At 44.6% G+C, this 50,451-nt stretch carries 38 protein-coding genes and 2 pseudogenes; 23 read left to right on the top strand and 17 right to left on the bottom strand.

What is annotated here, in order from left to right; translation table 11 throughout:
• Positions 1–93: 93 nt before the first annotated feature.
• From AB4384_RS05355 to yghU, 3 genes are all read right to left on the bottom strand, one after another.
• Entirely contained in the window at positions 94–417 is a 324-nt protein-coding gene (locus AB4384_RS05355) for a DOPA 4,5-dioxygenase family protein (RefSeq protein ID WP_017060873.1), read from the bottom strand.
• Positions 418–621: 204 nt separating this feature from the next.
• Positions 622–5,091: an SslE/AcfD family lipoprotein zinc metalloprotease gene (locus AB4384_RS05350; protein ID WP_372129032.1), complete on the bottom strand. Its 4,470-nt coding sequence runs from the start codon at positions 5,089–5,091 to the stop codon at positions 622–624.
• Between the two features lie 276 nt (positions 5,092–5,367).
• Positions 5,368–6,225, bottom strand: coding sequence for a glutathione-dependent disulfide-bond oxidoreductase (yghU, locus tag AB4384_RS05345; protein WP_102332906.1), 858 nt, complete (start codon positions 6,223–6,225; stop codon positions 5,368–5,370).
• A 284-nt stretch (positions 6,226–6,509) separates the two neighbouring features.
• Between yghU and AB4384_RS05340 the strand changes: the two genes are divergently transcribed.
• On the top strand, positions 6,510–6,854 hold the full coding sequence (locus AB4384_RS05340) for a YajD family HNH nuclease (RefSeq protein WP_017060876.1): 345 nt from the start codon (positions 6,510–6,512) through the stop codon (positions 6,852–6,854).
• Between the two features lie 180 nt (positions 6,855–7,034).
• On the opposite strand, the gene AB4384_RS05335 is transcribed toward AB4384_RS05340, so the two are convergent.
• On the bottom strand, positions 7,035–7,415 hold the full coding sequence (locus AB4384_RS05335) for a hypothetical protein (RefSeq protein ID WP_017064770.1): 381 nt from the start codon (positions 7,413–7,415) through the stop codon (positions 7,035–7,037).
• A gap of 594 nt (positions 7,416–8,009) precedes the next feature.
• On the opposite strand from AB4384_RS05335, the gene AB4384_RS05330 reads away from it, so the two are divergent.
• The 3 genes from AB4384_RS05330 (at position 8,010) to AB4384_RS05320 (ending at position 13,540) form a co-directional block, all read left to right on the top strand.
• Positions 8,010–9,248, top strand: a complete 1,239-nt coding sequence (locus tag AB4384_RS05330) for an OFA family MFS transporter (protein ID WP_102319844.1) — start codon at positions 8,010–8,012, stop codon at positions 9,246–9,248.
• Between the two features lie 57 nt (positions 9,249–9,305).
• Entirely contained in the window at positions 9,306–10,970 is a 1,665-nt protein-coding gene (locus AB4384_RS05325; RefSeq protein ID WP_372129029.1) for a VRR-NUC domain-containing protein, read from the top strand.
• A gap of 215 nt (positions 10,971–11,185) precedes the next feature.
• Complete coding sequence (locus AB4384_RS05320; protein ID WP_017064773.1) at positions 11,186–13,540, top strand: fatty acid cis/trans isomerase; 2,355 nt, start codon at positions 11,186–11,188, stop codon at positions 13,538–13,540.
• A gap of 123 nt (positions 13,541–13,663) precedes the next feature.
• Here the strand turns inward: AB4384_RS05320 and AB4384_RS05315 are convergent, their stop codons facing one another.
• Positions 13,664–14,602: a LysR family transcriptional regulator gene (locus AB4384_RS05315; RefSeq protein WP_017071124.1), complete on the bottom strand. Its 939-nt coding sequence runs from the start codon at positions 14,600–14,602 to the stop codon at positions 13,664–13,666.
• Between the two features lie 93 nt (positions 14,603–14,695).
• Here AB4384_RS05315 and AB4384_RS05310 point away from each other — a divergent pair, with 93 nt between their 5' ends.
• Genes AB4384_RS05310 through AB4384_RS05300 form a run of 3 tightly spaced genes read left to right on the top strand, consistent with a single transcriptional unit; the run spans position 14,696 to position 18,736 of the window.
• On the top strand, positions 14,696–16,021 hold the full coding sequence (locus AB4384_RS05310) for a cytosine permease (RefSeq protein WP_017064775.1): 1,326 nt from the start codon (positions 14,696–14,698) through the stop codon (positions 16,019–16,021).
• A gap of 5 nt (positions 16,022–16,026) precedes the next feature.
• A complete protein-coding gene (locus AB4384_RS05305) occupies positions 16,027–17,151 on the top strand; it encodes a DUF917 domain-containing protein (protein WP_229647755.1) in 1,125 nt (374 codons plus the stop codon).
• Positions 17,152–17,155: 4 nt separating this feature from the next.
• A complete protein-coding gene (locus AB4384_RS05300) occupies positions 17,156–18,736 on the top strand; it encodes a hydantoinase/oxoprolinase N-terminal domain-containing protein (protein ID WP_372072836.1) in 1,581 nt (526 codons plus the stop codon).
• Between the two features lie 128 nt (positions 18,737–18,864).
• On the opposite strand, the gene torS is transcribed toward AB4384_RS05300, so the two are convergent.
• Positions 18,865–21,870, bottom strand: a complete 3,006-nt coding sequence (gene torS, locus AB4384_RS05295; protein ID WP_372129028.1) for a TMAO reductase system sensor histidine kinase/response regulator TorS — start codon at positions 21,868–21,870, stop codon at positions 18,865–18,867.
• A gap of 92 nt (positions 21,871–21,962) precedes the next feature.
• On the opposite strand from torS, the gene torT reads away from it, so the two are divergent.
• The gene (gene torT, locus AB4384_RS05290; protein WP_372129027.1) at positions 21,963–22,991 is read left to right on the top strand and encodes a TMAO reductase system periplasmic protein TorT; all 1,029 of its coding nucleotides are present in this window, start codon (positions 21,963–21,965) and stop codon (positions 22,989–22,991) included.
• Positions 22,992–23,051: 60 nt separating this feature from the next.
• Entirely contained in the window at positions 23,052–23,507 is a 456-nt protein-coding gene (locus tag AB4384_RS05285) for a methylglyoxal synthase (protein WP_017060888.1), read from the top strand.
• Between the two features lie 117 nt (positions 23,508–23,624).
• Here AB4384_RS05285 and AB4384_RS05280 read toward each other — a convergent pair whose 3' ends face one another.
• Both AB4384_RS05280 and helD read right to left on the bottom strand, forming a co-directional pair.
• On the bottom strand, positions 23,625–23,975 hold the full coding sequence (locus AB4384_RS05280; protein ID WP_017060889.1) for a VOC family protein: 351 nt from the start codon (positions 23,973–23,975) through the stop codon (positions 23,625–23,627).
• Positions 23,976–24,062: 87 nt separating this feature from the next.
• Complete coding sequence (gene helD, locus AB4384_RS05275; RefSeq protein WP_372129026.1) at positions 24,063–26,138, bottom strand: DNA helicase IV; 2,076 nt, start codon at positions 26,136–26,138, stop codon at positions 24,063–24,065.
• A 177-nt stretch (positions 26,139–26,315) separates the two neighbouring features.
• On the opposite strand from helD, the gene yccS reads away from it, so the two are divergent.
• From yccS to AB4384_RS05250, 5 genes are all read left to right on the top strand, one after another.
• Positions 26,316–28,499 carry a YccS family putative transporter gene (gene yccS / locus AB4384_RS05270; RefSeq protein WP_372103237.1) on the top strand — a complete coding sequence of 728 codons (2,184 nt, stop codon included), beginning with the start codon at positions 26,316–26,318 and terminating at the stop codon, positions 28,497–28,499.
• 332 nt (positions 28,500–28,831) lie between these two features.
• Positions 28,832–29,017 carry a hypothetical protein gene (locus tag AB4384_RS05265; protein WP_029235859.1) on the top strand — a complete coding sequence of 62 codons (186 nt, stop codon included), beginning with the start codon at positions 28,832–28,834 and terminating at the stop codon, positions 29,015–29,017.
• A 121-nt stretch (positions 29,018–29,138) separates the two neighbouring features.
• Complete coding sequence (locus tag AB4384_RS05260; protein ID WP_017060893.1) at positions 29,139–29,459, top strand: hypothetical protein; 321 nt, start codon at positions 29,139–29,141, stop codon at positions 29,457–29,459.
• A gap of 161 nt (positions 29,460–29,620) precedes the next feature.
• Positions 29,621–30,883 (top strand): hydroxymethylglutaryl-CoA reductase, encoded by a 1,263-nt coding sequence (locus AB4384_RS05255; protein ID WP_029235254.1) that lies wholly within the window; start codon positions 29,621–29,623, stop codon positions 30,881–30,883.
• A 75-nt stretch (positions 30,884–30,958) separates the two neighbouring features.
• Positions 30,959–31,870, top strand: a complete 912-nt coding sequence (locus AB4384_RS05250; RefSeq protein ID WP_372129024.1) for a LysR family transcriptional regulator — start codon at positions 30,959–30,961, stop codon at positions 31,868–31,870.
• Between the two features lie 75 nt (positions 31,871–31,945).
• Here the strand turns inward: AB4384_RS05250 and AB4384_RS05245 are convergent, their stop codons facing one another.
• The 3 genes from AB4384_RS05245 to AB4384_RS05235 all read right to left on the bottom strand — a co-directional run bounded on the left by AB4384_RS05245 (position 31,946) and on the right by AB4384_RS05235 (position 35,412).
• The gene (locus AB4384_RS05245) at positions 31,946–32,860 is read right to left on the bottom strand and encodes a YjjW family glycine radical enzyme activase (RefSeq protein WP_029235396.1); all 915 of its coding nucleotides are present in this window, start codon (positions 32,858–32,860) and stop codon (positions 31,946–31,948) included.
• 56 nt (positions 32,861–32,916) lie between these two features.
• On the bottom strand, positions 32,917–34,482 hold the full coding sequence (locus tag AB4384_RS05240) for a YjjI family glycine radical enzyme (RefSeq protein ID WP_372129023.1): 1,566 nt from the start codon (positions 34,480–34,482) through the stop codon (positions 32,917–32,919).
• A gap of 330 nt (positions 34,483–34,812) precedes the next feature.
• Positions 34,813–35,412 (bottom strand): class I SAM-dependent methyltransferase, encoded by a 600-nt coding sequence (locus AB4384_RS05235; protein WP_017064785.1) that lies wholly within the window; start codon positions 35,410–35,412, stop codon positions 34,813–34,815.
• 161 nt (positions 35,413–35,573) lie between these two features.
• Here AB4384_RS05235 and AB4384_RS05230 point away from each other — a divergent pair, with 161 nt between their 5' ends.
• Positions 35,574–36,452: a LysR family transcriptional regulator gene (locus AB4384_RS05230; RefSeq protein WP_017071134.1), complete on the top strand. Its 879-nt coding sequence runs from the start codon at positions 35,574–35,576 to the stop codon at positions 36,450–36,452.
• A 57-nt stretch (positions 36,453–36,509) separates the two neighbouring features.
• Here AB4384_RS05230 and AB4384_RS05225 read toward each other — a convergent pair whose 3' ends face one another.
• Entirely contained in the window at positions 36,510–36,860 is a 351-nt protein-coding gene (locus tag AB4384_RS05225) for a hypothetical protein (protein ID WP_017060899.1), read from the bottom strand.
• Positions 36,861–37,148: 288 nt separating this feature from the next.
• Between AB4384_RS05225 and AB4384_RS05220 the strand changes: the two genes are divergently transcribed.
• Positions 37,149–38,045, top strand: a complete 897-nt coding sequence (locus tag AB4384_RS05220) for a cation diffusion facilitator family transporter (RefSeq protein WP_372129021.1) — start codon at positions 37,149–37,151, stop codon at positions 38,043–38,045.
• Between the two features lie 47 nt (positions 38,046–38,092).
• Here AB4384_RS05220 and yddG read toward each other — a convergent pair whose 3' ends face one another.
• Together yddG and yjjG are read right to left on the bottom strand one after the other, a co-directional pair.
• On the bottom strand, positions 38,093–39,025 hold the full coding sequence (gene yddG, locus AB4384_RS05215; protein WP_102420150.1) for an aromatic amino acid DMT transporter YddG: 933 nt from the start codon (positions 39,023–39,025) through the stop codon (positions 38,093–38,095).
• A 178-nt stretch (positions 39,026–39,203) separates the two neighbouring features.
• Positions 39,204–39,878, bottom strand: a complete 675-nt coding sequence (gene yjjG / locus AB4384_RS05210) for a pyrimidine 5'-nucleotidase (protein WP_017066573.1) — start codon at positions 39,876–39,878, stop codon at positions 39,204–39,206.
• 234 nt (positions 39,879–40,112) lie between these two features.
• Here yjjG and AB4384_RS05205 point away from each other — a divergent pair, with 234 nt between their 5' ends.
• The 3 genes and pseudogenes from AB4384_RS05205 (at position 40,113) to AB4384_RS05195 (ending at position 42,792) form a co-directional block, all read left to right on the top strand.
• Complete coding sequence (locus tag AB4384_RS05205; protein ID WP_017066574.1) at positions 40,113–40,265, top strand: hypothetical protein; 153 nt, start codon at positions 40,113–40,115, stop codon at positions 40,263–40,265.
• 260 nt (positions 40,266–40,525) lie between these two features.
• Positions 40,526–41,674, top strand: coding sequence for an L-threonine dehydrogenase (gene yiaY / locus AB4384_RS05200; RefSeq protein ID WP_017069430.1), 1,149 nt, complete (start codon positions 40,526–40,528; stop codon positions 41,672–41,674).
• A 195-nt stretch (positions 41,675–41,869) separates the two neighbouring features.
• A pseudogene (locus AB4384_RS05195) lies at positions 41,870–42,792 on the top strand (hypothetical protein).
• A 104-nt stretch (positions 42,793–42,896) separates the two neighbouring features.
• Here the strand turns inward: AB4384_RS05195 and AB4384_RS05190 are convergent.
• Positions 42,897–43,331: a YccF domain-containing protein gene (locus AB4384_RS05190; protein WP_004730224.1), complete on the bottom strand. Its 435-nt coding sequence runs from the start codon at positions 43,329–43,331 to the stop codon at positions 42,897–42,899.
• A gap of 247 nt (positions 43,332–43,578) precedes the next feature.
• Between AB4384_RS05190 and AB4384_RS05185 the strand changes: the two genes are divergently transcribed.
• Positions 43,579–43,704 carry a hypothetical protein gene (locus AB4384_RS05185; RefSeq protein ID WP_017060906.1) on the top strand — a complete coding sequence of 42 codons (126 nt, stop codon included), beginning with the start codon at positions 43,579–43,581 and terminating at the stop codon, positions 43,702–43,704.
• Between the two features lie 122 nt (positions 43,705–43,826).
• Here AB4384_RS05185 and AB4384_RS05180 read toward each other — a convergent pair whose 3' ends face one another.
• Entirely contained in the window at positions 43,827–44,903 is a 1,077-nt protein-coding gene (locus AB4384_RS05180) for a low specificity L-threonine aldolase (RefSeq protein WP_102393568.1), read from the bottom strand.
• A gap of 303 nt (positions 44,904–45,206) precedes the next feature.
• Between AB4384_RS05180 and AB4384_RS05175 the strand changes: the two genes are divergently transcribed.
• From AB4384_RS05175 to AB4384_RS05165, 3 genes are all read left to right on the top strand, one after another.
• Positions 45,207–45,824, top strand: coding sequence for an NAD(P)H-dependent oxidoreductase (locus AB4384_RS05175; RefSeq protein ID WP_046223961.1), 618 nt, complete (start codon positions 45,207–45,209; stop codon positions 45,822–45,824).
• A complete protein-coding gene (locus AB4384_RS05170) occupies positions 45,824–47,749 on the top strand; it encodes a monovalent cation:proton antiporter-2 (CPA2) family protein (protein ID WP_048608770.1) in 1,926 nt (641 codons plus the stop codon). Before AB4384_RS05175 ends, AB4384_RS05170 begins: the two co-directional genes overlap by 1 nt.
• Positions 47,750–48,290: 541 nt before the next feature.
• Complete coding sequence (locus tag AB4384_RS05165) at positions 48,291–49,511, top strand: DUF819 domain-containing protein (RefSeq protein ID WP_372129019.1); 1,221 nt, start codon at positions 48,291–48,293, stop codon at positions 49,509–49,511.
• Positions 49,512–49,597: 86 nt separating this feature from the next.
• Here the strand turns inward: AB4384_RS05165 and AB4384_RS05160 are convergent.
• Positions 49,598–50,364, bottom strand: a pseudogene (locus AB4384_RS05160) (hypothetical protein); the annotation flags it as partial.
• Between the last annotated feature and the right edge of the window lie 87 nt (positions 50,365–50,451).

Below are 50,451 nucleotides of genomic sequence, written 5' to 3'. Positions count from 1 at the left end.
TTGTGATCAAGAGACAGCCTCATTTGAGGAGCCTTTTTATTGTTCATGTATTTTCCGGTCGGAATGAGTTAAGTGCAATATTGGTATATTTGATTAGCTAGTAAGCGTTTCTTCAAAGACACCCAATTCACGACCAAGCCAGATCGCTCGTACTGTGTGATCCAAAGTTTCTTCACCGCCAGTTACAGGGTGAATAAGCACCGACATATCACCGCGTTCTTGCTCAAGCCATTCAACAATGCCCGACTCTTTGTTCGCAAAGTGAATCTCAAACATTGGCATCTTATGTGGACCAACCAAACGCTGTATTAATGGGAAAACCTCTAATACATCTTTACGTTCCGCTAAAATTTTCTGACGCAGTGTTTCTGCTTGCTCTGCAAATCGCAGAGGGAAATAGATATGACCGTGGTACATGGCACCATCCTTTAGAATTATGATGCGAACAGTTTAACCTGCTTTCTCTAGCAAGGACAGTCAACCAATGGCAGCCGAAGTATTAAACATCATGTAGAAGACTGATCTAGCTGAAATTTCTAGAGCATTCCAACAAAAACGCCACACGTAGTTTCAGTGTGGCGTTTGTTTTTAAGCTATAAAATGCTTTAGCAATAATTAGCGTTAGTAAATTGAATCAACATTCAAAGGACTGTTGTTTGGTTTCTCTAGTTTTAATTGTTCAACCGCACTAAGACCTTTAGAGCTAATTCCGCCACTATAAGACTTCGTGCCATCAGCATTAGTCATGGACGTTTCGCCCACGTTCCAAACTTCAAAGAAGTCACTTAAGTCATAGTTTGAAACATAAGAAGCGCACACCATCATTAGGTCTCCACCAGAAAGCCCAGTCTCGCTAGCACTACAATAGTTCGTATTCGAGTCGCCTTCTCTTTCACCTCGAGCTTTACGGTGCATAAGTTTGAACATGTTCCAGCCTTCATCTTCACCATACACATCAGATTGGCTTGCGCCGCGTGTATACCAATCATCAATTGCAAAGTTCGATTTTGCCCAGATTTTTAGCTGACCAAACATAACTAATCGTAAACCTGCATCACCATGTGACCACGCATGTTCATTATTAAGCTCTAGCCATTTAGGTGCTTTCTTAATATCCGATTTAATACGATCCATTTCAGGGTTTGCATTGCGCCCCTCTAACTCCTGCATATACAACGCAAGAAGGTTATTGGTCACTTCTGTACTACCAGCCGCAAGGAAAGGAGCTGATGCTAAGTTGTGACCAACTTCATGCCACAACAACCAATCGTTCACAGGGTTGGTTGGAATGTATGTCCGATTTGCGTTAAAGCTTGAATTCATCACTGGGTAGCCAGAGTGAGCAGCGCCAATCGAAATCTGCACGTCATTCACAAAACGATGGCGGAACGCCTTCAGTTCTGGGTAAGTGAACCTACGATGTAAACCCGTGCTTTGTTTCTCATCACGCCCGTAGAAGTCACTTGCCGCTTCGGCGAATCGATTCATATCAGTTGCGAATTGGTTCAAATCAGCGGATTCTAGATTCCTGATTGGTGTAGTGTAAATAAATGAACCCGTATCGATTTCTGCAATTGGTGCGTCTGCCGATTGAATAGTGTTAATCCACTGTCCCTCTTTCCACCAAGCCGCTTTTAACGCGCCATCAATGCTAAACGAGACTTCACCAAGCTCTTTTACTTTCGGTTGAATATAAATCAGGCCGCCATAAGGGGCTTTGAAATTTAAGCTCGAACCATTGTAATCGTAGCTGGTTTGCATACGTGGAGGACGTTTCAAGCTCGTTTCGTGATTCGGCTTACCTGTAAGATCATCCGCGATCATCACAGTAATCGTAGCTGCCACGCCATCTTGAATGGTTACTTCTTGTAATTGAGGTGCCCACAGACCTGTCGATTGATTGTTTCCTGCCGAATACGTCACCGCTTTACCGTTGGTCTGAACCATTACCGTACTTGACGAAGATGCCCCCGAAGTTCGACCCGGATACATTGTGGTATCAACAACGATTTCATGATCCCAGAATGAGCGCCCCAACATAATACGAGTCAGAGGTTTCTCCATGTAATTTAATGGATAGCTAGGATTCAACTGCCCAGATAACTCACCTTCGCCATGAATCATTCCATTAGCGACTAACGACGCTTTTAGGTCAACAGGACACTGTGCATCCATTGTGTCTGTTTGATGTAAGTCTTCGGTATAACAGTTAAGGAACTGAACAGCCTGCTTGAACCCCAACTCATCTTGTATTTCTGTTTCAAAATGGTATGCGTTGTCATTCCACATCCAAACAGACAGGTTATCAAACGCTTGATTCAATTCGCTGTTAGACAGACGCTTACCTTGAGTACCTTTTGTTCTATAGTAAATTTCATGCTCATAAAGCGCCGTAAAGTTAGTGCCCAAGTTCGCCGCTTTAACCATGCTACCAACAACAGCTTCACTTACTTCATAGCGATCAAAGTCTGCGCGATGATAAGCACCACGAACAGTAACACCGTCTCCAGAACGAGTCTCAATACAGTTAAATTCATATTCATAATCGTTTGTACAAAGATCAGTTCCAACAAATGCAGATTGCAGTTCTTTGATCGCCGCTTCACGCTCTTCTGCCGATTCAACAAAGATACGTGCGGATTTTTTCTCCATTACTGTTACACCAGACGCATCAAGCACTGGCTTCCCTTCAGCGTCTAACTTAGTAACCTCATAAGTCGGGATCTCAAACTTAATCTTGGACTCATCTTTGATCCACTCAACCGTACCATCTTGATTTACCGTGAATGGAGGCTCTCCTTGGTTATCTTGAAAACGCTCAAGAACCACCATTTCCTTTTGACTCTTCACGTGAAGATTAGGATAAGGTGCTTGGCAGTAATAAGAGCTACCGCAGAAAGCTTGGTTTGTCGGGGTAACGTTTTCACCACCAAGAGATACACCTACGGCATCTGCCAAGCGTCCAACAGGTTCAGGATTAGTCGTTTGAATCGCATCCATAAACAAGATATTGCCACCGTCATTAACATAGTTAATAAGAGCCGTAATATCGTCTTGGTTTAAGTTCGGGTTATCCAAGTCAGCAACAAACTGGTTAGTCATGCCATCTTGAACCAACTTAGGTGGGTATGCCTGAAGGATCAAAATCGGCGTATTACTCGCATCCAAATCATCAAAGTCACCTGAACCACGCTTTTCTACTGACGCAAAACCATACTGAGGACTAACAAAAAACGTGTACTGCTTACCCATTGTGGAGTGGTGATAAGCCGAATAGGCTTGGTCAATATTGGTCACTGCATTCATCCCAGCAATAGGCAAACCATTATTGAACCACTCAAACAAGTTCGAGAAAAACAACCTCATGCTGCCTTGGTCATCATGTAGTAGGTTTTCAAACGTCGAAACAGTGCACTGTTGTTTGTTGCTGTCGATATGTAATGTGCGATTAGCCCAATAATTCTCTGGGCATGACAGAATACTTGGATATAAGCCATTGCCCATGAACACGACCTTACCTTTGCCTATCTCGCCTGCAGTAACGAATGGGAAACCATAAGTCGCGTTGTCTTCAGAGACTAAAGGAATCGGAGGCATCGAGATGCTTGGGTGTTGTGCGATGTAAGGCTTACCTTCACGAGTCCAAGCCTGTTGCTCACCAAAATAAAGCTGACGGTTTTTATCAGTTCTTGGCATCATCACAGGGAATGCTCTGTTCGATATGTTCAGAGCTCGCATACCACGGGTATACCCCGTCGCACCGTAAAAACTACCATTGTCATTGAAAACATGGAATGTGGTGACGTTGTGGAAGATTTGCTGCAGAGACTCCGTAACATACTGACCAGAATCCATAGATAAAACGGCAGGTTGACGAACATAATCCATAAACTGAGGCGTTTGGCGCAGCTGCTCATCAATGACTGCCGTTAACCCTTGGCTAAACTGACCAACAAACTCATTAGGAAGTTCGAAGTCTGTACCCTCTATCAGCCCCCCATTTGGCAGAGTTAGGTTGATCAACTCATTTATAACGTTAGGGTAATTTGAAAAGGTATCTTGGACTTCTTCAGATATCTCATAATAACTTACATGATCAACCGCATAGCGCTCTAGTAATGACTGGATATTCGCTTTCTCAACCACATTATTGGTCACATCAGACAATTTATAAGCAACCTGATTACCCGTAATGGAGCCAAACTCAAACGTATCAATACCAAAAACGATTCTGTCGCCCCACAGGTACTCAAAGACTCCCTCTTCATCCGTCACGCCCGTCGCGTTAGCCGAAAAGAAACTGATCCCAGAAATCGGCGTACCATTAGCGTCTGTAAGCTTACTGCGAGTTAACACCTTACCTTCAACACTTGGCTTATAAGCATAGGTAGACTCCGCGTCTGCAGAAACAAAACCAGCGTTAAGGTTATTGTCCGCATTAGGGTCAACCGCAGGAACAACAGTTGTGTCTACGTGTGAACTAGGAGCCTTACCTACTTCATCTGTAGACTCCTCTTCTTTCGATGAAAAGTACGCATCGACAGCATCTTGATCATCAAGCTGCGAGAACACATCCTCAATATCAAAAGCATCCAGCTCTTTTAGACAGATAGCACTTTCAGTCTCACAAACATCAATTGATTCGAGTACCTTGGTAACGTTGTCTCCATGTAATTCTGTCAACTCAAATGCCGCATGAAGCGCATCATTTGAAATCGTGCTTTCTGTGACTTCGGGGAAAGGAGCCGTGAAATCACCTAAAGTAAGGTGACCCAAGGTACAACTAAAACTCACGCCTTGTTTTACACTGAACGTTCCGTTTTCAAGATGAATGCCGTCACAGTACACATCTCCAGAAACAAACGTCCCGCTCGACAACAGTGAACCGATGTAAGTTGTTGGTGGAATAATGTCAGTCGGCGGAAGAATATCCGTTGGTGGAACAATATCTGTCGGAGGAAGAATGTCCGTTGGTGGTACAATATCTGTTGGAGGAGCCGTATCAGAGCCACCACTATAGCTTAGTGAGTCGTGATTACACCCTAAAAGAGCCGTGGATATGATAGCCAACGCAATTAAGTTTTTTTTCATTGAGCGAAGTTAGTCGTAATTTAAAGTGGACCGTTATCTTATAGATTTACTCCACCTCGATGACTATTGTTTTTTGTCTTAACCACAAAGACCATTACTCATAAGCGATTGAATAAGAAAAACAAAATGATAATTGAGACTCTCATTCCAATTACAAAACCTCTCCCTACCTTAAAACGGAAAAACGCCATATCTCGATTGAGATATGGCGTTTCAATTAGCCATTAACATTAAGACCGATAGGGTATATCTGCCAAAAACACGTTCAAAAAAGAACTAAGGCTTAAGCTTTAAAACTCGGTCAATGTCTTCTGCAGAGTGGCGCTCTGGTACTTGCTCCCACTCTTCGCCAAATGAACGATTAACCACTCGGCCGCGTTGGAAACCTTCACGCGCTTCTAGCTGCTTCGCCCAGCGCACAACGTTGGTGTAAGACTCAACTTGTAGAAATTCGGCTGCGTCGTAAATTTTGCCAAGTACTAAGTTACCGTACCAAGGCCAAATCGCGATATCTGCAATAGACAGCTCTTCACCCGCAACGAAAGTGCTGTTAGCAAGTTGCTTGTCTAACACATCTAGTTGACGCTTAGCTTCCATTGCGAAGCGGTTAATTGGGTACTCTTGCTTTTCATCCGCGTAAGCGTAGAAGTGGCCGAAACCACCGCCTAGGAATGGTGCCGAGCCTTGTGCCCAGAACAACCAGTTAATGGTTTGCGTTCTTGCTGCCCCTTTTTTTGGTAAGAAGTGACCAAATTTTTCTGCTAGATGCATCAAGATAGATGCCGATTCGAATACATTCACGTCTTCGTCACCAGACTTGTCGACAAGTGCTGGTATTTTGGAGTTTGGATTCACGCCAACAAAGCCAGAAGAGAACTGATCAGCCTCACCAATGTTGATCAAGTACGCATCATATTCAGCTTCTTTAACACCCGCCGCTAACAACTCTTCCAGCAAGATAGTGACTTTTTGACCGTTAGGTGTGCCAAGAGAATACAATTGAAAAGCATGGTCACCAACAGGAAGCTCTTTATCAAAGCGAGCTCCAGATTCAGGACTATTGATGTTTGCCCACTTGTTACCACCAGCAGTATCGTTAACCCAAACTTTTGGCGGAGTGTATTGTTCTGACATGATATTTCCTTATTAATATAGGGTCTCACAAACTGATATTAGGTCACATGCCTGCGGTTAAAACCCCTGAATACGATTTATTTTCAAACTGTTAAGCATGGCTTATTCCAGAAAGACATAACCCGCTTAAGCGTTAGTGTGTAGAAGGTAAGTCTGTATTCAAACTTCAATCTAATATCGATAAGTCCACTGCATCATTTAGCAATGATTTTACGAACGACATACCGACAGCTTCAAGAAAGCTGTGATAAAATCGGGATATTACAATTGATAAGGATTTGGCAATGTCTTCTGATTTCACAGGTTCGAGTGCAGCGTATGCTCGCCAAGAGAAAGGCTACCGCGAAAAAGCACTAAAACTGTACCCTTGGGTTTGTGGTAAATGTGCGCGCGAATTTGTTTACTCAAACCTCCGAGAGCTTACCGTTCACCACGTGGATCACGACCATACAAACAACCCTGAAGATGGCAGCAACTGGGAGCTACTGTGCCTGTACTGTCACGATCATGAGCATTCAAAATACACTGACCATGAGCGTTATGGTGTGGATGCAAAAGCGAGTTTAGATGATCATCAGTCAGCGACACACAACCCGTTCGCCGATCTCGCTAAGATGATGAAGAAATAACACACCTTCAGAGTAGTCTTTGGTAGATGGTAACTGCTAGATAATAGATACATAACAAGTAACCCCAGTATGTCACCATACTGGGGTTTCTTTTATCTGCCGTCATAACCAAATAATAGAGTTCAGGTAGGCAGGATCAAAAAAGCCTTCCGAAGAAGGCTTTTTAAGAATCAAATAGAATTATGCTGCCGCTTGCTTGCGAGACTCTTCTACCTTCTTAGCGCGTTGTTTTAGCGTCAATTTATCGCGGTATGCAAACCAAACGTAAGACACAACCACTAAGAAGAACAGGTATGACAATGAGAAAATGAACGGCGATTGAATGATATCGTTCGAGATACCCCAAGAAACACCGATAACAGTCACTGCAATTTTCGCAAAAAAGCCACACATCAATAGCACTAATGCCAACTGTGGGAAACGCGTACTGCGGAATGCAAGCCAGTAGCAACTACCAACTGCTAGAGCCGCAACATAGAAGCCGAATAGGAAAGAGTGAATATGGTCAGCTGCCGCTACACCACCAGAAATTGACATCAATAAAATTAAAAACAGTTTCATAATACTCGCCTCACCATAAGTTGGAAACGCATCCTTTCAAATTTGGAATCTCAGTTTGCATACTATTTTCCCACTTTTTAAGGACAACACAACCCCTCCAATCGAACAAAATGTAAGCAAAAGTACTAACAAAAATCACCCTTAACAATTGCTTAACATTCTGTTTTTAATAAAACTCCGTTACTCCTTGTCTCATATGAACAAAGCGCTGTTACGATTTATTTTGTTACACAAATTTAACCTTGGAAATTAATTAAAATTATTTGTAACTCTGTGATATCCGCACGCAATACGCGTCTATTCAAAAACCATCACCTCAAAATCCCTGAAATAATAAGAAGACAGAGCGAAAAAGAACAAAATAGAGAGGTGTTAAAAACATTTCAAAAACCAATGAAAAACAACTTATTAACAAATTGAATTTAATTTACCAAAAATGGAAAAAGAGATTCCAATCACTTTTTAATTGGTTATAATCCGCGCTCTTTTGCGCTATCTGTTGATAAACGCAAACTAATTTTGAAGAAACAATCACAATAACCCGTCTTTAGTTAAGTGGCTCTCCACTAACCGATGACAAAACTGAGAATAAAAATGAGCAAGATTGATAAAGCAACACGTATCCTGCTAGCAGGCTTCTGTATCAACCTTTGTCTTGGCATCCTGTATGCTTGGAGTGTATTTAACAAAGCGCTAGTAACTGAAGCTGGTTGGAGTGCTGCTGAAGCATCTTCACCTTACGCTATTGCAACTATCACATTCTCTGTTTCTCTTCTTGTTGCGGGCATCCTACAAGACCGTATGGGGCCACGTAAGATCCTTATCTTAGGTACAGCGCTTACAGGCCTAGGTATGATTGCTTCTGGTTTCGCTACAACGCCTATGATGCTGAACATCACGTTCGGTATTATAACAGGTGCAGGTATCGGCTTCGGTTACGCATGTCTGTCTCCATCAGCAATGAAGTGGTTCCACTCTTCTAAGAAAGGTATGGTTAACGGTCTTATCGCAGCAGGCTTCGGTCTTGCGGCTATTTACCTAGCACCAGTAACTTCTGCGCTAATCGACAGCATGGGTATCCAAACTAGCTTTATGATTCTTGGTGTTGGTGTACTTGCAATCGCAGTACCTCTAGCAGCAACAATCAACAACCCACCAGCGGATTACACGCCAGCTGAGCCTAAAGTAAAAGCAGGCCAAGCTCCTAAAGCGGTTAAGAAGACTGAAGACCTAACTTGGAAAGTAATGCTGAAGACTCCTCAGTTCTACTCTCTATGGATCATGTACGCATTCGCTGCATCTGTTGGTCTAATGATCATCGGTAACATCACTACAATTGCTAGCGTTCAAGCTAACCTGCCAAACGCAGTTTACCTAGCGTCTATCCTTGCAGTATTCAACTCAGGCGGCCGTGTTGCTGCGGGTATGCTTGCAGATAAAATCGGTGGCGTACGTACTCTACTTCTAGCGTTCATCCTTCAAGGCGCGAACATGGCTCTATTCGCTACGTTCAACTCTGAATTCACGCTAATCATTGGTACGGCTATCGCAGCGGTTGGTTACGGTACGCTTCTAGCAGTATTCCCAACACTAACTGCTGAGTTCTACGGCCTGAAAAACTACGGTACTAACTACGGCGTGCTTTACACGGCATGGGGTATCGGCGGCGCTATCGGTGCAGCAGTTGTTGGCTTCTCAATGTCAAACGGCGAAGGTTACGGCCTAGCTTACACAATCTCTGCAGTTATGATGGCAGTGTGTATTGTTCTAGCAATCATCACTAAACCAATCTCTGAAGCTAAAGTTGCAGAACTAAAAGCATCACAAGCTTAATCAACAGAAAAGATTGAATTTGTTACTGAAGAGCTTAACCTTAGGGTTAGGCTCTTTTTGTATCAAGCGACTTCTCCATTGACGACCGAAACCAATCTTCAGCTCTCCCCCACTTATTATCTCGACAACTTCAATCGACTGGTTGAACACGCTCAAACGCTCTACCCCGATCTTCTGAGTGATGATGAATGTCGTTGGTTGTCCGCATACAAACGTCTTTCTGTTTCAAGCCAATGCCTAATGGTTCGTTTGCTTTCTCGTAAAGGCCGTTGGTTTCGCAGCGATAAACTCAACTATGTTGAGATCCCAGATCTAAAGACCGAACTGCAAGAGCTAAACAGCTCAGGCTTCATTGGGTTGAGTCATCCCGAAGAACAGCATGACCTCGCCATTAGTGAGGTCGAGCTCGGGTTGCACTTGCTCACCAAACCAGAGCTGTTGAGTGTATTCCCCGCCCTTAAGAGCCATAGAAATGCCAAGAAAGACGAGCTGTTGTTACGGCTTGATCAGCAACCTTTTGACCAATTTCAAAACCTCTCTTTCGACTGTATTTACGTCATCGAATCTCAAGTGATTGATGTATTACTGTTGCTGTTCTTTGCCAACACCTATCAAGACTTAAGTCAGTTCGTGTTAAGCGACCTTGGGCTAAACACCTTTGAGAACTACCCATTAAGCAAGCAACACCGCGTCTTCACCTCTAGGGATCAGCTCAATCAATTAATCCAGATGCGCGATATTCAACGCTTGTATTCAGAAGGTGACCGCAAAGATGGCGAGTTTCTGGAACTGATTTTAAATGCGATTCCTGAAGAATCAGAACACAGAAGTATTGCCAGAAAACGATCGCGTTTGATCAATGATGTTGCTCGCGATCTTGAAAGGCTTAATCTAAACGACCAAGCAATCTTTTGGTTCAGACAATCTACACTTCCTCCGAGCAGAGAACGACTTGCACGCATCTATGATAAGCAAGGTACGCTAGACTTAATGTGTGACATTGTCACGCAAATGAAAGCTACTCCATCGGATGTGTCAGAGTTGGAAATCGCTATTAAGCTTGAAGACCGGCTGCTACGGAAACAGGGGCACAAAGTTTCACGAACCATAAAGCCGAGCTGCAAAGAGTTAAAACTGGAATTAGACCTCAGCCAAACTCGAGTCGAGCTTGCGGTAAAGCAGCATTTTGAGAACCAAGGTTGGGACGTCTATTTTTCAGAAAACAGTTTTCTGTGTGGCTTGTTTGGTTTGGCTTTCTGGGATGTCATTTTCGCAGACGTTGAAGGCGCCTTTATCAATCGTTACCAACATCGACCATTGGATCTGTACCATTCAGATTTCGTAGACAAGCGAGCCGAACAGATTGAAGCCGTGTTTCAGACGATATCCAAACATGGGCTGAACCATTTTCTTGATACTTACGATGAAAAGCAAGGTATCGCGAACCCCTTTGTTCATTGGAATTATTTTCCTAAGGCACTCATCGAACATGGCATGGCTTCAATTCCAAATGCCTTGGTTGTAGACCTCTTCAAAGTGATATTGAGTGACTTAAAGCTATTTAGAACTGGGATGCCGGATTTGATTGCGTTCAAGGGCGATGAGTTTCATTGGATTGAAGTCAAAGGCCCTGGCGATAAACTGCAAGACAACCAGTGGCGCTGGATCAAAGAGTTTGAGCGATTGTCTGTCCCCTTCTCTGTTTGTTACGTCAATCAATGAGTCTTAGCTCTTAACTCTTAACTCTTAACTGCTAGCTTTTAGCTCTTGGGACTTAAATCTAGCTAAGTCTAAACTCCAATTTCTGAGCACTAGCGAGTGACGCGCATCGACAAGTCACTCGTCCCATCAAGATCTTGTCTACAAAATTGTTAGAACATGAGCATTTTCAATCATTTTCGATATAATTATAGAAAATTCCTAATATTTAAATACGTATGAATTTGAAAAAACTCTTCATTTTAGCTTTTGTTAGCGTCTTCTCAGGTTGTGCCGTCTACGCGGGTTTAAACTTCGACGAACTGTTTGGTGAACAACAAGTACGCGATCGCCAAGCACCTATTCTTTCAGCTCAAGCGCAGCACTTCATTGACGAAGTAAAGCCCATCATTGATAACCGATGCGTGGTTTGTCACGCTTGTTATGACGCCCCTTGCCAACTCAAAATGTCTTCAGTGGAAGGTATAGACCGAGGCGCGAGCAAGGCACTCGTTTATCAAGGCACCCGCTTAACGGCATCAGCCCCTACTCGCTTGTTTGAAGATGCTTTAACCACGCAAGAGTGGCGCGATGCGGATTTTCATCCTGTCCTCAATGAGCGTATGCAGAACTCAACGGCTAACCTCGATGCTGGTCTTGTTTCTCGTATGTTGATCCAGAAAGAGAATCACCCTCTGCCCGATCAAACCCAGCTTGAAGGTTTCGACTTTTCAATCGATCGCGACCAACAGTGCCCAACCATTGAAGAATACGCTCAATACGAGAGAGATTACCCAACTTGGGGAATGCCTTATGGGATGCCAAACTTAGACAAAACCGAATACGCGACTTTAATGAGTTGGTTGGAAAATGGCGCGTTAATGAACGACCACATTCCATTGACTGATGCAGAACAAGAGCTCGTTAATGTCTACGAAAGCTTTTTAAACAAGAGCGACAATAAGAGTCAACTTTCAGCACGTTATATCTACGAGCACCTGTTTTTATCTCATGTCTATTTTTCTGATTTAGCTCAACCAACGCGTTTCTTTACTGTTGTTCGCTCTGCAACACCACCAGGTGAAGCGGTACAACGCATCACGACTCGTCGCCCTTATGACGATCCAAAAGTAGACAGTGTTTACTACCGTCTGATTCCAGAACAAGGCACTATCGTCGACAAAACGCACATGCCTTTCGCGCTTAATAAAGAGCGTCTACAAAAGTGGAACACCTGGTTTGTCGACGTAAATTACGAAGTAAAACAACTACCTAGTTACGACATCGATGTTTCAGCAAACCCAATGACATCATTTGAAGCGCTGCCAGTAAACTCGCGCTTCAACTTCATGTTAGATAACGCGCAAAACACCATCATGGCCTACATCAAAGGACCTGTGTGTCGTGGTCAACTTGCCTTGAACGTAATTAACGACCGTTTTTGGGTTTTCTTCATCGACCCAGAGAAAGCCGATGTTCCGGAAATCAACGCCTTCTACGCAAGTCAAAAGAAAAATTTAAAGCTACCTAGCGAACTAAAAAGTAACACCGTACCTGTGACCAACTGGGTAAGATACGCAAAGCAACAAGCGCAATACCTAAACGCGAAATCAGACTTCACTAACCAATGGTTCGAGAGTGGCGTCCACCTAGACACTGGCATCATTTGGGATGGCGATGGCATCAACCCGAATGCTGCTCTCACCGTCTTTAGGCACTTCGATAGCGCCTCTGTTGTACAAGGGTTAGTTGGCACGCAACCTAAGACTGCGTGGATTCTTGATTATGCTCTTCTAGAGCGTATTCATTATCTTCTCGTTGCAGGCTTCGATGTTTACGGCAACTTTGGCCACCAGCTGATTACACGCATGTTCATGGACTTCTTGCGTCTTGAAGGTGAGAGTAACTTCTTAAGCCTTCTTCCTAAAGACGTTCGTCACATTGAACACTCTAGTTGGTACCAGAACCAAAGCGCACAACTGAGTGACTATTTGCAGCGAAACATTGCACCTTTTGATCAGCCGACCAGCGTGGTTTACAAAACGGCGGATCCGAAACACGAACTGCTTGATATGATCAAAGATAAACTCGCACCTGTTCTCGATAATCGCTTTGAGATTGTTGAAACAGGTTTTGGTAGGAAGAATGAAGCACTGCTTAACCAAGTGAATTTGATAAAGGGCGAAGGCCTGCGTCATGTGCCTCAATTAGTGATGATCATGATTGAAGGCGAAAACGGCGAAGAGCAACTGTTCACCATGATTCACAATAACGCGCACAGCAACATTTCTAGCTTGTTTAATGAAGAAGGTAACCGTGATTACGCCAATGATGACCTTACCCTCGTACGAGGCGTTGTCGGTAGCTACCCTGCGGCTTACCTATCATTAACCGAGAGCGAGATTCCTACTCTGGTTAAAACGCTGCAAAACTTAAGCACAGAAGAAGACTACGTGGCGCTGCTGGATAAGTTTGCGGTACGACGCAGTTCTAGCGAGTTCTGGCCATTCAGTGATCGCGTGCATCGTTGGTATCAACAAGACCAACCGATCGAGTTCGGATTGTTGGATTACAACCGCTTCGAGAACCGTTAGTTTTCACTCATAAAGCATAAAAGCAAAAATCCTCTGTCTTGGCCGAGGATTTTTTGTATATGGGGAAAAGTATCTTAGGTGCTATTGAGAAGCGAGAAGTGCTCTTGAGAAGCGAAAAGCTCTCTATATTGAATCCGATGCTTCCGGTTGGTGTAGCTCATCAAAAAACGCACGCGCGGCGGGGGAAAGGGAATCTACAGGTTGCTTCAACACCACATAAAACTGACTCTTAAGGCTCCACTTCTCGGGCTGAAGCGGAATCAAGGCTTGGTCATAATGGCCACGGTCGATTAAATGAGACGGTAAAAAACTCAGGTGTGTGCCCGCCAAGGTTAAAATTACACCCGACTCGACATGCCAGCCATCAAAAGGCTTTACGGAATCGTACTGCTCAATATTCAGTAATCGGAACATCTCATCTTTGGCATAGCCGCCCATGTTGATACGACAGCCATCCAATGAGAAATCCTTGTCCATGATCTTCTCAGCCAGATCCTTACGCGCATACAGATAACTGTGCTCTTCAAACAGTGGGTATTTATGTTGAAACGCTGATTTTTGATGTGACCCTAGAACCACTATCATCATATCAATCTGGTTCTTTGCTAACTTCTCATTCAACTGGGTGAAATCCCCGACATCAACACTCACCTCAACACTGTTACTGCGTTGGTAAAACGTCTCGATCGCTTTGGGAAGTGGGTTATAAGGCAAAGTGACGGTGTTATCCAAACATCCAATTCGCACATGCCCAGAGAGTTCCGTCTGTACACCTCGTAACTTATAAGCGAAGTCGGTTAAGGTCGATTTTAGTTGGTTCGCATATTTATACACTTGCTCACCTTCATGAGTCAGCTTAAAACCACGTCGACCACGTTGGCATAATGTTAATTCTAAGCTTTTTTCCAAGGCAATAAGCTGATTACTCAGCACTGGTTGACTAATCCCAGTGCTTGCGACCGCCTGATTGATGCCTCCTTGTTCAACAATTTCACAAAAAAGCTCTAATCTACGTAGGTCTCTTTTATCTAACTTATTGTTTGGATTCACTTTGCCACTCACATTTGTTTTTTGTTATGTTTACATCTGATTATATTCATTTATTAACAATAAATACATCAGTATGCTTTATTCACACTTATGGAATAACAATGCATGGATGGCACTATGGCGGCAGAAGCTTACGTGAATAAACCCGAAGCAACACACAGCCACAAAAAGATAGATGACTTCGAGTTGGAGCCCGTTCCCGAGAAGGCCAAACGATCTTGGTGGGTCATCAGCCTTATTTGGTTGGCAATCGGCATCGACATTTCGGGACTGTTTCTCGGCTCGATTCTAAGCAGCGGTATTGGTTTTGAAGACGCACTGCTTGCCACGTTTATTGGTTCAGGCTTATTGGCGATCATCGCGATGCTGTGTGCCAACATTGGCTTTCAAGCTGGCGTCTCTACCCCGCTGGTGAGCAGCGCGGTATTTGGCCGTAACGGCGGTAAAATTCTTGGCTTCATCAACGGCATCTCATTAGTCGGCTGGTTCGCATTCCAGGCTGATTTCTTCGCTTTCATCATGGTCGATGCACTGGCGAAATACGACATCATAATTTCACACCTCACCGCTCTTATTGGCGGCAGTGTGTTAATGATGATGACGGCTATCTATGGCGTTCGTGCTTTAGGCAAACTCAGTACCTATTCTGTTCCATTGATGGTGACGTTGATTACCATCGGTTTGTTTATGGCTGCTGATTATCAAGGTGGCGCAGCGCCATCGATTGAAGATCCTTTGACGCTTGGCCAAGCCATCTCTTTTGTTATGTCTATCTGGATTCTAGCTGCGGTTGCTGCACCTGATATTGCTCGCTACGCCAAAACACGCCGTGATGCGATTTTAGGAGCGGGTATCGGTTTCCTCGTCGGCAACAGTGCCATCATTCTTATCGCATTGATCTTGACCAAAATGACCGGCACCGACGACCTAGTCGAAGTCTTCTTCACCCTAGGTTTAGGCATGGCGGCCATTATAGTACTGGTATTTGCACAATGGACCACCAACAGTAGCAACCTAACCTCTGGCGGCTTATGCATGTCGATGGTTCTACCTAAGATTCCGCGCCCTGTTCTGGTTGTGATCATGACCATCGTCGGCATTGGTATCGCTCAACTCGGCATGGTGAACAAGTTTACCGACTTCTTAATGCTACTCAGCGTAACCATTGCGCCTGCTGCGGGTGTCTACATCGTTCAATATTATGTTTTAGATTCGACAAAAATGAGCTTTGAGAACATCCAACAAGTTCCAGCTTGGATGTTTAAAGGCTTGGCTTCTTGGGCATTTGGTACTGCATTCAGCGCTTGTACTGCACCAGAGTTTTTCAACCTGTTTTCGTTCACCAGCATCTCGGCGTTAGACGGCATTCTTGCCGCTGGTGTGATTTACCTCGCCCTAATGAAGCTTTCTCCTTCAAGTGATAAGGAATAGTAGTTGTGATTATTACTGAACAAATGATTGATGATATCGCGCTGGGTGCGACGGTATTAGGTACTGGCGGCGGCGGTGACCCATACAGCGGTGCCTTGATGGCGAAAGTAGCCATTGCAACGGCAAAGCACCCTGTACGCATGATTCCTTTAGAAGACGTGCAAGACGATTGGATGACAGTGCCCTCTTCAATGATTGGCGCACCAACAGTCGCAGTAGAGAAACTCAATTCGAAAGATCAAATGTTGATTGCTTTCGAAGCGATGGAAAAAGCGCTCGGCACTGAAGTAGCGGCAACGTTTCCTATCGAAGTAGGCGGCTTCAATTCATTGATTCCAATTCTCGTTGCAGCACAAAAGAACATTCCTGTGATCGATTGTGATGCGATGGGACGTGCGTTCCCAGAAGCTCAGATGGTGACCTTCTTTCTTGATGGTCTCCCTTCGGCACCGAACACATTGGCCGATGAGCGTGGCAATATCGTCACGCTTTATCCGATTGACGGTATTTGGTCTGAAAAGTTTGCGAGGCCAATTACCGAGCAGATGGGCGGCTCTGCAGCAATGTGCGATTACCCAATGAACGGTAAGAACCTAAAACGCAGCGCACTGCCTGCAACACTGACCCAAGCAATGAAGATTGGTGAAGCGATTAGACTGGCGAACGACAACAATAAAAGTGGCACACAGGCCGTATTAGACATTGTCGGCGGCCATACCATCATCAGTGGCAAGATTGTTGATATTCAACGTGAAACCGATGGTGGTTTTGCAACAGGTGGTGTCGTGATTGAAAAGCTGGCTCAGTTTGAAGATACCGGCGTCGATAACGTGTTTGTGCAGTTCCAAAACGAATTACTTCTCGCGCACAAAGGTACAAGCCGCGCAGACATGAGCCAAGATAACCTGCTGGCATCAACACCGGATCTTATTTCGATCTTGGATCATGAAACGGGTAAGCCAATCACAACCGAACAACTTCGTTACGGGCAGCGCATCGACCTAATTGCCTACCCTTGTGACCCTAAATGGCGCACTGACAAAGGCATCGAAGTCGCGGGCCCGGGTTACTTTGGCTACACCGTCGAGTATCAAACCATTGAACAACTAAAGTCTGCATTGAAGAGGTAGTCGCATGACAAACATTACGCTTGATTACTGCCGCCTTGGCATTGACGTAGGTGGCACCAATACCGACGGTGTACTGCTCGACGCAGACTTGAATGTGATTGCCAAAGTAAAAACCGCAACCACACATGACATTTCAACCGGCATTGATAACGCGATAGCTGCGCTATTAAGCCAAGCAAACATTGATGGTCAGCAAGTGAAACATGCGATGCTTGGTACCACTCAATGCACCAACGCAATCGTTGAACGAAAAGGCTTAGATAGAGTCGGCATGATTCGCTTAGCGCTTCCAAGTGGTGATAGTGTTCCGCCACTCTGTGGTTGGAGCAAAGCTTGGCAAACACTGCTTGGGGAGCACTTCTACCAAGCTCACGGCGGCTATGAGTATGACGGCCAGTTGATTGCCGACATTCAAGAATCTGAAATCCGCGAGCTTTGCCAGAAAATGAAAGGCCAAGTGGATTCCATTGCTATCTGCGGAGTGTTCTCTCCCGTCAATGGCGACCAGGAGCTTCAAGCAGCAGAGTGGATTCAACAAGAACTTCCGGGGGTGAACCTTTCGTTATCCCATAAAGTGGGCAGCTTAGGGCTTTTAGAACGCGAGAACGCCACTATCCTCAATGCTGCTCTGCAAGGTACAGCAAAACGATTCGTAGACGGCTTTTGTAATGCACTCATCAATCATGAAATCCACACCACGCCTTATTTCGGTCAGAACGACGGAACACTGATGTCGCAGCAATTCGCATTGATGTACCCGATTCTTACCGTGGCTTGTGGCCCAACAAACTCGATTCGCGGAGCAAGCCACCTGACCAAGTTAAAAGATGCAATCGTGGTCGATGTGGGTGGCACTACGTCTGATATCGGCGTGCTAACTCACGGTTACCCAAGAGAGTCGAGCTTAGCGGTAGAGATTGGCGAAGTGAGAACCAACTTCCGCATGCCTGATATTTTGGCGTTAGCCATTGGTGGAGGCACCAAGGTTCGTTTTGAGCAAGAACGTATCGAACTAGGCCCTGAAAGTGTTGGTCACACTCTAACGCAAACGGCGCGTAGCTTTGGTGGTGATGAACTTACGCTCACCGATATTGCACTCAAAACAGGTCAAATGCAGTGGCAGGCAGAGCATCAATTGAGTGATGAGATTGGTGTTTCGGCCGAACAAGCAAGCAAGGTTTACCAACAAATGGTCACGGATGTTGAAGAAGGCATCGATAAGATGAAGACCTCTGCAGCGAGTGTACCCGTAATCATGGTTGGCGGCGGCAGTGCACTATTCCCAGATCATTTTGAAGGAGTAAGCCAAGTGGTTCGCCCTGAGCACTTTGAAGTAGCGAATGCCATTGGTGTTGCGCTGGGAGAAATATCAGGCCAGTTCGATAAGATCGTACCGATTGATCCAGCATCACGTGAAGAGACCTTAAAGGGCTTGGAGGAGCAATCAAAGCAACTGGCGATTGAAGCTGGCGCATGCAGCGATAATGTCGCGATCATTGAACGAAGCGAGATTCCATTAAGCTACCTTCAAGGCAACATGGTTCACGTTAAGATCAAAGCAGCTGGACATATCAAGATGGCTTAGAGCTGTTCCTCGACGCCTTACTTAGATTCTTATTCGACAATAAAAAAGCAGGTTACTTCTTCATATTAATACGGAGAAATAGCCTGCTTTTTTTGCTTTTATTTTGGGGCTTCAGCCCAATAACCACTTTATAATTGTTCTCGGAGCGCTGCTAGCGAGTCTTTCACCAGTTCAGGTAACGAGTCAGCATTATCGCGATATTGAAGCAATGGGTCCTCGCTCGCTTCAATGCTCTGGCATAAAGCAAACAGTGCAGATAATCCTAGGCTGCCGGCAGACCCTTTCAGTTTATGAGCTAAAGACTTAATTTCACGAGCGTTATCAGCGGCACTTGCCACAATCAGTTCATCGAGAGTGACTTGGCTGCTTTGGTCAAACAACCCGACAATCTGCACTATTTTTTCTCGACCGAGAATGGCCAAGTCGTCTTTGATAATCTTAGGGTTAATCATCTGCACAATCGGTTCTCCTTGATTATGTTCCGCGTCTTGGTTTGCTCGTTGTGTCGAGCTTGCAAATGCCAATGCTGATAAGTCTAGCTCGGTTTCCTGAGGTTTAGAGTTTAGCTGACAGCAAACAGCATCTGACGGATCCGGCTGAGGCAGCAACAGCATGTGACCGTCCAACTGCTCAACAATCAATTCCGACAAAGCTTCCTTCTCTAACGGCTTAGGTAAGAAGCCATCAAAACCAGACGACAAGTAGCTTTCCACTTCTTCGTTAAACACATGAGCCGATACTGCGATCATTGGGGGTACTTTTCGAATTACGTCTTCTTCACTTTTATGCTGAAGCGCATCGTCTTTGAGTTGTTGAATTAACTCGACGCCATCGCAGTCGGGTAAGTTAATGTCCACCAGCGCAATATCGAACTCTTGCTCACTGAATATGGCTCTCGCTTCTTGTCCGGTTGTCGCAATCACAACCTCGTGCCCCAAGTTATGCAAGAAGCCTTCAGCAACGATGCAGTTTACGGGGTTATCTTCAATCAGAAGTACTTTAGCTCGAATACACGCTTCAATGACCGGTACTTTCGTTTCTATCTTCTCACCGGCTTCAAGTGGCAGTGAGAACCAGAACTGGCTACCCTCGCCTTCTTCAGAATGAACGCCAATATCCCCGTTCATTGCCAACATGATACTTTTACTGATCGCTAATCCAAGCCCTGTGCCGCCGGTTTTGTTGCGACCGCTATCGGTTTGGGTAAAGGCATCAAACAGGCAAGCTTGTTCGCTAGCGTCAATGCCGACACCGGTATCTGACACTTCAAACATCACTCGATTTTCATCTTCGATATCTAAACTGATAAAGATATCGACCGAGCCACTTTCCGTAAACTTAATCGCGTTGCCGACCAAGTTATTCAAGATTTGGCTGATTCGCGTTACGTCACCACGCCAATAGCGTTGCACATCACTTTCAATATGGAAATCAAAGTTCAGCTTCTTCTCAGCGGCGCGTCCTTCCATCAATTGGTAGGTGTCTTGAACCATCTGATGAAGGTCAAACGACGCCGTGCGTATTTCTAAATGCCCCGCTTCAATCTTTGAGTAATCCAACACGTCATTCAAAATCGCGAGTAGGTTCTTACCGCTGCGGTTAATGATGTCTGCATAGCCGGATTGCAGCGGGTCTAACCCGGTATCTTTGAGCAATCTTGCAGTACCTAATACACCGTTCATCGGCGTTCGTATTTCATGACTCATCGTCGCAAGGAAAGCGGATTTTGCGCGGCTTGCTTGTTCTGCGGCGTTACGAGCCTTAGCGTGGTTCCCTACCTCGATGTTCAGCTTCTCATTGGTCTTTTGCAGCTGGTAGGTTCGGTCTGTGACCAACTCTTCTAAGTGTTCTTTGTGCTCTTCAAGTTCGCGTTTCGCCTTTGCTTCACCCACCGCAACCACTTGTAGCGCCTGCGCGGTGTTTCTGGCAGTGATGATCGCCTCGCCCATATGAGCCAGCTCATCATTACCCTTTACCGAGATATCAATATTCAGGCGACCTTGTGCGATAGACATCAAGGCCGATGAGTATTCAGTAAGACGTTTAACAACCGAGATATACACCACTCGCCACACGATAAATGCAACGATAACCAAACCAATAACCGAAATCACAGACAGTGACCATTGAGCCAAATTCAACGTGCTGGTCAGCTCATCAACCGCTTTTTTGGTACTGCGGTTTGAATCATCAACCAGTTGGTTAACCGTTGTATTCAGCTGAGAGAACAGCTCCAACGTATTTTGCATCAGAAACTCTGACTTTTTGGTGTTCTCATATTGTTCTAATGAAATATCGAACACGACTTGGCGTTTTCTGAGCTCTTCTAGAAGCTGAGACATCTGCGCTGAACGAGTAGGATCTTCGACCGCTTTAACGCGGCGCGCCATGATTCTTAGGTTGGATTCAAATTCTGATTGGATTTGATGAATACGCTCTACGTTGGTAACGGTTTGCGTTTCTTCAATTTGGTTAAGCATTTTGAACGCCAGCAAATGCAATTCGTGTAGGCGCTCAGACAAATCAAGGTCAACCTCTACAAGCGCATCTAAGGCTTGGTAGGCTTGATCCGTTTCTTTGGTTTCTAGCAGGTCATAGATATGCGTGACGTTAGCAACCGCAATGGTAGCCGTGTTCAAAACTTGGGTTCGCGTCAACTGCTCTAGCTCTTCGGCCAATAGGCGCATCTCTTCGACACGAGACGACAACTCTTTGCTTAACCAAAGCTTACGCTCAACCGACACACCCAACTCAGCCAGTGTGTTAATAACGCTTTGAACATTGTTTTCGAGTTTATTGAGGAGCTGAGAATCGAAACTGTCGACACCAAGCTCTTTGATATGTTGAAGAAGCGACTCAAGTTGGTCAAACAGTACGGTGCCAGCCTCTTTTCTTTCAGCTTCGTTTCTCGCATTAGAAAGTGTTTGTACTGACGAAATAATACGGTTACTCAACTCAGAAACCTGACGAGCTTCGATCATGGCAGGAAGCGCCGAATCAACGACGTTTCTTTCCGTTTTGGCTACAAAGCTAAAACCAGAAACACCGATCAATGCAGACAATAGAACCAACAGTGCCATCACTAAGAATGAGGCCAGCAGCTTGCGTCCAATACTCGCTGAAGCTAACAACATAAACTCTAAACCTTAAAACGTTCTTCTTTACCCATGCAGAATACGCTATATTTTGCAGTGTTTCTTATCTAAAACCAACAAAACGGCAATTCATGCTATCTAGACCTTTCGCTTCAATAATTCTTCTCTCACTACTGGCCTCAGTGACTACTGTCGCAGGTGCTAGTGAGCCTTTGAGCCCAATAAAACCCGCCAATGCCACATCACAAAAAGAGAAAATCTGTGCCATTTATCCGCACCTCAAAGACTCTTATTGGTTGTCGGTAAACTATGGAATGATCTCTGAAGCAGAAAAGCAGCAAGTTGAGCTAAGAGTATTGGAAGCTGGCGGTTACCCCAACGTGGCCAAACAAGCCTCGCAACTGGTGCTTTGCACGCAATGGAGAGCCGATGCCATTATTTTAGGTACGGTTTCACCCGATGCGTATCATGACAATCTCAGCGATTGGGTTGGCTCGACGCCTGTGTTTGCTACGGTAAATGAGTTAACCGTCAATGAAGAACAACAGAAGGTATTAAAAGGTACGGTCGGTGTCGATTGGTACCAAATGGGATACCAAGTCGGAGATTTTTTGTCGAAACGACACCCGAAAGGATCAGGCGAAACACCTATCGCCCTGTTACTTGGCCCACAAGCGAGTGGCGGCACTAAGCCTGTAGCACTGGGGTTTTATGATGCGATCAAGTCGAGTGATATCAAAATTGCGATCAGCTATTGGGCAGATAACGATAAAGAACTTCAAAGAAATCTAGTACAGCAGGTGATAGAAGAACCTGATATCCAATATATAGTCGGAAGTGCCGTCGCGATTGAAGCAGCGATCAGTGAGCTACGAGCGGCCGATAAAACCGAAGATATTGGGTTAATCTCAAGTTACCTAAGTCACGGAACCTACCGTGGTTTACTCCGTAACAAGGTACTTTTTGCGCCAACCGATAAAATGGTTGAGCAAGGTCGCTTGTCGGTAAAACAAGCCACCAGTTACTTACGCGGTCAACCTTACGAGCAACACAGCGCACCGATTATCGAAGCGCTGACACCTGCAACTCTCAAAGATCAAATTATCGCCGACTCATTGTCACCTTCTGAGTTTCGTCCGGTATTCAGTGTGAATCCTTAGTGCTATATTGGCTGAAGAACTCAAAACAATAAAAACGAAACAACAATTTAGGGAACATTCATGCAAAAAACGACGCGCACTATGCCAACACATAAGCATATCGCTTTGGTCGCTCATGACCACTTCAAACCTGAGCTACTAAGATGGGTCAAAGAGAACAAAGAAAAACTACAAAAGCACTTCCTTTACGCAACGGGCACGACTGGTTCTCTACTAAGTAAAGAGACAGACTTAGCAATCAAGAGCATGATCAGCGGCCCTATGGGCGGTGACCAACAACTTGGCGCGCTTATCTCTGAAGGCAAGATCGATATGCTGATTTTCTTCTGGGATCCACTTAATGCTGTACCACATGACCCAGACGTAAAAGCACTGCTTCGTATCGCAAGTGTTTGGAACATTCCTGTGGCCACTAACCGCGCTACCGCTAATTTCTTGTTTAACTCTTCACTGCTTGAAGAAGAAGTAATCATCGAGATCCCAGACTACGAAGCGTACCTAGCTGAGCGCACGTAATCGCACGTTAAATGTGCTCTCTACTGAACAGACTAAAAAGCCTGCATTTTATCGCAGGCTTTTTTATGTCTCGTTTCAGACATTAAACAGTTCAATCATAAACAGTGTAGTGAGTCTCTACTTATCACTCCACACTGCCATCTCGTTGCCACTTGGCTCTCTGAAATGGAAACGTCTGCCGCCGGGAAAGCTAAAGATCTCACGGTTTATCTGACCACCAGCATCAATTACATCGCGCTCGGTTTGCTCAAGATCTTGGCTATAGAAAACCATCAGTGCCGCGCCATTATCCGTATTCGACGCCAGATCCGCCAAATAGAAGCCGCCCATTAAGCCTTTGCCTTCAAACGCAGAATACTCAGGGCCATAGTCTTCAAAGCTCCAACCAAACACTTGACTGAAAAATGCCTTAGTTGCTGAGATGTCTTTCGCAGCAAATTCAATGTAGTTAATAGAGCCGTGTTCCATAGCAAATTCCTTATGCTTTATGCGTCTGCCTTGTGATATTAGGGCAGGGATTGAAGATCTAATCTTAGACAATCAAGTCAAGTAACATCACTTTTTACGAACAACTGGGTAATCAGAACCATGCAGCTCCTGCACAAAGCCAGAGCCGTCGCCACTGTGCGTGATCCATACTTTCTCTTTTGCCCGCGTCATTGCTACATAGAATAAACGACGCTCTTCAGCATAAGGGAACGCGTCTGATGATTCAGTCAATGCGCCATCAATATGCAGCTGTTTCTTCTTGGTCGGGAACTGTCCTTCGTCAACACAAAGAATAATGACAAAGTCCGCCTCTTTACCTTTACTGCCGTGGCAAGTCATGAACTTGATATCAATGGAAGTGAAGATCTTCTTCCAGTCTTCCAACAACTCTGGCTTGTGGTAATGATTACGTCCAAGTAGCAGCACCGATTTATTGGTTTTGCCTTTGGATTGACGGTTCAGTTGATCAAGAATCTTCTCAACTTCTTTACTTGGCGCACTGTACACCGCCTTCTGCTTCTGTTGCTTGAAGCTGTTCAGTTCTTTCGGAATCTGAATTGGGTTTTCTTGTACAAAGCGATTAGCCACCGCACCTAACTGATTGTTAAAGCGGTAAGTCGTATCTAGGTGATGAATGGTCGAGCTTTCAAAACGATCCTTAAAGCCCGTGGTCAAATCCACATCCGCACCTGCAAACTGGTAAATCGACTGCCAGTCATCGCCTACTGCAAAAATAGAGGCTTGATGCTCGGCTTTAGACTGATTACACAGTGCTTCAACCAAGGCAAGACGATCAGGTGAGATATCTTGGTATTCATCGATCATGATGAACTTCCAAGGTGAGATAAACTTGCCCTTCTCGACATACTGAGTCGCTCGGCTGATCATGATTGAGAAGTCGATATGATTCTGTTCTTTCAGCTCCTTTTGCCACGCGGTTACACATGGCCAACACAGTGAAAGCTCGCTGTTGAGGCGCGCATAGTCTCGGTGATCAATCAGCTGTTGCTGTACTTCTTTTTTGGTTAAACCCGACGCATTCAACTGTTCTAGCTGCTTTTCAAGCCAACCGATCAATTTGAGGTTTGAAACGTGGCTACCAAGCTCATCGTCACCGGTTAAATAAGCGATTGGCCATTTAGACAAATGCTTTTGCCAACGTTTAAAGTTGGTCGGTGTCATCCAGTGCTTCTTCAACCAATCAATGCACCATGCTTGGCGTTGGTTGTCATCGAGCGCTAAAGGAGAAATAACCACACGTTCGGGTTCAACTTGATTCAGTATCTTTAAACCCAACTGGTGGAAAGTGCTGACTTGCACCTTCTCTGCTGATAAACCAATTTTGCTGTCGAGACGTTGCTTCATCTCTTCTGCCGCTTCACGACCAAAAGCGAGCAATAGCAACTCTTCAGCTTGAGCTTGATGGCTTTGCAGTAAATACGCGACGCGAGCCATTAGAACACTGGTTTTACCCGAGCCTGCACCCGCTAAAATAAGGTTGTGATCATCATTCATCAACACCGCATATTGCTGCGATAAGTTCAGTGGTGACGACTCACATTGCGCAAACAACACTTCCCAGTTTTTTCGCTCGGTCTCTAGCCATTGCTGGTTTCTTTCAGCTTGCTTGATTTCCGTTTCAGATAACCATGGCTGCATTCTTGCGATGCGGTTTGGCATGCGTTGTGCGGCCTCTTCTAGCGTCATTGTCATACTCTCTAAGCCTGAGTTGACCATATCAACCCAAGTGTTGACCTTAGAATGCGGTAGAAAGGCTGGTAATTGCTCAAGACGTGTTAATTCAGCTTCCCACTGAGGTACGTGTTCAGCCAATTGTTCACATTGAGTGTCGTGCCACTTCTGATAAGCACTAACTGACGCGCGTGCAAATTGACGGCATTGATCCCAAGGTAAGCCTTGTACTAACCAACTGCACTGTGTTCCATCTTGTTGATTAGCAAAAAATTGTAGCGATCCCCAGAACAATCCGCGCTTTATCGCGATCTTGCCACTCCAAATAGTAAATGGGATACGCTCTTCACTGCCTACTGAAGATAACAGCAAGCGTGGACCATCAAGTTCAACCTGATGATATTCATTTTGAATAAAAAACTGTGCAGTCTTGTTAGCGCTTAGCTGCATTGGAGTGTGCTCTTAATTGGGAATATTGAATTTATATCATGATGTAATGAGAATTAATAATATCTCATATCTTATCGACGCTTTCATGACCACCTACGGGCAATTATGGATAAGTATCAAATTCTTGTGCTTGATTTCTGTTAGGATTATGGTTTTTAGTGTGTCAAGTGAGCGACTGTGGACTTTTCAGCCAAATTACGCCTCTATTGGGCGAATAAAACCATAAATTACAGCGTATTAATTCTCATCACTCTGCTCGGCGTGGTGGTGCCTGCTTGGTATTATGGACAAAACACACTGATCACGCCTTTGATCTTAGGCGTTATTGCTGCGGCTCTTGCGGAAAGTGATGACAGCTTTACCGGGCGCTTGAAAGCACTCACGCTGACCTTTATCTGTTTCGCCGTTGCGGCTTTCTCTATTGAGCTTCTCTTCGATACGCCTTGGCTGTTCGCGATCGGGCTTTTTGTTTCAACCTTCTCTTTTATCATTCTCGGGGCAATTGGCCCTAAATACGCGAGTATCGCGTTTGGTTCTCTCTTGGTTGCCATCTATACCATGCTTGGTGCACACGAGAGCACCAACCTTTGGTTTCAACCGCTTCTACTGTTAACTGGCGCCGCTTGGTACTACTTCATGTCGATGATTTGGCAGATAGTGTGGCCAATGCAACCCGTGCAGCAAAACTTAGCCACGGTATTCGATCAAATCGGTAACTACATCGATTCAAAAGCGGAACTCTTCTACCCCGTTTCTGACTTGATTCCCCAGCCACACCGAATCATTGAAGCCAAACTCAACGCGAGTACCGTTAACGCACTCAACATGTGTAAAGCGACGCTGCTTAATCGCTCTAAGCGCGGACACATTGACGGCCCTAGTGACCGATTTCTTAACACCTACTTCATCGCACAAGATATTCATGAACGCGTAAGCTCTAGCCACTATCGTTATCAAGAGCTAGCAAAACACTTTGAACGCTCTGACGTGTTGTTTCGATTTAAGTATCTACTGGAAGCGCAGGCAACAGCGTGTAAAGAAGTGGCGAGCTCGTTGAAAGTTGGCGCTGAATACCAGCATGGTGACAAGTCTGTATTAGCACTCGATGAGTTGATGTCTTCGCTTAATCATCTGCACCAACAGAACAACCCAGAGTGGAAATCACTGCTGAACCAGTTGGATTACTTATTCAATAACCTAGCAACCGTTGAAAAACAGCTCTCAAATATCAGCAACCCAGATGCAGAGAAGATTGAAGAAGGTGTATTGAACGATACCAACCCTCATACTTTGACGGCAATGTGGCACAAGATCAAAGCTAACTTGCACACCGATTCTATGCTATTCCGCCACGCGATTCGCATGGCGATCACTTTGACGCTGGGCTACGGGATTATCCAGGGTTTTGATATCGAACGAGGTTATTGGATTCTACTGACGACACTGTTTGTGTGTCAGCCAAACTACAGTGCAACCCGTCAAAAACTGACGGCGCGTGTCATTGGCACGGTCGCAGGCTTATTGATCGGAGTACCGTTACTGACTTTCTTCCCGTCGCAAGAGAGCCAATTAGTGTTCATTGTGATCAGTGGCGTGATGTTCTTTGCGTTTCGAATCAATAACTACGGGTTTGCGACCGGCTTTATCACACTGCTTGTGCTCTTCTGCTTTAACCAATTAGGTGAAGGCTACGCGGTAGTATTGCCAAGGTTAGCGGATACCTTTATTGGTTGTGCTCTCGCCGTGCTTGCTGTCATTTATGTGTTACCTGATTGGCAGTCGAAGCGACTGCACAAAGTGATGGCGAATGCGCTCGATTCCAATAAGAACTATCTCGCTCAGATCATCGGCCAATACCGTGTCGGTAAGAAAGATAGCCTAAACTATCGTATCGCTCGACGTAGTGCGCATAATAATGATGCAAACCTGACTGCCGCGATCAGTAGCATGTTGGTTGAACCGGGTAAGTACCGCACCTCTGAAGATGAGAGCTTCCGATTCTTAACACTCAATCATGCTCTACTTAGCTATATCTCGGCTCTGGGTGCTCACAGAACGCGTATTGATGATGAAGCGACACACAAACTGGTGCTAGATGCGCACAGAGTAATCCACCAGCATCTCGACGCTCTAAATGATCAACTCTATTCTCATAAAGAGCATTGTGAAGTGAAAAACGCTTATGACCCGGAGCTGGATAAACGTTTGAGTGAATGGCGAGAAGAAGATGAGAATTCTGTCAAAATGGTTCTACAACAGCTCCATTTGATCTATCGAATGCTTCCAGAACTGCATACCTTAGCGACCAAGTTTGCAGTTAAGGTTAAGATCGACAAGTCGTTTGAAACAGAAGCTTCTTGAGCAACAAACAAAATACCGTAAAAACAAAAAGATAACGCCAATTGCTTATCTTTTGATCATCACAAATATTTATACATTGCTTTACCCATACCCCTAATTGGGTAGAGAAATTACTTACCTACCCTTGTGCCACAAGGGTTGAAGGCGTTTTTACATTGTAGGAATTTTCTGACTTTGATTGACCAAGCCTTAACTTTTCCTAACATTTCTCGGACAAAAAACGACCACAGGAATTTATAGTTGTCTTAGTTTCAAGAAACTTCAAACATCATTTAAAATTCACTTAATCTTGTTTGATTTCCTGAATCAGTAGACTATGCTCTAAAGAGCATATTGATTTGAACAAAGGTCACACTATGAATACACAGCAATTTGAAGCATTTAAGCAGCAAATACAGCTTCTTAGCCCACAACAATTAAAAGCACTTCAGGGTGAGATCGACGGCAACCTTGAAACAGAGAAGCCTTCTTTGCTTACTGATGAAGAATTAAACGCGCTAAATGACCTGTTCAGTTAATAGACAGACATCACTATTTTAGCTTAAGTTCACATTTTCACCGTAAATTTCATCTGTTCACCATTGCGCTCAAAATATCGTCCGCCTAGACTCATTTCATACGTCAATAAAAGGTTCTGATATGTCGATATCTGGTATTCAATCTGGTTACGCCATTATTCAGCAATCCACCAACATGGCTGAAGAAGCCGCAATCGAGCTCAACCAAGCCTCCAAACACGCTCTAGAATCCGACGACACTTTCGAAGCTAGCGATCTCAGCTTTAATCAAATAGAGCCTGAACAAGCCATTTCCTTTAAAGACAAAGAACCTGAACCTGCTTCATCTTCAACCGATTCCTTGATTAAACTGACACAAAGCGCAAGTTATAACCGCGTTGGTGCAAGTGTGGTTGATCGTCAAAACGAAGCCATCGGTAGCCTTCTCGACATTCATATCTAAATTTCGCTCAAATACAGCCTATATTTCGCGAAACTTCGCTGCTTTTTGCTTCAACAACCACACAAACTGTAACTCATTATATCAGGCGCTTGTTTCTGGTTTATTACTCGGTAGAATCAGCGCAAACCAATTTGCTGCACAAACTTTACTTCATACTATTTATGCCAAAACTAAATCTGCATCGCCGTGACTATGTTTCTATTTTAGGAGGCGACATCTCCGCAGACGAATTAGAAAAAAAGCTTCAGCCTCATTTTGAAAAGCCAGTAAATAAGCTGACACCTAGCCCCTACCTGACAGAAAAGAATCTCACACGTCGCTGGACAGCGCTCGATAATGCAGATTCACAGCAAGAACTGCTCGACCCTCATACACAAAGTCAGTTCCAAGCTTATGAGAAAAACATTGAGCACTTTATTGGCACCGTTAAAGTCCCTGTGGGAATATCTGGCCCTTTAAGAGTCAATGGCCTATTTGCTACGGGCGATTACCTCGTACCACTCGCGACCACAGAAGCTGCGCTTGTCGCGTCTTATAACCGTGGTTCTAAGCTGATTACGGCTTGTGGTGGCGCAAGTGCTATGTTGCTCAATGAAGGCGTAACACGTACTCCTGGCTTTGCATTTCAAGGATTAGTTGAAGCCGGACAGTTTGTGGCTTGGGCTGTGACTCAGTATGACCAGTTCAAGATCTTGGCAGAATCAACAACATCACACGGCAAGCTGACCGACATTAATATCAACATCGAAGGTAACCATGTTTACTTGGTGTTCGAATTTCTAACCGGAGACGCTTCTGGTCAGAATATGGTGACCATCGCAACCAATGCCGTGTTTGAGTACATCATCGAAAATACGCCAGTTAAGCCTGACCACGCTTTCCTTGATGGCAACTTGTCAGGCGATAAGAAAGCCAATACCCAAACCTTGCGCAGCGTTCGTGGCAAAAAGGTAACTGCTGAGGTTAATATCCCTGCAGAGCTTGTCGCGAAGTACCTACACACGACACCAGAGAAGATGGTCCAGTTTGGCCAAATGACCACAGTCGGTGGCGCTTTGAGCGGCACTATCGGTATCAACGCCCATTATGCGAATGCACTGGCGGCACTTTACATCGCTTGTGGCCAAGACGCGGCCTGTGTCGCCGAGTCAGCGATTGGTATGACGCGTATGGAACTCAACAAAGAAGGCGGTTTATACGCTAGCGTGACACTGCCTAACCTAATGGTGGGGACTGTCGGCGGTGGTACTGGCTTGCCAAGTCAAAAAGCCTGTTTAGATTTACTTGGGCTGCATGGTAACGGTAAATCACAAGCCCTAGCTGAAGTTTGTGCTGCACTGTGTTTAGCGGGTGAACTATCGATTGTGGGCGCATTTTGCGCAGGCCACTTTTCACGAGCGCACCATAAGCTAGCTCGTAAATAACCTTTATCCAATTTGGCTTGTTCGATTTTGTCGTTCATGCAAAATCACAAGCCAATCTGAATGCGTGAGTCATAAATGGATTACTTACACTTATCTAGGGTGAGCCTTAAGCACCTCACTGCGCTTCATATTATGCTGAACACCCACAGCGTCACTCAGACCTCAGAGCAACTCTGTGTCAGCCCTTCGAGTGTAAGCAAAACCCTGTCTCAGTTGCGTGACATCCTGAATGATGAGCTTTTCTATCGAGATGGTACCAAGCTTATCCCGACTCCCTTTGCTCTGAAGATAGCGCCCACTGTTCACGCAATTCTTTCAAGCATGAATGGACTGCTTCATCAAAAGAGTTTTACCCCTCAAGAGTACCAAGGCAGTTTTTCACTTTCGATGCGTGAAAGTACTTTCGAAGTATTTGCCTCAAAGATCAGTAAAATTACCACTGAACTGGCGCCAAGCGCGAAGCTCAACATCTATTCGAAACAACAGCTCGGCTTCGATGCTTTACTCAGTGGCAAGGTCAATTTGATCTTGTTGCCTCATGATATATCTCAGCCGCCGACCGATAACAAAGAGCTGGTTTGGGAAACAATTCTTCCAGATGAAATGGTTTGTTTGATGGGCGCACACCACCCTCTCGCTCAGCAAGAACTGACGGTAGAAGGCTACTTAGATTACAAGCACATTGGGATTTTAGATAACGAACTGTCTCAGCCTTACTTTGAACAAAACTTGGTTCAATGCCACCAACCAAGAGAGATGGCAATATCGGTCGCGGACTTCGGCTCTGCGGCTGTGTTGTGTCACCACACACCTTTCCTGTTCACTTGCTCTAAACAGTGGGCTGAGCATGCTAAACAAGCTCAGGGCTTAGTGAGCAAGCCCTTGCCTTTTGATTACGGTAAGGTGGCGTACAGCTTGGTGTGGAATAAACCCAACATGAATGATCAAGCGATCAAATGGTTGTGTGACCTGTTTTTAGAAGCTTAATATTTTTAGAGACTTAATATCTTTAGAAAGTTAACGTTCTTAGAAGCCTGATTGACCGCCTAAGAAATCTAAAGACTAGGTATAAACCTCAGGAGTTTGCATCGGTCTTTGAACTATGGTGTAGAGCTTATCGTGAAAGCTCTGCATCTGTTTTTCGGTGCATTTCGGCCAATCTAACGCGTCGCCAATGACACCATGATGCTGAAACGCATTGAGTCGAATTCGAACATCACTTGGTAGAGTCTTCAAGTAACGCCCCACTTGTTCAATTTCGTCCTCAAGATCGCTTTTATTTGGGATATGTAGCAACCTAACTTCGTGCAGTTTTCCTTTATCTGCTAAGTAGTTAATGGTTTCAAACACCCTATGATTACCTCTACCCACTAACCATTGATGTGTTTCCGATTGCCATGATTTTAGGTCAATCATCGCGCCATCAAGATAAGGCAACACCTTGTCCCACCCTTGAAGTGACAGCGAACCATTACTATCAATAAAACACGTGAGATGCGCTAACTGTGGATCACGTTTAATCGCTTGAAACAGCTCTATGATAAACGGCAACTGCATGGTCGCTTCACCGCCAGAAACGGTAATGCCACTCAAGAAAAACTGATTATGCCTGACAAGCTCCAGAACCTCTGAGACCGTCATTGTGGTAATTTTCGGGCTCGACTTATGGTCGCAGATATCAATGCACTTATCGCAGTTGGTGCAAGCTGCTGGGTCCCACTTCACTTTGCCATCAACCATGCTTAAAGCACGGCTTGGACAGCCACTCACACAATCTCCGCAATGGTTACAGTGATTAATAGTGTGTGGGTTATGGCAGGTTATACAATCGAAATTGCACCCTTGTAGAAACAGCACTAGGCGATTTCCCGGTCCATCAACACAAGAAAAGGTCAGCACACGGCTGACCTTCGCTTGTTTTTCTGTCTTATTATTTTTAACCCTAGCCATTTGAGTTGTTAGATCAGAAATTTTCATAATTCACATTGTTCGTATTCGAAACGCACCATACACATAACGCACGCACGTTAAAGCTATTCGTATGTCGGCGACATCTCTAAACTCGCCACGCGTGGTTTACGCTCTAATATGCCCGTGTTCTTCGCAGCTTCGGCACCTAAAAAGGTGGTATTGGTGCGTGAGCCTTGCTCGTCATATTTGGCAATGTCAGACAGCTTAATCATGTAACCCGTCACGCGAACCAAATCGTTTGATGCCACGTTAGCCGTAAACTCACGGTAACCCGCTTGAATCGCACCTTTACACAAATTGAACATCGCTTCAGGGTTAGATTTCACTGTTTCGTCGATGGTCAGAATGTCACTGATGCCCGACGTGTAGAACTTATGGTGACCCGCAGTTGCACGAACATAAGAGACTGGATCCGGTTCGGTTCCATAAGGAATACGGACACCCGGGGTCACATCTTCATCTAGGCTAATACCGCCTTGAGCATGCAGCAGAGCTTTACCTTCTAACCCATACTTCACTTCAGAGCGTTCAACGATCTCAGCCAGCTTTTCAGAGATACGATGACCAAGCTGATTCGCCAGTTCATCGTGACCATAACGCCCTGCTTGACCTTCTTTCTCCAACAAGATGTTGACTGCTTCCGCCATGCCGTAAATACCAAACATTGGCGCAAAGCGATCCTCTTCGATCAAACCTTCTTTGGTCAAGAAGCCTTCGAAGAAGTTAGACTCTTCATGCAAGAAGCGGCTTCGAACGTTCATCAACTCAACCATGATGCCACTGTAGTTCGGCAATACTTGTTGTAAGAAATCAGCACTGTCCTCAGACTTCAACGCCACTTGCTTAAGGTTCATACGCACCAAGGTGTTTGAACCACCCGCTAACGGCAGAGAGTTGTAGCAGCTCACAATACCAAAACGCTTATCGCCGTAAGCCTCGGCATGCGCTGGATAGTTTGCAATATGTGGTTTACTGCATTCACAGATGTTGCTCGCCGCATGACGAAGTAGATCATCAGGTGTCAAGGCTGGGTCGTACATAAAGGTTAAGTTTGGCGCGATCTGCTTCAATTCAGCGTCTACACGTAAAATCGTACGGCAGATAATGTTGTCTGTTGGGCCGATATTCACATGCATAAAGGCGTCTGGCAGTGTGCGATCCAACATGATCCAGAACAGCTTAATCTTTTGGTATACCTGCTCTTCTGTTAAGTCGCCCACGAAAGGCATCAACACATCATCCAACTGACCTAGGTAAACCGGAATTGAAGTGACAGACGGAACATGGTGGTAAAGGATGGTAAGCATGTTCAATGCTTCATCGAAGTTGGTTGCCGCGCTAAGCTCTAAATACTCTGAGCCTTGATGTAAGTATTTAGAATAATCTGGAAGTACATAGCGCGGCTTAAATGGGGCGTGCCCTTCAAACATGTCACACAGCACACATTGTTGTAAGGCTTGCTCTACTTCTTTGCTTACCGGCATATACGGTAAGCTGGCTTCAGCTTCTAAGGCAAGATAGCTCGACTTCTGTTTTGGTGACAGGTTGGCATCTGAAATGATATTGCTAAAGCGTTGTTGTTGCTCTGAAAGTGGTGAAGAAGTAGATGACGCAGATTGGTGGCTCATGATTAAACCCTTAGTGTTGTTATGGGCTTATTTTATATCTCACCGTTATATTTCCACTAATGAAATGTATGCAAGACTACATTTCCAAAATGGAAATAAATAATTTGTAAATTAGCGGTGTTGAGTTTTCTATGAGCGAGATGAGAAACAGAGAAATAGAGAAATAGAGAAACCAGAGTTAGTAGTGAAGAAATGAGAAAGCGCTAATTCGTTCTGTTTAAAACGATAGCGCCAAAAAGAGAAAACCCACATAACTGACGTTAGAGTCGTTAATGTGGGTTTAGTAGTTTAAATGAGCATTCTGAATGCTAGCTCAAGGCATACACACGATTACAGATCTGGAAGCGCTTGTTTACGTCCAACACCCATTAATACCTTTAACTCTCCTTGTGGAGTGTCAATCGAGAACGGTGTAGAGACTTCAACTACTGCAAAGCCCGCTGCACTCAATACATTTTCTGAGCGCTGTTGGCTTACACCGTAGTCTTCACTGTCGCTTTCCAAGTACCAATCCCAGTGTACAAACGTACCGTCGTTTTCAAGCAGCGTGTAAATCAGACTGACTGTGTCTTGTAGGTTCGGGATAAAACCACACACCGAAGAGGCTACCACTAGGTCAAACTGGTTTCTGAATGCTGGATGCTGCGCTGCAAGTCCGCGCGATAAAATATCAACTACCGGTTCAACGTTAGGTAACTCTTTCTTATCTAACTCTTCAATCATCCCTTCAGAGATATCAAGTGCGATGATCTCTTTTGCTAAAGGAGATATTTTCTGGCTGAGTAGTCCTGTACCACAACCAAAATCAAGGACACGGGTTCCGTTTAAATCAACGAGCTGTGTTAACTGGTCAAATACGGATTGTGCGAATACTGCGGTTGCGGGATCTTTATCCCAATCAACGGCGTATTCGTCCCATTGTTTCGCCATCATGGCCTCCATCTTTACTTCTTGTAGGTTCGGAACTTCCCCAGAGTAAACCAAATTAGTCAATTCGTCATAGAGTTATCATGCAAAGATGGACTATTTCTAAGATAGTCAGCACAATATTCAGATAATATGCACCGACCCCCGCTCAATATGGAAATGAAATGAACCTTTCTCAAGTCCAAGCCTTTTGTTCCGTTGCTGATTTAGGATCAGTTTCTGAAGCTGCACGCCAGTTAGAATGCAACCGAACCAAACTCAGCATGTCGATTAAAGCCTTGGAAAAAGAGTTAGATGTCGAGCTGTTCGTCCGCAGCGGAAACCACGTTGAGCTTTCAGAAGCGGGTAAAGCGATTTACAAAGATTGCGAAGGCATGTTGGTGACAGCCGCGCGTATTAAACAAACCTGCTTGCATGTTTCGGGCGAATTCAACGCAGAAATTTGGATAGCACGAGATGACTCCCTACCCGATGAAATGTGGCAGGACTTATCTCACGCCTTAAATAACAAGTACCCTTCTACCTCATTCAACTTCGTTCTCGCATCGAGCGGTGACTTAGCTAACCTAGTTGAAACTCAGCAAGTCGACTTCGCATTTGGTGTCGATTACGAACGCGTCGATGACCCAAGAATTATCTACAACCCGCTTGGTAAGATTCGAATGATGTCTGTATGTAAGAAAGGACATGATTTGAGTGCGATGCGACGAGTGTCTGATGAAGTACTGAGAAATTCGATGCAAGCAACCATGGTTTATCTTAATGAAAAGGATAATCCTGAGCTTGAGCCCTTCTCGCGTCGTTACATTGGCTTCTCTAGCTTCGACTTTATGTTGGATACGATTCTACGTGAAGAAGCATGGGGCGTAATGCCTGAGCCATTGATTCGCCATTTACTGCGTAAACAAGAGCTTGCCGTGATCAAACACACCTACGGTTTAACACAAGAAGACTACTGTATGTTTACCGCGGCAGGCATGGCAGAGCACCCAGGAATGAATTGGTTGGCCGACCAGCTTAGTGATTATTTGTTTGATTTCTAGCTCGCGCTTATTGCTTATCGTCGATAACAAAGGGAAAAACCACAAACAGCACTACTCCTAAAAGACCATCACGTGATCCACTAAATAGCGTCCGTCTTCTTCAACCAATACCATTTCAGCGACAAACTCACCTTTGGCGATGGTGTAAGCTTGTTTCCACACAAAGGCGATCGAGTCTGAACGTCTAAATAAAGCAACTTGCTCACGCTCAGCAAAAAAGCCATTACTGTGCTGATAATGGTGACACACCTTTTCTAAATATTCTGGCGTAACAATGTCTTTCATCCTTTGAGTAAAATCTCGACAGTGCTGTTCATGATCAACCTTAGTTGAACCATCCATCAGATTATCCATGATCGGGTTAGCAATCGCCCACAACTCATTATCACTGATATCGTCAAACTTCATATTGATTCACTCCTTGTCCATCGCAGTCGCAGTCAAATCTAGAAGACCAATAAGACCTTAGCGACTAATGTGTTTTATTAATCATAAACGATCCTATTTCAGTTGCACACCATCACCAAAAAACACTCAACGTCAACTTTATTGACACCACACCCTGATCTTAAATCACTGAATTTTATTGATTTATATGTTCGAATTAAATAAGACATATAAACATCATCAGATAAAGTTTGTAAAGTTAGCTCATTATTAGAACAATGAAGTTATCAAAAACATCTGGAAAATATTATGTGTGACAGGAAAAGCCAAAACGAAAATCGAGTACTATTGTTCTCAGCCCTTTTAGCATCAGGCTTCGCAATTGGCGGATTGGTGTTGGGTCTTCTCGTTGGCTCTCTGGTCATAGTGTTTGACGGTGTCTATTCTCTTATCAGCTTACTGTTAACTTTATTGTCACTAGCTGCTTCAAAATACATTAACCGCCCTTCAGATAGAGAGTTCCCGTTCGGTCGAGCTATCATCGAGCCGATTGTGATTGCGATTAAAGCCGTTGTGATTCTGCTTGTGGTTGGTTATTCACTTTACTCTGCGATTGGTGCCCTAATGACGGGTGGTCGTGAAGTTGATGCTTCTATTGCAACTCTGTTTGGTATTTTCAACGTGTTGGGTTGTGGTTACGCTTGGTGGTACATCGCGAATAAGAGCAAACGTATTTCTTCAGGTCTGATTCAGGCTGAATCTAAGCAGTGGCAGATGGATACGCTACTGAGTGTAGCGGTAACAGCGGGTTTCGTAGCGGCTTGGTTAATTACTTTTTCTCCGCTTGCAGAATACGCAGTCTATGCCGACCCAATGATGATGTTGCTAATGTCTTTCTACTTCATCAAAGTGCCTTTCGACATGTTACGTGAGGCGATGCGCGAACTGCTTATGATGTCGGCAAACAAAGATATTTGTGATGCGGTAGATAAGAACGTTGTCGCGGTAGACAAAGAAGCGGAGCAAGATTTGGAGCTGATGGGTGTGACTAAGGTTGGTCCAGAATTACGAATCAATGTTGATATTCATACCAACGACCAAAAAGCGATTGCGGTCGATGATATTGAACGTACGCGCCGCCAACTTAAGCGACGCTTATCGAAGATGCCTTATGAGCTTCAATTGAATCTCAATATCGCGAGTTAAGAGTCGAGAGTTAAGAACCAAGAGCTAACCAATCAATCTCTCGCTGACTAAGACTCTGATTGAACCTTTTTAGAAGCCGACGCCGTAACCGTCGGCTTTTTGTCTCTGGTTACCCACCAGCAAGCTAAAGAGCCAATCGTTACCATACAAACGCCCTGCCAAAACGTCATGCTCAATGACAAACCCAAAATAATAGAAGACAGTAAGGTCGCAAAAATAGGCGTGAAATACGACATGGTCGCCAAGAAGACCATATTGCCGCCAAGTATCGCTGTATTCCAAAGCGCGTAACCTGCGCCCATACACACGCCTGCCAACACTAAGTCAATCGCAGCACTGGTTGTCATCACCATGCCGGTTTCGTTACTCAATGCGTATTTGATCCACAAGGTGATTGCCGTTGCGATAAAGAACAACACAATCGCATTCTGCCCTTTCGCCACTTTCTGAGTGTAATTACAGTAAACCGCCCAAATAATCGCGCCGAAAAACGCCATTGAATAAGTTTTTGGGTTAGTAGCAACATTGGCAGCGATTTGTTCAACAGAAAGCCCCTGATCGCCGCTGATGCTCCAAGCGACGCCAAAGAAGGCCAAGAAGATACTTGGGTAAACCAACCAGTTAATTTTCTTGTCGCTCAGCAGCACCGCAAATAACACCGTCAGTGCTGGCCATAAGTAGTTGATGACAGCCATTTCCAAGGCTTGATGTCTATTGTTTGCCATTCCCAACGCCAAAGCCAAGAAGATCTCATAACAAACGAACAAGGCGCCGCCAATCAGCAAGTAAGACTTAGAAAAGCGTGAAAACTTAGGTAGCCCCATAACACAGACCAACAACAGCGAACTCACCGTATAAAGACTGGCCGCACCACCAATTGGACCTAGCTGTTCTGAGACGCTACGAGACAGAGCAATCAAGCAGCTCCATAGTAAAATGGCGATAATACCGTAGCAGCTATAACGATGAGATTTCAGCACACTTTTTCCTTTATCTGTTTTGATGGTCACTCTATGGTAAAACCAAGTTCAAAATAATTGGCCGAGTACATTTTCGTACTCGGCCATCAACACTTTGTTTACAAAGCATTGGTCGATTAAAGAAATCAACCGATTATGATTGTGTATTCGCTAGTGGCGGTCAGTTGTTAACTATTCACTAAGCCAGCAGTAGAGCTTGCAAGTCAGCCAAAGACTTCACTTGGTAGTGAGGATTGATACCCGCTGGCGCTGCCTTTTCTTGGCTGTTTAACCAACACGTTTCGATGCCAAAATCGAGTCCACCTAGAATATCGGAATGTGGGTTATCCCCGACCATCAATATTCTTTGCTTAGATGGCAATCCAACCAGCTTATGCGCATATTCAAAAATCTCGGCATCCGGTTTGGCTACCCCAACTTCTTCAGAAATGATCACGTGCTCAAAGTAATCCGTCATTCCTGTGCGCTCTAAACGGATTGACTGCAGCTCTGTAAAACCGTTAGTGATGATGCCCATGTTCACCTTGCCTTTTAAAGACTCCACCAACTCTTGTGCACCTGGTAATAAAGAACAGATATCCGCCATTGCGGTCAAAAATGCACTGTTTAGTTCTGCTGTTGTTGTCTCTAACTTTGTTGCCCAGCTTTCAAAACGCGCGTGCTTCAGTTGAGCTGCCGTAATGCGGCCATCTTGATAATCTACCCAAAGTGGTAAATTAACCTCTTGGTAAACCGAATAATCCTGTTCACTAAAATCCACACCAAAACGGGAGAACATCAGCTTCATTCCTTGAAAAGCATCAAAGTGGAACAAGGTTTCATCCGCATCAAAGAATATCCAATCGTACTTCATTTTCTGTCCTGTTATTCGCGTTGTTGAGCAGTGCTGTGTCTGTTTTTATCGTAGTTTTGCTTAATTTTTCTCTTCGCCTTGTAGGCTGGCAATCACTTTACTCGTAAATCTGTGAGCCTGTATATAAATCTAATAATTTATAGAAAACAAGCAGCAAGTCATGATGTATCGCAAATTTTGCCACATATTAAACCAATACCATACAAGAAATACATTTAAGTACCGGGAGGTATTATGAAGCACTTCTTACCGTCATCTGTCATGCTCACCCCATTTCTTGTCAAATACTATGACGAGGAGCCAGAAGACACCCTTGAGTCTGAAGAGTCGCAAGATCCTCAAATTGAGTGCAGTGATGACTCCGATAAAACGTCGACACCTGCCTAGCCAGATCAACTTTCAGTGAAAAACCTTAATTTTCATTGTTATAGAGCACCATTCTGCTCTTGGTGGAGCCAATTTATCGCTAACCACTACTGACAAAGAGCACAACCAAAAAACATGAAAACGATTGCTATATGAGCCCTATCACAACGACTAGCCACAAAGTGGTAGTTCGGAATCAAAGTTGTTCCAGATCAATGGTCGACCACTTGAATGCCGACAACATGTAGGAAATTACAAATCATAATTAACGGAGTTTTCCAATGTCTACTGCATTTTACATCCCTACAATCAACTTCATGGGTACTGGCTGTCTGAAGGATGCTGCTGATAGCATTCAGTCTCAAGGCTTTAAAAAAGGTCTGATCGTTACTGATAAGATCCTGAATCAAATTGGCGTAGTTAAGCAGGTACAAGACCTTCTTAGCCAGCGTGGCGTAGACGCAGTTGTATTCGACGGCACTCAACCAAACCCAACCATCACTAACGTGAACGATGGTCTAGAATTGCTGACTGACAACGATTGTGATTTTGTTGTTTCTCTAGGTGGCGGTTCTCCACACGACTGCGCAAAAGGTATCGCTTTGGTTGCTTCTAACGGCGGCAAGATTGCAGATTACGAAGGTGTCGATCAATCTGAAAAACCGATGATGCCTCTTATCGCTATCAACACGACTGCGGGCACCGCTTCAGAAATGACACGTTTCTGCATCATCACTGATGAAGAGCGCCACATTAAGATGGCTATCGTTGATAAGCACACAACACCGCTTATTTCAGTAAACGATCCTGAACTAATGCTTGCTAAGCCTGCATCACTGACTGCTGCAACAGGTATGGATGCGCTAACACACGCAATCGAAGCTTACGTTTCTATCGCAGCGACACCAATTACAGACGCTGTAGCGATTAAAGCCATTGAACTTGTACAAGCTCACCTAAGAACGGCAGTAGCGCACGGCGAAGACATTGAAGCACGTGAACAAATGGCTTACGCACAGTTCATGGCGGGTATGGCGTTCAACAACGCGTCACTAGGTTATGTTCATGCGATGGCGCATCAGCTAGGCGGCTTCTACGATCTTCCACACGGTGTGTGTAATGCTATCTTGCTACCACACGTTCAACGCTACAACGCGCAAGTTTGTCCTGAGCGTCTACGTGATGTTGCAAAAGCAATGGGCGTTAACGTTGAAGGTATGTCACCAGAGCAAGGTGCAGAAGCTGCGATCGAAGCAATTGTTCAACTAGCAAATGACGTGAACATCCCAACAGGTATCGCGCAACTTGGTGCGAAGCTAGAAGATATCCCTACTCTGTCTGACAACGCACTAAAAGATGCTTGTGGTTTTACTAATCCTAAACAAGCGACCCACGAAGAAATCTCTGCGATTTTCGAAGCGGCAATGTAATCTGCCATTAAGTCACTTATAAACTTATCGACAAACAGGCTCACCTACTGAGCCCGTTTTCTTTACCTGCCATATGTTATTCAAGTCTCTGTTTTGAATAGCCACTGATTAAGATAAATCTCTTTAAAAGTCGCATTGTCATAACTGCTTAGTTATAGTCAAACTATTGATACATAGAATGACAAACAGGTTCCATTGAGTCGTTGGATAGTTAACTCCTCATTATTAGCATCGCTCGTTTCCCACTCTGCCTTCGCGGAGGAACAGGATGAGTGTCACAGCCAACCGTTAGAAGACACGCGCGTCGAAAAAGCTGACCACTACCTAAACAGCAAGTTTTGTCAGCCCGCAATATGGTTCGATAACTTCTTTGTGGATGACCGTATTACCGAGGACGCCAGAGCCGGAACCTCTGTACGTTGGTATAATGATTTCATCTATTCTGAGGGCGGTGACGTGGATTATTCCACCAAGCTCAACGCACGCCTGCATTTACCCTTTGTCAGCAAAAGGCTTAAGCTAATCTACGAGTCTGTTGGCGATGAAGAATTCTTAGACTTCTTCCCACAAGATTCTGAAGAGTTAGAAAATGCACTTGGCCTTCGTTATGACGCCTATGCCAAGGGTTACAGTAGTTTCAATATCAAAGCGACATTACGCCCAAGAATAGAGGCTCGCTATCGTTTTACCTACCCGCTCACCACAGATGCAGTATTCCGGCTAACCCAACGTGTGTATCAAGAGAAGAAAGAGACGGGAGAGATCACTGATATCGATTTTGACCTCTCTTTGAGTGACGATTTCTTAGCGCGTTGGTCTAACTTTGCTGGCTATAACGATGACCTCAAAGGCTGGGAGTATGGTACGGGCATTACCTTGTACCATTACCTTTCTCAAGACCAAGCTCTGTAATACAGCGCCACGATAACCGCGACCAGCGAACCGTATAACCACAACGAATATTCGCAAGTGTCGGTAACGTATAGAGAAAATGTATGGAAGGAATGGCTGTTTTACGAGGTCACCCCGCGTTACCAGTGGGAACGAGAGCCTTACGAGAAACACACGGAGAAGCCAACATCACCCTTAGGCTTGAAGTCTTGTTCAACAATGTCTAGTGAGTGTTTGTGAGATTGGGGCATCGTTAGATAGAAAACGAGGCACAAAAAAGCACATCATGTGATGTGCTTTTTCAGTTCTATATAAGGCTTAAACTGTAGTCTTAACCTTTGTAATTTCTTACTCGCGCCGCTTCTGCTTCACGTTTATCGACAACCGTCTTACCGATTGGCGCCAGCGAGATAACCGCTAATTTAAGGTGCTGAATCGCGAACGGAATACCGATGATGGTAATGAAACACGCCACAGCTGACATGATGTGACCAATCGCTAGCCAGATACCCGCAAATAAGAACCAAATCACGTTACCAATCACGCCTAGCGGGCTCGTGCCGATGTCCATTTCATTGGTTAGCTCGTCACGCGAAATCGCTTCCTGACCAAATGGGAAGAATGAGAAGTTACCCATAACGAAACACGCTCTACCCCATGGAATACCAACGATGGTTAGGAATGCGAGCAGTCCGAAGAACCACCAAGCTAGTCCCATAAATACGCCACCGAACAGAAACCAAATGATGTTTCCTATTGTTTTCATTCTGTATTCTCCAAATCTTTAAATGCTGTTTATTTGATATGCCGAGTAAGGCAATGCTTGTTCTAATAGGTTCATTATTGTTGAACCTTTATGAACCGTTTATGAATCACTTACATTTTATGTGATTGATATACACCACGGTTCTCTAAATCTACATAGGGCTAAACCCATTTATTTGATACCATACACTTAGATTTTTAGTACCAAAAAGCTAAACAGACTCAACAACGAATTTAAGGCCGAATTTATGAATAACACTGAGCAACCTAAAAAGAAAATGAAAAACTGGGTGCCAATCGTCTTCTTCGGACTTCTCAGTACGGTTCCAGTGTTCATGTTCTTAGTTGATGTGTACATCAACCAGTATATGTAACAGAGCCGGACATCCTAGCTATATAAATGGATATAAGAACCCTTTCCTGTATCCATTTCAGTTCCAATTAGATCAGTTCTTCTGCAGTCAGCTCTTCTGTAATCAAATCAACTTTTCCGTAATCAAATCAGCTCTTCGTTAATAAAATCAAGAATGTCGATCAGCTCATGATCAGGCAGATTCAGTAAGTTATCACCAACATACCATTCAATCTTACATTGGTTTGGCAATTCGCTGATCGCTGGATTTCCTATCCAAACCTTGTGTTTCTTCGCTATGTTATCTCTCACAATAATGCCGTCTTCATAGCTCACAGGTAAATATAGGTGAAGCATGTTGACCTGCGGTTGCTGCGGATTAACAGTGAACTGAGGATAGTCTAATAAGATTTGGTAGATCTGTTTTGTTCGCTCAAACAGTGATGGCATCAACTCTAATCGCTCATCAAACTGCATTGCTGCTGAAACCACATAAGGCGTTCGGTGATAAACATTGCCACCTTGGCGCTTCATCCACGCCGATGCTTTCGCGACAAAGGCTTTATCGCCCAACAATAACGAACCACCAAGGCCATTGAGACCTTTGTACAGCGAAACATAAGCACTATCGAAGCCCTGAGCAATCTCGCTGTATGGCTTTTGATAATACGCGCCGCATTCCCACAAACGTGCACCGTCCATATGAAGGTGAATCGATTGTTCTTTGCAGTATTGCTTTATAGCTTCAAGCTCTTCCCACTCTGGCAATTGACCGCCAATTTCGCGCATCGGTAATTCATAAAGAGCGGCTGCAATCTCATCAGGCCATGCCTTTAAGTCATCAACATTCCAAGTGCGAAATACATTGCCGACCGGAAGCACGTTGAAACGATTTTGGAGCTGATACCCTTGGCGTTCATGGCGAATGATATGACTCGACTCATGCATCGCTACTACCGGGTTTCTTTTCTCTTGGCAGGCAATTTCTAATGCTGTGGGTTGATTCATGGTGCCGGTAATAACAAACACGGCGGCTTCATAACCAAGCAGCTCTGCGACCTTATTTTCAAAGCTCTCGATAAACTCGCCATCACCGTAGCTATCATGGCTCACATTGTGTGTTTCACACCATTCAGCCATCTGAGCGAATGTTTGTGCTGGTGTCGGTTCTAGATGACCAGAAAGCAACAAATCACATTGTTGACGCAAGTCCATGCTCATAGTTTTTTCCTTTATTCATTATCGTTCTATGTAGGGTTATTGGATTATTTACGTTACCCACCAACGGTGACATAAAATGCCCACATTCGCTTTTACTATTCGTGAATAATTAGTTTTACTCAGTCATCGGCTACTTGTGCCTGAAAGACACAAAATGACTGGTGTCTTATATAATTAAACGCAGAAAGCACACGTATCTAAACAAAGAAGTATGGGCTAATTCGTTGTTGTTCAACCATTCTTCTATTATTGTATAACTATAATTCCAATAAATATTATTCGTTAATGGACAAAGAGGGCTATATGTCGAAAAATCGAGTCTTGGTGCTATTCGCCCACCCTTCTCAACATCGTTCTGAAGCAAACAAACCCTTATTTGAACAAGCCAAACGCGTTGACGGTGTTACCTGTGTCGATCTCTATGCCGAGTATCCGACATTTAAAATCAACATCGACCGTGAACAGAAACGCCTGTTAGACCATGACATCATCATTTTTCAGTTTCCTTTGTATTGGTACTCAACACCGGCAATTCTTAAAGAGTGGCAAGACCTTGTTCTTGAATACGGCTTCGCCTACGGCGCCGATGGCAATGAACTACAGGGTAAGAACTTATTATGTAGCATTACTGCAGGTGGTAAAAAAGATGCCTACCAAAGTGATGGTTACAACCATTTCACTATTCGAGAGCTGCTTCACCCAATCGAACAAACTGCTTCTCTGTGTGGGATGAACTATCTCGCGCCCTTTGCGTTATTTGGCTCGCGTACCGCGTTGGAAGAAAACCGCATTCAAGAGCATGTCGATAGCTATAAAGTGCTGTTAGAGGCGTTGGTTGCCGGCAAGATCAATATTAAGAAAGCCAGCAAAGCAGAAAAACTCAACCACTACGTAGAAGAACTAATGGCAGAGGTTAAATAATGACGGGATATTTTCTACAAGCGTTTATCTACTTAGTCGCAGCAGTTATTGCCGTGCCTATTGCCAAAAGACTTGGTCTTGGTTCTGTATTAGGTTACCTCATTGCTGGTGTTGTGATTGGCCCAATCATCGGCTTAGTGGGTGAAGAGACCACAACCATCCAACACTTTGCCGAGTTCGGCGTGGTTATGATGCTGTTCTTGGTCGGCCTTGAACTTGAGCCTAAGATGCTTTGGGCAATGAGAAACCGACTGATGGGGCTGGGTGGCCTGCAAGTTGGTGGCACTACCGCGATTGTAATGGGTATCGCCCTTTTCTTCGGACAACCTTGGACCATTGCGCTGACTATCGGTTTGATCTTCGCACTGTCATCTACCGCGATTGTACTCCAAACCTTTAACGAAAAAGGGCTATCCAAAACAGAAGGCGGCAAGAACGCTTTTTCAGTCCTACTGTTCCAAGATATTGCCGTCATCCCTATGTTGGCGTTCATTCCTCTATTAGCGTTGCCAGAATTAATTGAAGCTGCACAAAGCGCGGTCGCTTCGGCCTCTGATCATCATGAAGAGTTAAGTCTTGTTGCTGGCCTACCCGGTTGGGCTTATGGCCTTGTGATCACAGCATCTATTGCGATTGTTGTGGTCGGCGGACACTTCTTGAGTCGTCCACTGTTCCGCTTCGTGGCAAGCTCAGGCCTGCGTGAAATCTTTACTGCAACCGCACTGATGTTGGTGATTGGTATTGCTGCACTGATGAGCCTAGTCGGCCTATCACCGGCTTTGGGTACCTTCCTTGCGGGTGTGGTTTTAGCGAACAGTGAATTCCGCCACGAGCTTGAGTCTAATATTGACCCGTTTAAAGGGCTGCTACTTGGCTTGTTCTTCATTACCGTTGGTGCTGGCATCAACTTTGATGTTCTATTCAACGACTTTGGTTTGATCATTGGCCTCACTCTTGGCGTTATGCTTCTTAAAGCCTTGGTGCTATTTACGTTGGCATTGATCTTCAAAATCAAAAACAGTGACCGTTGGCTGTTTACACTGAGCTTGGCGCAAGCCGGTGAGTTTGGTTTTGTACTACTAAGCTTCTCAGCTCAAAACCACGTATTACCTGCTGACATCGTTCAAACATTGTCGCTGGTTGTGGCACTTTCAATGTTCCTAACACCAGGGCTGTTCATTCTATTTGATAAAGTGATTCTTCCTCGTTACGAACAAAAATCTAACGACCGCGAAGAAGATACCATCGAAGAGAAAGGTACCGTTATCATTGCGGGCATTGGTCGATTCGGTCAAATCGTTAACCGCTTGCTGGTGTCGAACGATGTCAATACGGTGGTTCTGGATCACCAAGCGAACCAAGTAGACTTGCTGCGCTCTATCAATATCAAATCTTACTTTGGTGATGCGACTCGTCACGACTTATTGCATACCGCCGGAATCGAAGAAGCCGCGATGCTAGTAGTGGCAATCGACAACCAAGACTCAAGCGTTGAATTAGTGAAATACGTTAAACACACCTACCCTAAAGTGAAAATCTTAGCCCGCGCATTCGACCGTGGTCATAGTTATCGCCTAAGAGAAGCGGGGGCAGACTTTGTTGAATCAGAGACCTACCATTCTGCTCTTGAAATGGGCGCTGAAGCCTTGCGTTCTTTGGGTCATCACCCATTCTTCGTCGAGCAGCAAAAATCGACTTATCAACGTGTTGAGAGCCGTAAGTCTGAAAAGCTTTACCAAGCTTGGTCTGAAGCGGAAGAGAACCCACGCTACGACAACAACTACCGACAAATCTTCATTCACCTTGAAGAAGCAATGAAAGAAGATATGAAAAAAGACCGTTCAGACAAACACTCTCGTTCTGAACGTGGTTGGACACCGCCACCGAAAGGCTATGCAGATGGCTTTGAGGAAGAAGAGTCCTAAGCAGAACTCTAAATAACGGCGCTAGATAACCATACTAGGCAACCATCAAAAGCGGCTATTTAGGCCGCTTTTTCTTTCATTGAACCCCTACAAAACGTCAAATGAGCATGAGTAGCGGGGGCTAGAACTCGTAATCCGAAAGATTTATGTGATCTAGCTAAAATTTTTAATTTCTGACCACATGGCAAAAGTGAATTCACTTTTTACATTATTGAAACATTCCAACCTCGCATAAACCACACCATAAACATGGCTATATATGCACTCATTCCTACCATTCAAGCACCCACCCAATTCATAGCGACCACTAACTAAGGCTTGAATTACATTGCATATATCGAAATGCGCCGCAAAAGCCCCAATAAACCCATTCATCAATCAAATAAATAACGCACAACATTCACAAATTCAAACCATCAAAATTAACATAAACATTTCAAAATATGTCTATCGTTACAATTTGTAACGAATGACGGTTGTCGGTATAGTCCTGCAATTCAAAAAGTGAGACCTTTGCGCTCACCTTAAAGGAGATATAATAATGATTACTAATGATGCTGTAATAATGGGCATGTTAGCTGTTATTCTTGGCGGTGTTTTTATCACGGAAAGTAGCCAAAATAGCGCACTGAAAAAATTCTACTCGTTCGTTCCGGGTCTATTGCTCTGTTACTTTGTTCCTTCTCTATTGAACAGCCTAGGCATCATCGACGCATCAAACTCAAAGCTGTACTTTGTTGCAAGTCGTTACCTATTACCAAGCGCACTCGTTCTACTGATCATCTCAGCTGACCTACGCAAAATCTTCGGCCTTGGCTCAAAAGCCGTCATCATGTTCCTAACGGGTACTGTCGGCATCATCATTGGTGGCCCTTTGGCGATTTTAATTATCGACCAAGTTAACCCTGACCTCGTATCTGGCGATGTATGGCGTGGCCTTACAACTGTCGCTGGTTCTTGGATCGGCGGCGGTGCGAACCAAGCAGCAATGAAAGAAGTGTTCGAGGTTGATGATCAACTATTCTCTGCAATGATTACGGTTGATGTTATCTGTGCGAACATTTGGATGGCCGTGTTACTTATCATGGCAGGTCGCCAGAAGAAAATTGATGCATGGTTAAAAGCAGACACATCATCTATCGAAGAGCTAAAAGAGACGGTATCTAAATACCAAGAAGAGAACGCTCGCCCAACAACAACAACCGATCTTATGAAGATCACGGCAATTGCTTTCGGTTTGACGGGTTTAGCTCACTTATTCAGTGACATGATTGCACCATGGATCTCAACCAACGCGCCGGAGCTTGCGAAATATAGCCTAACATCTGGCTTCTTCTGGCTGATCGTAATGGTGACAACGTTCGCGCTGATCGCTTCATGCTTCAAATCTACACGTAGCCTTGAGCACAGCGGCGCGTCTAAAGTAGGTTCAGCGTTCATCTACATCCTAGTTGCAACTATCGGTATGCAAATGGATGTGACAGCTATATTAGACAACCCAGGTTACTTCTTCATTGGTATTACATGGTTAACTATCCATGCCCTTCTAATGATTGTGATGGCGAAGCTAATTCGTGCACCATTGTTCTTCATGGCAGTAGGTAGCCAAGCTAACGTCGGCGGTGCTGCATCGGCTCCTATCGTAGCGGCAGCGTTCCACCCAGCATTAGCTCCAGTAGGTATTCTAATGGCTGTACTTGGTTACGCACTCGGTACATACGGCGCTTACATCTGTGGCCTAATCATGCAGGCTGCTGGTTAATAGAATCGCTTAATCCAATAACACCAAAGGCTGAACGATGATCGTTCAGCCTTTTTCGTTTCTAAAACTGTATTTCAAATAACGGCTTAATCGAACAAAGATGTCAGTTTATTTTCCACCACAGGGCTGATATTAAAGCTCAACATAAAATCTGGACGCGTTTTTTCGTCTTTCTCAAGGTAATAGTTCGCTTCAATGCCAAACTTCCAAGGACGTCCGTTCAACACAGTAGTCTTGCTTACGCTTATATTCAACGGAATTTCCGCCTGATCCTTATTCCAGTCATACGAGAATGTCGGCGCAGAACCTACCGTCCACCCTCCGCCTAATATCTCCACCCAAAAGACTTGTGTCGATGTCTTGTTGATTCGAGTACCAGAATGGTCGGCTCCGTCTCCAGAAACACCATACAAGTGGTTGGGGAACATACCAACAACTCGCTCACTACTCACCTTCCCGACCATAAACTCTGGCCCAACAGCAAATTGATCCGCCGTTAAGTCACTACTGCCCGTTGGCAACGAAGCAAAGAGACCGAACGCGACAATAGTACCGCCCTCCTTTTTAGGCGCATAAGCTAAATCAAATGAGATGTTTGTAAACCTGACTGATCCATACGCTGCGAGCTTGCTGGTGTGTCCACATGGAAATCGTTCTGTACATAAGAGATAGCCGGGCGGAAGATCACTTTGTCACCATTATCCATGGGAAACGGCAATGTCGGCTGTAATACGGTCGCGAAAGCATCTCCTCCACCATCGTAACCACCTGAATACTGAAGCTTTAGATTGAGACTAGCGTAAGCTGTATTTGGGTTTGCAAGTTCCTTTGCTTCCTGTTCTGCCGCTTGATCCAGGGCAAGATCATGAAAAACCCATATGGAATAAGGGGTAGCGTGAAGTGATGTTTCCACTAATTTTTACACTGAAGTCACAACAAA

The sequence above is a fragment of the Vibrio sp. 10N.261.51.A4 genome (assembly GCF_041471945.1).
GTDB classification, from domain to species: Bacteria; Pseudomonadota; Gammaproteobacteria; order Enterobacterales; family Vibrionaceae; genus Vibrio; species Vibrio crassostreae_C.
The sequence above is the reverse complement of the archived record's forward strand: the minus strand, read 5'-3'. Positions and strand labels throughout refer to the sequence as shown.

Coding starts and splice junctions, on each gene's coding strand:
- AB4384_RS05355 (WP_017060873.1), bottom strand. CDS start 417: ATGTACCACGGTCATATCTATTTCCCTCTGCGATTTGCAGAGCAAGCA.
- AB4384_RS05350 (WP_372129032.1), bottom strand. CDS start 5,091: ATGAAAAAAAACTTAATTGCGTTGGCTATCATATCCACGGCTCTTTTA.
- yghU (WP_102332906.1), bottom strand. CDS start 6,225: ATGTCAGAACAATACACTCCGCCAAAAGTTTGGGTTAACGATACTGCT.
- AB4384_RS05340 (WP_017060876.1), top strand. CDS start 6,510: ATGTCTTCTGATTTCACAGGTTCGAGTGCAGCGTATGCTCGCCAAGAG.
- AB4384_RS05335 (WP_017064770.1), bottom strand. CDS start 7,415: ATGAAACTGTTTTTAATTTTATTGATGTCAATTTCTGGTGGTGTAGCG.
- AB4384_RS05330 (WP_102319844.1), top strand. CDS start 8,010: ATGAGCAAGATTGATAAAGCAACACGTATCCTGCTAGCAGGCTTCTGT.
- AB4384_RS05320 (WP_017064773.1), top strand. CDS start 11,186: ATGAATTTGAAAAAACTCTTCATTTTAGCTTTTGTTAGCGTCTTCTCA.
- AB4384_RS05310 (WP_017064775.1), top strand. CDS start 14,696: ATGGATGGCACTATGGCGGCAGAAGCTTACGTGAATAAACCCGAAGCA.
- AB4384_RS05300 (WP_372072836.1), top strand. CDS start 17,156: ATGACAAACATTACGCTTGATTACTGCCGCCTTGGCATTGACGTAGGT.
- torS (WP_372129028.1), bottom strand. CDS start 21,870: ATGTTGTTAGCTTCAGCGAGTATTGGACGCAAGCTGCTGGCCTCATTC.
- torT (WP_372129027.1), top strand. CDS start 21,963: ATGCTATCTAGACCTTTCGCTTCAATAATTCTTCTCTCACTACTGGCC.
- AB4384_RS05285 (WP_017060888.1), top strand. CDS start 23,052: ATGCAAAAAACGACGCGCACTATGCCAACACATAAGCATATCGCTTTG.
- AB4384_RS05280 (WP_017060889.1), bottom strand. CDS start 23,975: ATGGAACACGGCTCTATTAACTACATTGAATTTGCTGCGAAAGACATC.
- helD (WP_372129026.1), bottom strand. CDS start 26,138: ATGCAGCTAAGCGCTAACAAGACTGCACAGTTTTTTATTCAAAATGAA.
- AB4384_RS05260 (WP_017060893.1), top strand. CDS start 29,139: ATGTCGATATCTGGTATTCAATCTGGTTACGCCATTATTCAGCAATCC.
- AB4384_RS05255 (WP_029235254.1), top strand. CDS start 29,621: ATGCCAAAACTAAATCTGCATCGCCGTGACTATGTTTCTATTTTAGGA.
- AB4384_RS05250 (WP_372129024.1), top strand. CDS start 30,959: ATGGATTACTTACACTTATCTAGGGTGAGCCTTAAGCACCTCACTGCG.
- AB4384_RS05245 (WP_029235396.1), bottom strand. CDS start 32,860: ATGAAAATTTCTGATCTAACAACTCAAATGGCTAGGGTTAAAAATAAT.
- AB4384_RS05240 (WP_372129023.1), bottom strand. CDS start 34,482: ATGAGCCACCAATCTGCGTCATCTACTTCTTCACCACTTTCAGAGCAA.
- AB4384_RS05235 (WP_017064785.1), bottom strand. CDS start 35,412: ATGGCGAAACAATGGGACGAATACGCCGTTGATTGGGATAAAGATCCC.
- AB4384_RS05230 (WP_017071134.1), top strand. CDS start 35,574: ATGAACCTTTCTCAAGTCCAAGCCTTTTGTTCCGTTGCTGATTTAGGA.
- AB4384_RS05225 (WP_017060899.1), bottom strand. CDS start 36,860: ATGAAGTTTGACGATATCAGTGATAATGAGTTGTGGGCGATTGCTAAC.
- AB4384_RS05220 (WP_372129021.1), top strand. CDS start 37,149: ATGTGTGACAGGAAAAGCCAAAACGAAAATCGAGTACTATTGTTCTCA.
- yjjG (WP_017066573.1), bottom strand. CDS start 39,878: ATGAAGTACGATTGGATATTCTTTGATGCGGATGAAACCTTGTTCCAC.
- AB4384_RS05205 (WP_017066574.1), top strand. CDS start 40,113: ATGAAGCACTTCTTACCGTCATCTGTCATGCTCACCCCATTTCTTGTC.
- yiaY (WP_017069430.1), top strand. CDS start 40,526: ATGTCTACTGCATTTTACATCCCTACAATCAACTTCATGGGTACTGGC.
- AB4384_RS05190 (WP_004730224.1), bottom strand. CDS start 43,331: ATGAAAACAATAGGAAACATCATTTGGTTTCTGTTCGGTGGCGTATTT.
- AB4384_RS05185 (WP_017060906.1), top strand. CDS start 43,579: ATGAATAACACTGAGCAACCTAAAAAGAAAATGAAAAACTGGGTGCCA.
- AB4384_RS05180 (WP_102393568.1), bottom strand. CDS start 44,903: ATGAGCATGGACTTGCGTCAACAATGTGATTTGTTGCTTTCTGGTCAT.
- AB4384_RS05175 (WP_046223961.1), top strand. CDS start 45,207: ATGTCGAAAAATCGAGTCTTGGTGCTATTCGCCCACCCTTCTCAACAT.
- AB4384_RS05170 (WP_048608770.1), top strand. CDS start 45,824: ATGACGGGATATTTTCTACAAGCGTTTATCTACTTAGTCGCAGCAGTT.
- AB4384_RS05165 (WP_372129019.1), top strand. CDS start 48,291: ATGATTACTAATGATGCTGTAATAATGGGCATGTTAGCTGTTATTCTT.